55 protein-coding genes and 1 other annotated feature (1 of these 56 cut by a window edge) are annotated in these 56240 nt (G+C 56.9%); of the genes, 24 read left to right on the forward strand and 31 right to left on the reverse strand.

The window, feature by feature from the left end; all coding sequences use genetic code 11:
- The first annotated feature begins 60 nt into the window (after positions 1-60).
- Positions 61-321, forward strand: coding sequence for a type B 50S ribosomal protein L31 (locus tag F3J31_RS18020; protein WP_006176933.1), 261 nt, complete (start codon positions 61-63; stop codon positions 319-321).
- 2 nt (positions 322-323) lie between these two features.
- The gene (ykgO, locus tag F3J31_RS18025) at positions 324-464 is read left to right on the forward strand and encodes a type B 50S ribosomal protein L36 (protein ID WP_003859006.1); all 141 of its coding nucleotides are present in this window, start codon (positions 324-326) and stop codon (positions 462-464) included.
- Here ykgO and F3J31_RS18030 read toward each other — a convergent pair.
- Entirely contained in the window at positions 461-1171 is a 711-nt protein-coding gene (locus F3J31_RS18030) for a GNAT family protein (protein ID WP_167214494.1), read from the reverse strand. The two genes, ykgO and F3J31_RS18030, sit on opposite strands and share 4 nt — an antisense overlap.
- 101 nt (positions 1172-1272) lie before the next feature.
- On the opposite strand from F3J31_RS18030, the gene F3J31_RS18035 reads away from it, so the two are divergent.
- A complete protein-coding gene (locus F3J31_RS18035) occupies positions 1273-2733 on the forward strand; it encodes a PLP-dependent aminotransferase family protein (protein WP_167214497.1) in 1461 nt (486 codons plus the stop codon).
- Here the strand turns inward: F3J31_RS18035 and F3J31_RS18040 are convergent.
- The 6 genes from F3J31_RS18040 to acrA all read right to left on the reverse strand — a co-directional run bounded on the left by F3J31_RS18040 (position 2705) and on the right by acrA (position 9541).
- Positions 2705-3172 (reverse strand): YlaC family protein, encoded by a 468-nt coding sequence (locus tag F3J31_RS18040; RefSeq protein WP_045909756.1) that lies wholly within the window; start codon positions 3170-3172, stop codon positions 2705-2707. The genes F3J31_RS18035 and F3J31_RS18040 overlap by 29 nt on opposite strands.
- A gap of 117 nt (positions 3173-3289) precedes the next feature.
- Positions 3290-3841: a maltose O-acetyltransferase gene (gene maa, locus F3J31_RS18045; RefSeq protein WP_167214500.1), complete on the reverse strand. Its 552-nt coding sequence runs from the start codon at positions 3839-3841 to the stop codon at positions 3290-3292.
- A 208-nt stretch (positions 3842-4049) separates the two neighbouring features.
- Positions 4050-4268 carry an HHA domain-containing protein gene (locus F3J31_RS18050; protein WP_008499287.1) on the reverse strand — a complete coding sequence of 73 codons (219 nt, stop codon included), beginning with the start codon at positions 4266-4268 and terminating at the stop codon, positions 4050-4052.
- 27 nt (positions 4269-4295) lie between these two features.
- A complete protein-coding gene (gene tomB, locus F3J31_RS18055) occupies positions 4296-4670 on the reverse strand; it encodes an Hha toxicity modulator TomB (protein WP_008499288.1) in 375 nt (124 codons plus the stop codon).
- 508 nt (positions 4671-5178) lie between these two features.
- The gene (acrB, locus tag F3J31_RS18060; RefSeq protein WP_045909754.1) at positions 5179-8325 is read right to left on the reverse strand and encodes a multidrug efflux RND transporter permease subunit AcrB; all 3147 of its coding nucleotides are present in this window, start codon (positions 8323-8325) and stop codon (positions 5179-5181) included.
- A 22-nt stretch (positions 8326-8347) separates the two neighbouring features.
- Complete coding sequence (gene acrA / locus F3J31_RS18065) at positions 8348-9541, reverse strand: multidrug efflux RND transporter periplasmic adaptor subunit AcrA (RefSeq protein WP_045909753.1); 1194 nt, start codon at positions 9539-9541, stop codon at positions 8348-8350.
- Between the two features lie 141 nt (positions 9542-9682).
- Between acrA and acrR the strand changes: the two genes are divergently transcribed.
- The gene (acrR, locus tag F3J31_RS18070) at positions 9683-10336 is read left to right on the forward strand and encodes a multidrug efflux transporter transcriptional repressor AcrR (RefSeq protein WP_048225918.1); all 654 of its coding nucleotides are present in this window, start codon (positions 9683-9685) and stop codon (positions 10334-10336) included.
- Between the two features lie 113 nt (positions 10337-10449).
- Positions 10450-13797: a mechanosensitive channel MscK gene (mscK, locus tag F3J31_RS18075; protein WP_045909751.1), complete on the forward strand. Its 3348-nt coding sequence runs from the start codon at positions 10450-10452 to the stop codon at positions 13795-13797.
- Position 13798: 1 nt separating this feature from the next.
- Here mscK and rsmS read toward each other — a convergent pair whose 3' ends face one another.
- Together rsmS and priC are read right to left on the reverse strand one after the other, a co-directional pair.
- Positions 13799-13975: a pleiotropic regulatory protein RsmS gene (rsmS, locus tag F3J31_RS18080; protein WP_048225921.1), complete on the reverse strand. Its 177-nt coding sequence runs from the start codon at positions 13973-13975 to the stop codon at positions 13799-13801.
- 14 nt (positions 13976-13989) lie between these two features.
- A complete protein-coding gene (gene priC, locus F3J31_RS18085) occupies positions 13990-14517 on the reverse strand; it encodes a primosomal replication protein N'' (protein WP_167214503.1) in 528 nt (175 codons plus the stop codon).
- Positions 14518-14567: 50 nt separating this feature from the next.
- Between priC and F3J31_RS18090 the strand changes: the two genes are divergently transcribed.
- The 9 genes from F3J31_RS18090 (at position 14568) to F3J31_RS18130 (ending at position 23970) form a co-directional block, all read left to right on the forward strand.
- Complete coding sequence (locus F3J31_RS18090) at positions 14568-14945, forward strand: DUF454 family protein (protein ID WP_013095896.1); 378 nt, start codon at positions 14568-14570, stop codon at positions 14943-14945.
- A 151-nt stretch (positions 14946-15096) separates the two neighbouring features.
- Positions 15097-15648, forward strand: coding sequence for an adenine phosphoribosyltransferase (apt, locus tag F3J31_RS18095; protein WP_000127359.1), 552 nt, complete (start codon positions 15097-15099; stop codon positions 15646-15648).
- An 88-nt stretch (positions 15649-15736) separates the two neighbouring features.
- On the forward strand, positions 15737-17665 hold the full coding sequence (gene dnaX, locus F3J31_RS18100) for a DNA polymerase III subunit gamma/tau (protein ID WP_167214506.1): 1929 nt from the start codon (positions 15737-15739) through the stop codon (positions 17663-17665).
- Positions 16995-17059: a sequence feature (DnaX frameshifting element), on the forward strand. (Overlaps the previous gene by 65 nt.)
- A gap of 54 nt (positions 17666-17719) precedes the next feature.
- Positions 17720-18052, forward strand: a complete 333-nt coding sequence (locus F3J31_RS18105; RefSeq protein WP_003858972.1) for a YbaB/EbfC family nucleoid-associated protein — start codon at positions 17720-17722, stop codon at positions 18050-18052.
- Positions 18052-18657, forward strand: coding sequence for a recombination mediator RecR (recR, locus tag F3J31_RS18110; RefSeq protein WP_008499298.1), 606 nt, complete (start codon positions 18052-18054; stop codon positions 18655-18657). Before F3J31_RS18105 ends, recR begins: the two co-directional genes overlap by 1 nt.
- A 110-nt stretch (positions 18658-18767) precedes the next feature.
- Complete coding sequence (htpG, locus tag F3J31_RS18115; RefSeq protein WP_167214509.1) at positions 18768-20642, forward strand: molecular chaperone HtpG; 1875 nt, start codon at positions 18768-18770, stop codon at positions 20640-20642.
- A 228-nt stretch (positions 20643-20870) separates the two neighbouring features.
- Positions 20871-21515 carry an adenylate kinase gene (gene adk, locus F3J31_RS18120; RefSeq protein WP_006809841.1) on the forward strand — a complete coding sequence of 215 codons (645 nt, stop codon included), beginning with the start codon at positions 20871-20873 and terminating at the stop codon, positions 21513-21515.
- Positions 21516-21640: 125 nt separating this feature from the next.
- Positions 21641-22603 carry a ferrochelatase gene (gene hemH, locus F3J31_RS18125; protein WP_167214512.1) on the forward strand — a complete coding sequence of 321 codons (963 nt, stop codon included), beginning with the start codon at positions 21641-21643 and terminating at the stop codon, positions 22601-22603.
- 62 nt (positions 22604-22665) lie between these two features.
- Positions 22666-23970: an inosine/guanosine kinase gene (locus tag F3J31_RS18130; protein WP_167214515.1), complete on the forward strand. Its 1305-nt coding sequence runs from the start codon at positions 22666-22668 to the stop codon at positions 23968-23970.
- A 106-nt stretch (positions 23971-24076) separates the two neighbouring features.
- On the opposite strand, the gene ybaL is transcribed toward F3J31_RS18130, so the two are convergent.
- Both ybaL and F3J31_RS18140 read right to left on the reverse strand, forming a co-directional pair.
- On the reverse strand, positions 24077-25753 hold the full coding sequence (ybaL, locus tag F3J31_RS18135; protein ID WP_045909744.1) for a YbaL family putative K(+) efflux transporter: 1677 nt from the start codon (positions 25751-25753) through the stop codon (positions 24077-24079).
- Between the two features lie 230 nt (positions 25754-25983).
- The gene (locus F3J31_RS18140; RefSeq protein ID WP_167214518.1) at positions 25984-27192 is read right to left on the reverse strand and encodes an MFS transporter; all 1209 of its coding nucleotides are present in this window, start codon (positions 27190-27192) and stop codon (positions 25984-25986) included.
- Between the two features lie 161 nt (positions 27193-27353).
- Between F3J31_RS18140 and ushA the strand changes: the two genes are divergently transcribed.
- Complete coding sequence (ushA, locus tag F3J31_RS18145; RefSeq protein ID WP_167214521.1) at positions 27354-29006, forward strand: bifunctional UDP-sugar hydrolase/5'-nucleotidase UshA; 1653 nt, start codon at positions 27354-27356, stop codon at positions 29004-29006.
- Positions 29007-29096: 90 nt separating this feature from the next.
- Here the strand turns inward: ushA and ybaK are convergent, their stop codons facing one another.
- The 3 genes from ybaK to copA all read right to left on the reverse strand — a co-directional run bounded on the left by ybaK (position 29097) and on the right by copA (position 33119).
- Positions 29097-29576, reverse strand: coding sequence for a Cys-tRNA(Pro)/Cys-tRNA(Cys) deacylase YbaK (ybaK, locus tag F3J31_RS18150; protein ID WP_045909742.1), 480 nt, complete (start codon positions 29574-29576; stop codon positions 29097-29099).
- Between the two features lie 199 nt (positions 29577-29775).
- Positions 29776-30570, reverse strand: coding sequence for a TraB/GumN family protein (locus F3J31_RS18155; RefSeq protein WP_167214524.1), 795 nt, complete (start codon positions 30568-30570; stop codon positions 29776-29778).
- A gap of 50 nt (positions 30571-30620) precedes the next feature.
- On the reverse strand, positions 30621-33119 hold the full coding sequence (copA, locus tag F3J31_RS18160) for a copper-exporting P-type ATPase CopA (protein WP_167214526.1): 2499 nt from the start codon (positions 33117-33119) through the stop codon (positions 30621-30623).
- Positions 33120-33227: 108 nt separating this feature from the next.
- Between copA and cueR the strand changes: the two genes are divergently transcribed.
- Positions 33228-33638, forward strand: a complete 411-nt coding sequence (cueR, locus tag F3J31_RS18165; protein ID WP_045909739.1) for a Cu(I)-responsive transcriptional regulator — start codon at positions 33228-33230, stop codon at positions 33636-33638.
- On the opposite strand, the gene F3J31_RS18170 is transcribed toward cueR, so the two are convergent.
- From F3J31_RS18170 to F3J31_RS18180, 3 genes are read right to left on the reverse strand one after another with little or no spacing between them, the layout of a single operon-like run.
- Entirely contained in the window at positions 33635-34087 is a 453-nt protein-coding gene (locus tag F3J31_RS18170) for an NfeD family protein (protein WP_063621005.1), read from the reverse strand. The two genes, cueR and F3J31_RS18170, sit on opposite strands and share 4 nt — an antisense overlap.
- Positions 34084-34998, reverse strand: coding sequence for an SPFH domain-containing protein (locus tag F3J31_RS18175; protein ID WP_152083713.1), 915 nt, complete (start codon positions 34996-34998; stop codon positions 34084-34086). The genes F3J31_RS18170 and F3J31_RS18175 overlap by 4 nt, the downstream gene beginning before the upstream one ends.
- Before the next feature lie 42 nt (positions 34999-35040).
- Complete coding sequence (locus F3J31_RS18180; RefSeq protein ID WP_167214529.1) at positions 35041-35892, reverse strand: hypothetical protein; 852 nt, start codon at positions 35890-35892, stop codon at positions 35041-35043.
- Between the two features lie 143 nt (positions 35893-36035).
- On the opposite strand from F3J31_RS18180, the gene fetA reads away from it, so the two are divergent.
- Together fetA and fetB are read left to right on the forward strand one after the other, a co-directional pair.
- The gene (gene fetA, locus F3J31_RS18185) at positions 36036-36707 is read left to right on the forward strand and encodes an iron ABC transporter ATP-binding protein FetA (RefSeq protein ID WP_167214532.1); all 672 of its coding nucleotides are present in this window, start codon (positions 36036-36038) and stop codon (positions 36705-36707) included.
- On the forward strand, positions 36700-37482 hold the full coding sequence (gene fetB / locus F3J31_RS18190; RefSeq protein ID WP_023617520.1) for an iron export ABC transporter permease subunit FetB: 783 nt from the start codon (positions 36700-36702) through the stop codon (positions 37480-37482). The genes fetA and fetB overlap by 8 nt, the downstream gene beginning before the upstream one ends.
- An 86-nt stretch (positions 37483-37568) precedes the next feature.
- On the opposite strand, the gene F3J31_RS18195 is transcribed toward fetB, so the two are convergent.
- From F3J31_RS18195 to tesA, 3 genes are read right to left on the reverse strand one after another with little or no spacing between them, the layout of a single operon-like run.
- Positions 37569-38423: a co-chaperone YbbN gene (locus F3J31_RS18195; RefSeq protein ID WP_023310624.1), complete on the reverse strand. Its 855-nt coding sequence runs from the start codon at positions 38421-38423 to the stop codon at positions 37569-37571.
- 58 nt (positions 38424-38481) lie between these two features.
- Positions 38482-39252: an SDR family oxidoreductase gene (locus tag F3J31_RS18200; RefSeq protein WP_167214535.1), complete on the reverse strand. Its 771-nt coding sequence runs from the start codon at positions 39250-39252 to the stop codon at positions 38482-38484.
- A 28-nt stretch (positions 39253-39280) separates the two neighbouring features.
- Positions 39281-39907 (reverse strand): multifunctional acyl-CoA thioesterase I/protease I/lysophospholipase L1, encoded by a 627-nt coding sequence (gene tesA / locus F3J31_RS18205; protein ID WP_167214538.1) that lies wholly within the window; start codon positions 39905-39907, stop codon positions 39281-39283.
- Here tesA and ybbA point away from each other — a divergent pair.
- The 3 genes from ybbA (at position 39875) to F3J31_RS18220 (ending at position 44301) form a co-directional block, all read left to right on the forward strand.
- On the forward strand, positions 39875-40561 hold the full coding sequence (ybbA, locus tag F3J31_RS18210; protein ID WP_167214541.1) for a putative ABC transporter ATP-binding protein YbbA: 687 nt from the start codon (positions 39875-39877) through the stop codon (positions 40559-40561). The genes tesA and ybbA overlap by 33 nt on opposite strands.
- Positions 40558-42972 (forward strand): putative ABC transporter permease subunit YbbP, encoded by a 2415-nt coding sequence (ybbP, locus tag F3J31_RS18215; protein ID WP_167214544.1) that lies wholly within the window; start codon positions 40558-40560, stop codon positions 42970-42972. Before ybbA ends, ybbP begins: the two co-directional genes overlap by 4 nt.
- A 183-nt stretch (positions 42973-43155) precedes the next feature.
- Positions 43156-44301 carry a porin gene (locus F3J31_RS18220; RefSeq protein ID WP_167214547.1) on the forward strand — a complete coding sequence of 382 codons (1146 nt, stop codon included), beginning with the start codon at positions 43156-43158 and terminating at the stop codon, positions 44299-44301.
- A gap of 90 nt (positions 44302-44391) precedes the next feature.
- Here F3J31_RS18220 and mnmH read toward each other — a convergent pair whose 3' ends face one another.
- The 6 genes from mnmH to ppiB all read right to left on the reverse strand — a co-directional run bounded on the left by mnmH (position 44392) and on the right by ppiB (position 48859).
- Positions 44392-45462: a tRNA 2-selenouridine(34) synthase MnmH gene (gene mnmH, locus F3J31_RS18225; RefSeq protein ID WP_167214550.1), complete on the reverse strand. Its 1071-nt coding sequence runs from the start codon at positions 45460-45462 to the stop codon at positions 44392-44394.
- Between the two features lie 85 nt (positions 45463-45547).
- Entirely contained in the window at positions 45548-46615 is a 1068-nt protein-coding gene (gene purK, locus F3J31_RS18230; protein WP_048030139.1) for a 5-(carboxyamino)imidazole ribonucleotide synthase, read from the reverse strand.
- Entirely contained in the window at positions 46612-47121 is a 510-nt protein-coding gene (gene purE, locus F3J31_RS18235; protein WP_167214553.1) for a 5-(carboxyamino)imidazole ribonucleotide mutase, read from the reverse strand. Before purE ends, purK begins: the two co-directional genes overlap by 4 nt.
- Before the next feature lie 171 nt (positions 47122-47292).
- Positions 47293-47502, reverse strand: coding sequence for a YdgH/BhsA/McbA-like domain containing protein (locus F3J31_RS18240; RefSeq protein ID WP_167214557.1), 210 nt, complete (start codon positions 47500-47502; stop codon positions 47293-47295).
- A gap of 136 nt (positions 47503-47638) precedes the next feature.
- On the reverse strand, positions 47639-48361 hold the full coding sequence (lpxH, locus tag F3J31_RS18245) for a UDP-2,3-diacylglucosamine diphosphatase (RefSeq protein WP_167214560.1): 723 nt from the start codon (positions 48359-48361) through the stop codon (positions 47639-47641).
- Between the two features lie 3 nt (positions 48362-48364).
- Positions 48365-48859, reverse strand: a complete 495-nt coding sequence (gene ppiB / locus F3J31_RS18250) for a peptidylprolyl isomerase B (RefSeq protein WP_008499327.1) — start codon at positions 48857-48859, stop codon at positions 48365-48367.
- 174 nt (positions 48860-49033) lie between these two features.
- On the opposite strand from ppiB, the gene cysS reads away from it, so the two are divergent.
- Positions 49034-50419, forward strand: coding sequence for a cysteine--tRNA ligase (cysS, locus tag F3J31_RS18255; RefSeq protein WP_167214563.1), 1386 nt, complete (start codon positions 49034-49036; stop codon positions 50417-50419).
- A gap of 86 nt (positions 50420-50505) precedes the next feature.
- On the opposite strand, the gene F3J31_RS18260 is transcribed toward cysS, so the two are convergent.
- From F3J31_RS18260 to folD, 5 genes are all read right to left on the reverse strand, one after another.
- On the reverse strand, positions 50506-51027 hold the full coding sequence (locus tag F3J31_RS18260; protein WP_032674292.1) for a metal-dependent hydrolase: 522 nt from the start codon (positions 51025-51027) through the stop codon (positions 50506-50508).
- A 73-nt stretch (positions 51028-51100) separates the two neighbouring features.
- Positions 51101-52117 (reverse strand): Mal regulon transcriptional regulator MalI, encoded by a 1017-nt coding sequence (gene malI, locus F3J31_RS18265; RefSeq protein WP_045909727.1) that lies wholly within the window; start codon positions 52115-52117, stop codon positions 51101-51103.
- A gap of 83 nt (positions 52118-52200) precedes the next feature.
- Positions 52201-53700, reverse strand: a complete 1500-nt coding sequence (locus F3J31_RS18270) for a PTS transporter subunit EIIC (protein ID WP_045909726.1) — start codon at positions 53698-53700, stop codon at positions 52201-52203.
- A gap of 285 nt (positions 53701-53985) precedes the next feature.
- Positions 53986-54198, reverse strand: coding sequence for a ribosome-associated protein YbcJ (ybcJ, locus tag F3J31_RS18275; protein WP_004143016.1), 213 nt, complete (start codon positions 54196-54198; stop codon positions 53986-53988).
- 1 nt (position 54199) lies between these two features.
- Positions 54200-55066, reverse strand: coding sequence for a bifunctional methylenetetrahydrofolate dehydrogenase/methenyltetrahydrofolate cyclohydrolase FolD (gene folD, locus F3J31_RS18280; protein ID WP_008499332.1), 867 nt, complete (start codon positions 55064-55066; stop codon positions 54200-54202).
- Between the two features lie 309 nt (positions 55067-55375).
- On the opposite strand from folD, the gene fimA reads away from it, so the two are divergent.
- Both fimA and fimI read left to right on the forward strand, forming a co-directional pair.
- Positions 55376-55939, forward strand: coding sequence for a type 1 fimbrial major subunit FimA (gene fimA / locus F3J31_RS18285; protein WP_008499333.1), 564 nt, complete (start codon positions 55376-55378; stop codon positions 55937-55939).
- 68 nt (positions 55940-56007) lie between these two features.
- Positions 56008-56240 carry the start of a type 1 fimbrial protein subunit FimI gene (gene fimI / locus F3J31_RS18290; RefSeq protein WP_023310642.1) on the forward strand. The gene runs 313 nt beyond the window's last position, so only the first 233 of its 546 coding nucleotides appear in the window; its start codon is at positions 56008-56010; the stop codon falls past the right edge of the window.

Here is a 56240-nt window from a genome sequence, read left to right on the forward strand (position 1 = left end):
TTTTTGAATCTGGCCTGGATATTATTTTGTTATGTTATAACAAAACATAAAGGATTGACGATGAAACCCAATATCCATCCCGCCTATCGCACCGTAGTCTTCCATGACACCAGCGCGAATGAATACTTCAAAGTGGGCTCAACCATTAAGACCGACCGCGAAATTGAACTCGACGGTGAAACGTATCCGTATATCACCATCGAGGTTTCTTCAAAATCGCACCCGTTTTATACCGGTAAGCAGAAAACGTTCTCCACGGACGGTAGCGCAGCACGCTTCCGCAAGCGTTTTGGCGGTTTTCTCAATGCGAAGCGGGGCTAACCATGCAGGTACTTAACTCATTGCGCAGTGCAAAACAGCGTCACCCGGATTGCCAGATAGTCAAACGCAAGGGACGCTTGTACGTGATATGCAAATCCAATCCGCGCTTTAAGGCGGTTCAGGGACGTAAAAAAAGACGCTAAACGCGCGTTTCTCGCCAGCTTTCCAGGGATCTTTTCTGTTTGCCATCGGCAGTAAAATTGTCGGTGGCAAGCCAGCGCTCAAAGGCGTTCGCCAGCGTCGGCCACTCTTTATCGAGAATCGAAAACCAGTCGGTATCCCGGTTATGGCCTTTTATCACCAGCGCCTGACGAAAACGCCCCTCAAACTGAAAACCCAGACGCAGGGCGGCCTTGCGGGAAGGTTCGTTCAGGCTATTACACTTCCACTCATAACGCCGGTAGCCCAGGGTATCGAACACATACCGCATCAGCAGATATTGCGCCTCTGTTGACATGGGCGTGCGGCTTAAAAGAGGCGAGAAGTGAACGTGCCCCACCTCCACGACCCCGTTTTTAGGATCGATCCGCATCAGGGACAGCGTCCCGATCGGAGACCGGGTCTGGTTATCCATAACGGTAAAGTGTATGGGATCGGATAACTCACTCACGCTCGCCACCCATTCGGCAAACTCCTCTGCGGTAGCGTCGGGTTCACGCAGCAGCCACGTCCAGCTGCGCGTATCTCCGGCCAGGGAATATGCGGAGAACAGCGCGTTGGCATGCTCCACGCGCAGCGGCTCAAGGCGACAATACCGGCCCTGAAGCACGACCCGGGATGGGGGCTGACGAGGTTGCCAGTCGCTAAGCGCTTCACCCACCGGCTGTCCGAACTGATTGAATGTCTTCATCTTAATTTCCGTGACGTTGAAAAGAGTTTCAGACTAGTGAATTGCTGGTTCCTTAAAAAGAACCACTGCGCTATGTTTTGATGGTGCCACGAGGAGGCGAAATGAATATACCGGGTGATGAATTTTATACCTTGCTCAACGCAGCCCTGAAAAAACGCGGGGAAGAGACGCTCCAGCGCGCGCTTTATCTTGCTTTACGGGAGGCGATTCTGTGCGGAAGACTCCTGTCCGGCAGCCAGCTTCCCGGTTCGCGAACGCTGGCCCAGCAGCTCTCCCTTTCCCGCAATACCGTCAATGCGTCGCTGGACCAGCTCACGCTGGAAGGGTATTTGCAGCGTAACCGCCAGGGAACGCGGGTGGCACAGCTGGCTTACCGCTCGGCCACCCGGACATTGCCGGACCCTGACATCAGGCTCGCCCGGCGGGTTGGCCTGCTACCTGCGCCGGTGCAACGGGATACCCCGGTACTGGCATTTACGCCGGGGACACCCGCCATCAACTATTTCCCTCTGCCGCTGTGGCGGCGATTGTACGATCGCGTGATGCGGGAGGAGGGAAATGCCCTGCTGGGGTATGGCGACCCGGCCGGTGAACCGTCGCTGCGGGCAGCGATTGCCCGGCATCTCGCCCTGTCCCGCGGTATCGACTGCGACGCGAGCCAGATTGTGATCACGGAAGGCGCGCTTGAGGGTGTCAACCTGTGCACGATGCTGTTGAGCGAGCCGGGGGATATCGCCTGGGTAGAAAACCCCGGCTATAGCGGGGCAAAAAGCGCGTTTGTTAAAACCGGACTGACCATGACGGGGATCCCGGTTGATGACGAGGGAATGTGCTGTGAGGGACTGAATGCCCCTTCTCCCTCGTTAATTTTTACCTCACCTTCACACCAGTTCCCCTACGGAAGCGTGCTCAGCGCCCGACGGCGTCTGGCGCTGCTGGAGCTCGCCCGGCAGCACAACGCGTGGATCATCGAAGACGATTACGACAGCGAATTCCGTTATGCCGGTGAGCCCGTGCCGGCGATGCTGGGAATGGTCAACAATGCGCCCGTGGTTTATCTGGGGACGTTCAGTAAAACGCTGTTTCCGTCGCTCCGAATAGGGTTCATGGTCTTGCCGCCTGCGCTGGCGAAGGCGGTTCGTCCGGCCATCGGCTCGTTGTTGCGCGGTGGGCATCGTGCCGAACAGCGCACGCTGGCGCTGTTTATCGAAGAAGGTCACTATGCCCGTCATCTTGCCGCCATGCGTCGGCTCTATCGTAAGCGATACCGCCAGCTGCGGGAGGTGCTGGGCGCAGAGCTTCATGCGCCGCACCGTATTCTGGCCGGTGAAGGCGGGATGCATCTGACGCTGGCGATAGACGATATTGATGACCAGAAACTGGTGGAGCAGGCGAGGGCGTTTCAGCTGGCACCCGCTGCATTGAGCGGGTACTACCTGGAGGCGAAGCAGGGGCAAACCGGTCTGGTTTTAGGTTACGGCAATACCTCTGCTTCTCAGTTTGCGCCGGGGATCCGGCGTCTGCAGGCGCTCATTACGCAGCAGCAGGGCGCGAAAGGGTAAAGACGTCATAGAAAGAGAGCTGACCTTTGGTAGAGACCATTTTCTGCAGCTTCTCTTTTTGCACGGTTTCAACGGCCGGAGAGTGCAGAATGCTGTCGATCAGCTCCTCTGGCACGTAACGCGTGTTGTACCATTCGCCGTTATAGCAGACCCGGAAATCGAGGACGTCGATATCTTCGTAACGGTAGCGCGGATTCACGTCGAAAAAGAAAAAGGCGTTAAAGACCACAAACAGCACAACCAGCAGCCAGACGGAGTCCACCAGTGTTTCAGACTTCAGCATCACAATAAGCGTCGCCAGCCAGGCGGCATACATGGCGACAAACAGTCCAGGATGTTTGCGAATAAAGCTAATGCTAAAGCGCGGGCGATTGTCGCGCTTTTCGCGGAGGTTAAGATCGTCGATGGTAGCGGTGAGCAGGCGCTGTATCTCGGTCATTTTTTGCCTTTATGAGAGTTGACAATACAGGGTGTCTGCCAATTTTAGGGGAGCCATTGGGCTGAAAAAAGTAACAGTCTGGCGCTAAAAGACCATAACAGTTGGCTCCCCACTCCCTCACAGCGTTTTGATGATTTTTGCCGGATTGCCGCCCACGACAACGTTAGCCGGGACGTCTTTCGTCACCACGGCACCGGAGGCCACCACCACATTATCACCAATGGTGACGCCAGGGTTAATAACCGCCCGACCACCGATCCAGACATTATTCCCAATGGTGACGGGTTTGCCAAACTCCACGCCGCTGTTCCGTTCCTCTGCATCCAGCGGATGGGTGGCCGTATAAATATGTACACCCGGCGCGAGCATGCAGTTATCGCCGATACGAACGGGGCAGACATCCAGCATCACGCAGTCGAAGTTCGCGTAAAAGTTTTTACCCAGAGAGATGTTATATCCATAGTCGCAGCGGAAGCTCGGTTCGATATAAGCGCCTTCGCTTTGCCCCAGCAGTTCCGCCAGGATGTTCTGGCGTTCTGTCTTGTCATCGGGCGCGGTGTGGTTATAGCGGTACACCAGATGGCGGGCCCGCAGTCTGTCGGCCCGTAACGTCTCATCGCCGGGGCGGTAGTGTTCACCGGCAATCATCTTCTGTTTTTCTACGCTCATAGGAAACCTCTCTGGAAAAGATTACCGCAGAGTAATAGGAACAGGCCAGGAGGGGAACGTTCCCGAAAAGCCGATGTGACTGGCGTCACAACAATGTTGCTGATAAACACGTTTTACACGGAGACCTGGCCTGGGCACAGGGAGCATAACGGGATAGGTAAAAACAGCTTAGAACGTGGCGTAGAACTCTACAGACACCCTTCAAACATTAACGGACAAATTTCCATACAGAAGTAGGGATTTTGTCATACAGCTTATTCATGGTTAGTTCAGCAAGACGATGGTCCGCGGCTGAATAAAATACGGCCAGTTCATTATCAGAAAGCTCGTATTTATTCTTTTCAATGACGCGTTCGAGCGTGTCAATTGACTGACAACGTCGTAAGCGCATCAAATAATCGATTTTTGTGAGTGGTTTATCAGACATAAATTCACCTTAGTAATTGTAATAATTTTAACAGGAAAGACTAACCGGGTTAGCTCTGCTCACGTTGACGAAACAGCGGAATAGCCGGTTTCCCGATTTACGCCATTTTTGCAAATCCTGGGCGTTAATGCCGTAACTACTGAACAACATAAAGGTGTCGTCCAGGTATTCATCAATTTGCTCAATGAGCTTATTATCTTCATTGTACTTAATTTTATAATTAAGTGCGAAGGTTGCGATATGCTCTATCAGCTCATTCAACTGTAAATTGATGGCAGACGTTGGGTCGTTTACCCAGCCATGGTTACTTTCATCAAGGTTGGCAAGGCAGTCATGGTACAAGGATTCGCAGAGAAATTTCAACTGCGCGATATCATGCCTTTTTGGCGAGTACTCGTCCATAGCGCATCCCCTTCTGAGTGATTTCTTACTCACCGAACATCATAGTCGGGATGGATACAACTGACTTAGCTACATGAGTGCTGTGTTCCTGATAACTTAACTATAAGCCACTCCTTCCTGGATTTCATCGCGCTATTACGAAAAATTACAAATAAAACCGTAGACTGCGAGCATGTACGCAATGTTCCGTCCTGGACACCCTTTTTTTATCCAAATTAACGCGATTTTTTATCGCATCCTTACGTTTCATTGGCTTAGCAAAACGGCCTGAAAAGTTCAGATTCGAACTTCTCTTTGTCAGAACTTCTTATTAGGAATATTCCTAATAGCTTAAGCGGGGAAATGAAATTAAAAAAATCCTGAATTCACCGATTAAGTTATCAGTTAATTATGATATGTCTAATTAAGATGGCAGAAAATAAATAGAACCACAATAAGCGTAATTTATGATTTTTTCTGAAAATGAAAAAGGCCGCTAATGCGGCCTTTTTATCATGTGAAACCGGTATCAGTGAGGTTCTACCGAATGCGTGTGTTCAATATCCTCATTTTTCCGGCTGAAGCGGCGGCGAACCACCACGAAGAACACCGGTACGAAGAAGATAGCGAGTACGGTTGCGGTAACCATACCACCCATAACGCCTGTACCAACCGCGTTCTGCGCACCGGAGCCAGCACCGGAGCTGATAACCAGCGGCAGTACGCCGAGGATAAACGCCAGTGATGTCATCAGGATTGGGCGCAGACGCATACGAACAGCCTCAAGCGTCGCCTCAATCAGACCTTTACCTTCTTTCTCCATCAGATCTTTGGCGAATTCAACGATAAGTATCGCGTTCTTCGCCGACAAGCCAATGGTTGTCAGCAGGCCTACCTGGAAGTACACGTCGTTGGTCAGTCCACGGAACGTTGCCGCAAGCAGCGCACCGATAACCCCAAGCGGTACCACCAGCATAACGGAGAACGGAATTGACCAGCTCTCGTACAGCGCTGCCAGACACAGGAAGACGACGATCAGTGAAATCGCGTACAGGGCAGGGGCCTGGTTTCCGGACAGACGTTCCTGATAGGACATACCGGTCCAGTCGTAGCCGATCCCAGAAGGCAGTTTGCTCGCCAGCTCTTCCATCAGGTTCATGGCTTCACCGGTGCTTCGGCCCGGAGCGGCCTGACCCAGGATCTCCATCGATGGCAGACCGTTATAGCGTTCCAGACGCGGCGAACCGTATTCCCAGCGAGACGTTGAGAACGCCGAGAACGGTACCATCTGACCATTGCTGCCGCGCACGAACCAGCTGTTGATATCGTTTGGCAACATACGGTATTGCGCCTCGGACATCACGTACACTTTCTTCACGCGACCGCGGTCGATGAAGTCGTTAACGTAGCTACCGCCCCAGGCGGCGCCCAGCGTGGTATTGATGTCACTGATGGATACGCCCAGCGCCTGAGCTTTCTCCTGGTCGATGTCGATTTTGTACTGCGGCGTATCTTCCAGGCCGTTCGGACGCACGCCGACCAGCAGGTCAGGGTGCTTAGCCACTTCGCCAAACAGCTGGTTACGCGCCTGCGTCAGTTTTTCGTGACCCAGACCGCCCTGGTCAATCAGCTGGAAGTCGAAGCCGGTCGCGGTACCCAGTTCAACAATCGCTGGCAGGTTGAAGGCGAAGACCATCGCATCTTTAATCTGCGAGAAGGTGCCCATCGCACGGCCGGTAATGGCTTCAACCTTGTTCTCTTTGCCCGGACGTTCAGACCAGTCTTTCAGAGAAACGAAGGCAATACCGGTGTTCTGACCACGACCCGCAAAGCCAAAGCCGTTAACCGCAAACACGGATTCAACGTTGTCTTTCTCTTTGGTGAGGTAGTAGTCCGTCACTTCGTCCAGCACTTTCTGGGTACGCTCTTGCGACGCGCCCGCAGGAAGCTGTGCCATCGTCAGGAACACGCCCTGGTCTTCATCCGGCAGGAACGAGCTTGGCAGACGAACGAACAGGAACGCCATCCCCACGACGATGATGATATAGAGCAGCAGGTAACGACCGGTGCTGCGCAGGATGTTGCCCACGCTGTCGGTGTAGTGGTGCGTGCTCTTATCAAACATGCGGTTAAACCAGCCGAAGAACCCTTTATGCTCGCCGTGACCGCCTTTCTGAATCGGCTTCAGCATGGTGGCACACAGCGCAGGCGTCAGGATCAACGCGACCAGCACCGACAGCGCCATCGCGGAAACGATGGTAATTGAGAACTGACGGTAAATCGCACCGGTAGAGCCCCCGAAGAAGGCCATCGGGATAAATACCGCAGACAGCACCATCGCGATACCGACCAGCGCGCCCTGGATCTGACCCATTGATTTACGGGTCGCTTCCTTCGGCGGCAGACCTTCTTCCGCCATTACGCGCTCGACGTTCTCGACCACGACGATGGCGTCATCCACCAGCAGGCCGATGGCGAGCACCATCCCGAACATCGTCAGGGTGTTTATCGAGTAGCCAAATATCGACAGGATCGCAAAGGTCCCGAGCAGAACAACCGGCACGGCAATCGTTGGGATAAGCGTCGCGCGGAAGTTTTGCAGGAACAGGTACATCACCAGGAACACCAGGATGATGGCTTCTACCAGCGTTTTAACCACTTCGTGAATCGAAATTTTGACGAACGGCGTGGTGTCATACGGGTAAACGATTTTCAGACCTGACGGGAAGAACGGTTCCATCTTCTTCAGCTCTGCGCGGATCGCCGTGGCGGTGTCCAGGGCGTTAGCCCCTGTCGCCAGTTTGATACCCAGACCGGAAGCCGGTTTACCGTTGAACTTCGCGATGATGTCGTAGTTCTCACCGCCCAGCTCGACTTTAGCCACGTCGCGCAGGCGAACCTGGGAACCGTCCTGATTCACTTTCAGCAGAATTTTGCTGAACTCATCGGCAGAGGTCAGACGGGTCTGTGCAATGATCGAGGCGTTAAGCTGCTGGCCTTTCACCGGCGGCGTACCGCCTAACTGACCGGCTGCCACCTGGGCGTTCTGCGCTTTAATCGCATTGATCACGTCAACGGGGGTCAGCTGGAAGTTGTTCAGTTTGTTCGGATCCATCCAGATACGCATCGCGTACTGAGAACCGAACAGTTGAACGTCACCCACACCGGAAGTACGGCTGATGGCGTCCTTCATGTTGGCACCCACGTAGTCGGAAATATCCTCCTGCGTCATGGTGCCGTTGGTGTTGATAACGCCGACAACCATCAGGAAGCTGCTGGACGATTTCTCGACGCTCACACCCTGCTGTTGTACTTCCTGCGGCAGCAGAGGCATCGCCAGCTGCAGTTTGTTCTGCACCTGAACCTGCGCAATGTCAGCATCCGTACCTGACTGGAAGGTCAGGGTGATCTGAACTGTACCGGTAGAGTCACTGTTTGAGGACATGTACATCAGGTTATCGATACCGTTCATGTTCTGTTCGATAACCTGAGTGACGGTGTCCTGCACCGTTTTCGCATCAGCCCCCGGGTAGGTTGCGGAGATAGTCACCGCCGGTGGCGCAATCGTTGGATATTGCGCGACAGGCAGCTTCAGGATCGCAAGTCCCCCGGCCAGCATGATGATAATGGCGATCACCCACGCAAATATGGGGCGATCGATAAAGAAATTAGGCATGTCTTAACGGCTCCTGTTTAAGTTAAGACTTGGTTTGTTCTGACTGGCCAGCGGCCGAAGCTTGTTGTTTATCGTCAGATTTCACTTCCTGTGCTTTAACCTGCGCGCCAGGACGAACTTTTTGCAAACCAGAAACAATCACGCGATCGCCATCTTTCAGACCTTCCGTCACCAGCCATTTATCGCCAATCGCCTGTGTGGCGGTGATATTGCGCGTTTCGACTTTGTCATCTGCTCCAACAACCAGCGCGCTCGCATCGCCGCGTGGCGTACGGGTCACACCCTGCTGTGGAACCAGAAGTGCGGTTGGATTCGTTCCTTCTTCCAGACGCGCGCGAACGAACATACCTGGCAGCAGATTCTTGTCAGGGTTCGGGAAAATCGCACGTAAGGTGATGGAACCGGTGGTCTGGTCGACCGTCACATCAGAGAATTCCAGGGTACCTTCCTGCGGGAACTTGATACCGTCGTTGGTAATCAGCTCCACTTTGGCTTTGCCGTTTTCCTGTTTCAGGGTGCCGTTAGCCAGCTCCTGTTTCAGGCGCAGGAAATCATTGCTGGACTGCGTGACGTCAACGTAGATCGGATCGAGCTGCTGCACGGTCGCCAGCGCAGTGGTCTGACCGTTCTGCACCAGAGCCCCTTCCGTCACGGAAGATTTACCAATACGACCGCTGATAGGCGAGGTCACTTTGGTATAGGCCAGGTTAATGCGCGCGGTTTCGACGGCCGCTTTGGCTGCCACCACGGCGGCGTTAGCCTGCTGGGCATCCGCCAGGGCGGTATCGTAATCCTGCTGACTGATGTACTTGGTGCCGAGCAGTTTTTGATAGCGGTTCAGCGTCAGCTGAGCAATTTTAGCCGCGGCCTGTGCTTTAGCCAGATCGCCTTTCGCGCTTTCATAAGACGCCTGATAGGTTGCGGGATCAATCTGATACAGAGACTCACCGGCCTTCACATCACCGCCTTCGGTGAAGTTACGTTTCAGGATAATGCCGCTAACCTGAGGACGCACTTCCGCAATGCGGTAAGCATTTGTACGGCCGGGTAATTCGGTAGTGATTTGTAGAGGTTCAGATTTGAGCGTCACAACGCCTACTTCTGGCGCCTGCTGAGCTCCTTGTTGAGCCGGTTTGTCGTCACATCCTGTTAGCGCTAAGCTGCCTGAGAGCATCAGAACGACCGCCAGAGGCGTTAACCCTCTGTTTTTGTTCATATGTAAACCTCGAGTGTCCGATTTCAAATTGATCAAGGGTCCTGAGTCTAAAAACCCATTGCTGCGTTTATATTATCGTCATGCTATGGTACATACATTCACAAATGTATGTAAATCTGACTCCTGTAAATTCACCCACCTATGGCACGAAAAACTAAACAACAAGCGCTGGAAACCCGACAACACATTCTGGATGTGGCAATACGTTTGTTCTCGCAGCAGGGTGTTTCATCTACCTCGCTGGCACAAATTGCTCAGGCTGCCGGTGTGACGCGGGGAGCGATTTACTGGCATTTTAAAGACAAGTCAGATCTGTTCAGTGAAATCTGGGAGCTTTCAGAGTCCAGCATTAGCGATCTCGAGAGTGAGTATCGGGCAAAATTCCCTGACGATCCACTCTCAGTATTGAGAGAAATATTAGTATATATCCTTGAAGCTACGGTAGTTGAAGAACGTCGCAGATTAATGATGGAAATAATCTTTCATAAATGCGAGTTCGTGGGCGAGATGGCGATTGTTCAGCAGGCGCAACGCAGCCTCAGCCTGGAGAGCTATGACCGTATTGAATACAACCTGAATCAGTGCATGCAGGCAAAACTGCTGCCGGCCAACCTGTTGACCCGCCGGGCGGCGATTCTGATGCGTAGCTACATTTCCGGTCTGATGGAAAACTGGCTGTTTGCGCCACAGTCGTTTGATCTTAAAGCGGAGGCCCGCAGCTACGTCGCGATTTTACTGGAAATGCTACAGCTCTGCCCGACGCTGCGCAGCGACGCGCCGTCGCTAACCGCCTGAGTCATTTCCAGGATTTATCTCAGAGGCTCACGTTCGCGCTATTCTGCTTCCGGCGAGCGTGATATTCTTCACGCCGGACTATTTTCGGTCATCTTCTGACATCATTCACAACTATGCTGCCCATCAATCGATCGCAACATCCTGTTTTTGCATTGCTCTTTGCGATGCTGTTTTTCTTCGCCACGGCGCCGCTGACCTGGGCCCGCGCCGACAACAGCAACGATATCCCCACGCGTGCGGATGTTCAGTCGCAGCTCGACACGCTGAACAAACAAAAAGAACTCTCTCCTCAGGAAAAACTGACGCAGCAGGATCTGACGGAAACGCTGGAAACGCTGGATAAAATTGAACGCGTTAAGGCTGAAACCGCACAGCTTCGTCAGAAGGTGGCGCAGGCTCCAGAAAACATGCGCAAAGCGACGGAATCGCTGAATGCCCTGAGCGACGTGGATAACGACGACGAAACGCGCAAAACGCTCGCCGCGCTCTCCTTACGCCAGCTCGAGTCGCGCGTGGCGCAACTGCTCGACGACCTGCAAACGGCGCAGTCCGATCTCGCCACCTACAACAGCCAGCTTGTCTCTCTGCAGACTCAGCCCGAGCGCGTGCAAAATGCGATGTACGCCGCGTCTCAGCAGCTGCAGCAGATCCGCAACCGCCTCAACGGCACAACGGTAGGAGAGGGCACGCTGCGCCCGACGCAGCAAACCCTGCTGCTGGTGCAGCAGACGTTGCTCAATGCGCAGATTGAACAACAGCGTAAAAGCCTGGAAGGGAATACGGTGCTGCAGGACACCCTGCAGAAACAGCGCGATTACGTCACCGCAAACATTAATCGTCTGGAGCACCAGCTACAGCTGCTGCAGGAAGCGGTTAACAGCAAGCGCCTGACGCTGACGGAAAAAACCGCCCAGGAGGCCGTATCCCCTGACGAAACCGCCCGCATCCAGGCCAACCCGCTGGTGAAGCAGGAGCTCGAAGCCAACCACCAGCTTAGCCAGCGCCTGATACTGGCGACCGAAAACGGCAACTCGCTGGTTCAGCAAAATATCAAGGTGAAGAACTGGCTGGATCGCGCCCTGCAGGCGGAACGCAACATCAAAGAGCAGATCGCGGTCCTGAAAGGCAGCCTCCTGCTGTCGCGTATTCTCTACCAGCAGCAGCAGACGCTTCCGTCCGCCGATGAGCTGGAAGATATGACCAACCGCATTGCGGATTTACGTCTGGAACAGTTTGACGTCAACCAGCAGCGCGATGCCCTTTTCCAGAGCGATACCTTTGTCGCAAAAATTGAAGAAGGGCACTCCAGCGACGTGAACCCAGAAGTGCACGACGCGCTGCTCCAGGTCGTGGATATGCGTCGCGAGCTGCTGGATCAGCTCAACAAGCAGCTGGGCAACCAGCTGATGATGGCCATTAACCTGCAAATCAACCAGCAGCAGCTGGTGAGCGTTTCGAAAAGTCTGCAGGAGATCCTGACCCAGCAGATTTTCTGGGTAAACAGCAACAAACCGATGGACTGGGACTGGATTAAATCCTTCCCTGAGACGCTGAAAACGCAGATCAAGAGCATGAAGATCACCGTAAACTGGGAGAAAGCCTGGCCTGCGGTGATGATTGCCTTGCTGGCGGGGCTACCGCTGCTGCTGATCGCAGGCCTGATTCGCTGGCGTCTGGGCTGGCTGAAAAAATACCAGGCGAAGCTGGCGTCCGAAGTGGGGCAGCTGCGTAACGATAGCCAGCTCCATACGCCAAAAGCGATTCTGATCGATCTCATTCGCGCCCTGCCGGTGTGCCTGATTATTCTGGCCGTGGGTCTGATTCTGCTCACCATGCAGCTCAACGTCAGCGATCTGCTGTGGGCGTTCAGTAAAAAACTGGCGCTGTTCTGGCTGGTGTTTGGCCTGTGCTGGAAGGTGCTGGAAAAAGACGGCGTGGCGGTGCGTCATTTCAACATGCCTGCGCAGCTGACCAGTCACTGGCGTCGTCAGATTGTGCGCATCAGCCTGGCGCTGCTGCCGCTGCACTTCTGGTCGGTTGTCTCTGAACTTTCCCCGCTGCATTTGATGGATGATGTGCTGGGCCAGCTGGTCATCCTGCTGAACCTGCTGCTGATTGCTATCCTGATGTGGCCGATGTGCCGCGACAGCTGGCGTGATAAAGAGTCCCACAATATCCGTCTGGCCACCGTGACCGTGCTGGCGATCATTCCGCTGGCGCTGATGGTGCTGACGGCAACGGGCTACTTCTATACCACGCTGCGCCTGTCCGGGCGCTGGATTGAAACGGTCTATCTGGTGATCGTCTGGAACCTGCTCTATCAGACCGTGCTGCGCGGCCTGAGCGTGGCGGCCCGCCGCATTGCCTATCGCCGTGCCATTGCGCGTCGTCAGCATCAGGTGAAAGAGGGGGCCGAGGGCGCGGAGCCTCAGGAAGAGCCGACCATCGCGCTGGAGCAGGTTAACCAGCAGACGCTGCGCATCACCATGCTGGTGATGATCGCCCTGTTTGCCGTGATGTTCTGGGCGATCTGGTCCGATCTTATTACCGTTTTCGCCTATCTCGACAGTATTACCCTCTGGCAATACAACGGAACCGAAGCCGGCGCGGCGGTCATGAAAAGCGTGACCATGGGCAGCCTGCTGTTTGCGCTGGTGTCGTCGGTGGTCGCCTGGGCGCTGATCCGCAACCTGCCTGGCCTGCTCGAAGTGCTGCTCCTGTCACGTCTGAATCTTCGCCAGGGGGCGTCCTACGCCATCACCACGATCCTCAACTACGTCATCATTATTGTTGGAGCGATGACGGTCTTTGGTTCGCTTGGCGTCTCGTGGGATAAACTGCAGTGGCTGGCGGCCGCCCTCTCGGTCGGTCTTGGTTTTGGCCTGCAGGAGATCTTCGGTAACTTTGTCTCCGGCCTGATCATCCTCTTTGAACGTCCGGTACGTATCGGCGATACCGTCACCATCGGCACGTTCTCGGGAACGGTCAGCAAGATCCGTATTCGTGCGACCACCATCACCGACTTCGATCGCAAAGAGGTGATCATCCCGAACAAAGCGTTCGTGACCGAGCGTCTGATCAACTGGTCGCTCTCGGATACGGTGACACGCGTGGTGATCCGCCTGGGCGTGGCCTATGGATCGGATCTGGATAAGGTGAAAGAGGTGCTGCTGAAGGCGGCGTCTGAACATCCGAAAGTGATGCACGATCCGGCTCCGGCGGTCTTCTTCACCACCTTTGGGCCGAGTACGCTGGATCACGAGCTGCGTTTATACGTGCGTGAACTGCGTGACCGCAGCTACACGGTGGATGAGCTTAACCGCTCTATCGATCGTCTGTGTCGTGAAAACGATATTAATATCGCCTTCAACCAGCTTGAGGTTCACCTGCGTAACGAGAAAGGAGATGAGCATACGGAAGTGAAGCGCGACATTAAGGGCGACGACCCGACTCCGGCTTAATCTATTTTCCCTCTCCCCGTGGGAGAGGGTTAGGGTGAGGGGGAAGTTTCCCCTCAAAATCCCGCCGTACAATCTCCAGAGCCTTAAGCACCGTCCCGGCGGGGATCTCATGATTCTCCAGCAGCATAATCAAATCGACGGCCAGCTTGACCTCATCGGGTGCATTTTCCAGTGACATGGGTGTGGCTCCTGTTAACGGGTCAAACGTTCTATGACGCGTTCAATTTCATCCAGCGCCTGACGGCAGCGGACGATGCGTCCTTCCAGCGCGCTAATCTCGCGCATCAATAGCTGCTGCTCTTCCAGCGTTTCGCTGTTGTTCAGGCGCACCTCGCGTTCGCGCTTCATCTCAAACAGTCGGCGTTCAAATTCCTGGTTCTCCAGCCGCTTGCGCTGCCATTTGCCGAGCCCCGGTGAGGCGCTGTCCCAGGCGCGCAGCGGCCAGGCGGCGATTTCGCGATGCAGCGCGGTGATCTGCTCGGTGAGATGCGCCGCAAGCCATGCCACCTGTTCCTGCTGTTCATGCTCAACCGCATGGCGAAGCTCGTCGAGGTTCGTCTGCGCTTCAGCCAGGTAATCCTGAATAACGGTGCTGCGGGTACGAAAAAGCTGCCGGTCAAAGCGCGGTTTCAGCGTGGCGTGCCCCGTCAGCGGCGTGGCCTGCTCCCGCAGAGCAATCAGCTGATTTTGCAGCCTCTCAAGAAGCAGTGCTGTTTTCAAGGCGCTCTCCAGTGGTAAAGTAGCCGTTCAGTTTGATAACGATTCGCATTATGCAGCGTACTATTTTAATCATCATTGGCTGGCTCGCGGTAGTGCTTGGCACGCTGGGTGTGGTTTTACCCTTGCTGCCGACCACGCCGTTTATCCTGCTGGCGGCCTGGTGCTTCGCCCGCTCGTCACCGCGTTTTCACCACTGGCTGCTCTATCGCTCATGGTTTGGCGGCTATCTGCGGCACTGGCAAAAACACCGGGCCATGCCGCCCGGCGCCAAGCCGCGCGCGATCGCGGTGATCCTCATCACCTTCGCCATTTCATTATGGCTGGTGAAAATGATGTGGGTGCGGATCCTGCTGCTGGTCATCCTGACCTGCCTGCTTATCTTCATGTGGCGGATCCCCGTGGTTGATGAAAAGCAACAAAAGCACTGAAGCCTTATCATGGCTGTTGCAATTATTGCGTACAGCCAGTAAATTCGACCGTTTTCGAGCACAGGCGCGCCTGGTTAAAGGTTAAACAATTGTTACCTTTGCCGACCCGTTGCGCGCCGTGAGTAACACTGTTTCATTTAGGCACAAACCGATGACCGCAACTGCACAGCAGCTTGAATATCTGAAAAACAGCATCAAAAGCATCCAGGACTATCCAAAGCCTGGCATTCTTTTCCGTGATGTCACCAGCTTGCTGGAAGACCCGAAAGCGTACGCGCTCAGCATTGAACTGCTGGTCGAGCGTTATAAAAACGCCGGGATCACCAAAGTAGTAGGTACCGAAGCCCGTGGCTTCCTGTTTGGCGCACCGGTTGCGCTGGCGATGGGCGTAGGTTTTGTGCCGGTGCGTAAGCCGCGCAAGCTGCCGCGTGAAACCATTGCAGAAAGCTACGAGCTGGAGTACGGCACCGATCAGCTGGAGATCCACGTTGACGCGATCAAGCCTGGCGACAAAGTGCTGGTGGTTGACGATCTGCTGGCGACCGGCGGCACCATTGAAGCGACCGTGAAGCTGATCCGTCGTCTGGGTGGGGAAGTGACCGACGCGGCCTTCATCATCAACCTGTTCGATCTCGGCGGTGAACAGCGCCTGGAAAAACAGGGTATTACCAGCTACAGCCTGGTGCCTTTCCCGGGTCACTAATCCCGGTTTTCACAACCTCGCTCAATGGGTGAGGTTGTGATAGCATTCCCCTCCATAAATTCACCTTCCAGCGTTGCAGAGCCTGCCCATGAGTTATCAGGTGTTAGCCCGTAAATGGCGACCACAAACCTTTGCTGACGTTGTCGGTCAGGAACATGTGCTGACGGCCCTGGCGAACGGCTTGTCGCTAGGTCGCATCCATCACGCCTATCTTTTTTCCGGCACCCGCGGCGTCGGTAAGACCTCTATTGCCCGTTTGCTGGCAAAAGGTCTCAACTGCGAAACCGGGATCACCGCCACGCCGTGCGGCGTGTGTGATAACTGTCGGGAGATCGAGCAGGGGCGTTTTGTCGATCTGATCGAAATCGATGCCGCTTCGCGCACCAAAGTTGAAGATACCCGCGACCTGCTGGACAACGTGCAGTACGCCCCGGCGCGCGGCCGCTTCAAGGTCTACCTGATCGATGAAGTGCACATGCTCTCGCGCCACAGCTTCAACGCCCTGCTGAAGACGCTGGAAGAGCCGCCCGCGCACGTGAAGTTCCTGCTGGCGACCACCGATCCGCAAAAGCTGCCGGTCACGATTTTATCGCGCTGCCTGCAGTTCCACCTGAAGGCACTGGACGTCGAGCAGATCCGTGCGCAGCTTGAGCACATTCTCGATGAAGAGAACATTGTCCACGAACCGCGCGCCCTGCAGCTACTGGCCCGCGCGGCGGACGGCAGCCTGCGCGATGCGCTCAGTCTGACCGATCAGGCGATTGCCAGCGGTGACGGCAAGCTCTCCACTGAGGCGGTCAGCACCATGCTTGGCACGCTGGATGACGATCAGGCGCTGTCGCTTATCGAAGCGATGATTGCCGCTAACGGCGAACGCGTGATGTCGCAGGTGAACGCGGCCGCTGCCCGCGGTATTGAGTGGGAAGGGCTGCTGGTTGAGATGCTCAGCCTGCTGCACCGCGTGGCGATGCTGCAGCTTTCTCCCTCCGCGATTGGCGCGGATATGGCGGCCATTGAACAGCGGATGCGTGAGCTTGCCCGCACCGTGCCGCCTGCCGACGTGCAGCTTTATTACCAGACGCTGCTGATTGGCCGCAAAGAGTTACCGTTTGCGCCGGATCCGCGTATGGGCGTTGAAATGACGCTGCTGCGCGCGCTGGCGTTCCACCCGCGCATGCCGCTGCCGGAGCCGGAAGTGCCGCGACAGTCTTTCGCGCCGGTCGCGCCCACGGCGGTGATGTCACCGCAGCAGGTGCCGCCGCAGCCGACGCCGCCACCGCAGCAGAACGTACCGCTGTCGGATGCCACCAGTTCGGTGCTTGCCGCGCGCAGCCAGCTGCAGCGTGCCCAGGGAGTAACCAAACCAAAAAAGAGTGAACCGGCAGCGCCAGGAAGAGCGCGGCCGGTGAACAACGCCGCGCTTGAACGACTGGCCTCGGTAACGGAGCGCGTACAGTCGCGTCCGGCACCGTCCGCGCTCGAGCAGAAAGCCCCGGTGAAAGAAGAGGCTTACCGCTGGAAGGCAACCACCATCACCGAAACCGTGAAGGAAGAGGTGGCCACGCCGAAAGCGCTGAAAAAGGCGCTGGAGCATGAAAAAACGCCGGAGCTTTCCGCGAAGCTTGCCGAAGAGTCGATTGCGCGCGATGCCTGGGCCGCCGAGGTCAGCAAACTCCAGCTGCCGAAGCTGGTCGAGCAGGTCGCTTTGAACGCCTGGAAAGAGCAGGACGGCAATCAGGTGCGTCTGCACCTGCGTCCGGGCCAGCGTCACCTGAATTCCCCGGGCGCGCAAAAGGCGCTGGCCGAGGCGCTTGCCGCTTTACAGGGGGCACCGGTTGAATTGACTATCATTGAAGATGATAATCCGGCAGTGAAAACGCCGCTCGAGTGGCGCCAGGCCATTTATGAAGAGAAGCTCGCGCAGGCGCGCGAGGCGATTATTGCGGATAACAATATTCAGACTCTGCGCCGGTTCTTCGACGCCGATCTGGATGAAGAGAGTATTCGCCCCATTTGATCGTGAGTCTGACTTACGGTTGTAATCCTTAAACGTGAAAGAAGAGAGAAGCCTATGTTTGGTGGAAAAGGCGGTCTGGGTGGCCTGATGAAGCAGGCTCAGCAGATGCAGGAAAAAATGCAGAAGATGCAGGAAGAGATCGCTCAGCTGGAAGTCACGGGTGAATCCGGTGCCGGTCTGGTCAAGGTGACCATCAACGGTGCGCACAACTGCCGTCGCGTGGAAATCGACCCGAGCCTGCTCGAAGACGACAAAGAGATGCTGGAAGATCTGGTTGCAGCCGCGTTTAACGATGCCGCTCGCCGTATCGACGAAACCCAGAAAGAGAAAATGGCCTCCGTGTCCAGCGGCATGCAGCTGCCGCCTGGCTTCAAGATGCCGTTCTGATGCAAACCAGTCCGCTGCTCACGCAGTTAATGGAAGCGCTGCGCTGCCTGCCGGGCGTTGGCCCGAAGTCGGCGCAGCGCATGGCGTTTACGCTATTGCAGCGCGACCGCAGCGGCGGGATGCGCCTGGCGCAGGCTTTAACCCGCGCCATGTCAGAAATCGGTCACTGTGCGGATTGCCGTACCTTTACCGAGCAGGACGTGTGTAACATCTGCACGAACCCGCGTCGTCAGGAAAACGGCCAGATTTGCGTGGTGGAGAGTCCGGCGGACATCTACGCCATCGAACAAACCGGGCAGTTTTCCGGGCGCTATTTCGTGCTGATGGGGCATCTCTCCCCGCTGGACGGTATTGGCCCGGACGATATCGGTCTTGACCGCCTTGAACAGCGTCTTGAGTCCGAAACAATCAAAGAGGTGATCCTCGCCACCAACCCCACGGTGGAAGGGGAGGCAACCGCCAACTACATCGCCGAGCTGTGCTCGCAGTATGGCGTTGACGCCAGCCGTATCGCCCACGGCGTGCCGGTCGGCGGCGAGCTGGAGATGGTGGACGGCACCACGCTGTCGCACTCTCTGGCCGGACGTCACAAGATTATTTTCTGACCAAACGGAGGCTGCGCGCGCGGCCTCCGCTTGAAAATTTCCCCCCGTATCCCCATCTCTCACTCAACGTTTTAAAACCCCATTAAATGGCATTGTTGAGGTCGACATAGATGAAAGGACAAGAAACCCGTGGTTTCCAGTCAGAAGTAAAACAGCTTCTGCACCTGATGATCCATTCCCTGTATTCCAACAAAGAAATTTTCCTGCGTGAGCTGATTTCCAACGCCTCGGATGCGGCGGACAAGCTGCGCTTCCGCGCGCTGTCTAACCCGGATCTGTACGAAGGCGACGGCGAGCTGCGCGTGCGCGTCTCGTTTAATAAAGAGAACCGCACCCTGACTATCGCCGATAACGGCATCGGGATGAACCGCGACGAGGTGATCGACCACCTCGGGACCATCGCGAAATCCGGCACCAAGGCGTTCCTGGAGTCCATGGGCTCTGACCAGGCGAAAGACAGCCAGCTCATCGGCCAGTTCGGCGTCGGTTTCTACTCGGCGTTCATTGTGGCGGACAAAGTTACCGTGCGCACCCGTGCGGCGGGCGACAGCGCTGAAAACGGCGTGCTGTGGGAATCCAAAGGGGAAGGCGAATACACCGTTGATGACATCACCAAAGCGGACCGCGGCACCGAAATCACCCTGCACCTGCGTGAAGGGGAAGATGATTTCCTGAACGACTGGCGCGTGCGCTCCATCATCAGCAAATATTCCGACCACATCGCCCTGCCGGTTGAGATTGAAAAACAGGAAGAGAAAGACGGTGAAACCGTGGTTTCCTGGGAGAAAATCAACAAGGCGCAGGCGCTGTGGACGCGCAACAAGTCTGAAATTAAAGACGACGAGTACAACGAATTCTACAAGCACATCGCCCACGACTTTACCGACCCGCTGACCTGGAGCCACAACCGTGTGGAAGGTAAGCAGGAGTACACCAGCCTGCTGTACATCCCGGCACAGGCGCCGTGGGACATGTGGAACCGCGATCACAAGCACGGTCTGAAGCTGTACGTGCAGCGCGTCTTCATCATGGACGACGCCGAGCAGTTCATGCCGAACTACCTGCGCTTTGTCCGCGGCCTGATCGATTCCAACGACCTGCCGCTGAACGTCTCCCGTGAAATTCTGCAGGACAGCACCGTCACCCGTAACCTGCGCAACGCCCTGACCAAACGTGCGCTGCAGATGCTGGAAAAACTGGCGAAAGACGATGCGGAAAAATATCAGACCTTCTGGAAACAGTTCGGCCTGGTGCTGAAAGAAGGCCCGGCAGAAGACACCGCGAATGTTGAAACCATCGCCAAACTGCTGCGCTTCGCCTCTACGCACACCGACTCCTCCGCGCAGACCGTGTCGCTGGAAGAGTACGTCTCCCGCATGAAAGAAGGGCAGGAGAAGATCTACTACATCACCGCCGACAGCTACGCCGCGGCGAAGAGCAGCCCGCACCTGGAGCTGCTGCGTAAGAAAGGCATCGAAGTGCTGCTGCTTTCTGACCGCATCGACGAGTGGATGATGAACTACCTGACCGAGTTCGACGGTAAGGCGTTCCAGTCCGTTGCCAAAGCCGACGAATCTATCGACAAGCTGGCGGATGAAGTGGATGAGAACGCGAAAGAAGCCGAGAAGGCGCTGGAGCCGTTCGTTGAGCGCGTGAAAACCCTGCTGGGCGACCGCGTGAAAGAGGTGCGTTTCACTCACCGTCTGACCGATACCCCGGCCATCGTCACGACCGATGCCGACGAAATGAGCACCCAAATGGCGAAGCTGTTCGCGGCAGCGGGTCAGGCGGTACCGGAAGTGAAATATATCTTTGAGCTTAATCCGGATCATCCGCTGGTGAAACGCGCGGCGGATACCCAGGACGAGGCTCGCTTTGCCGAGTGGGTTGAACTCCTGCTGGATCAGTCCCTGCTGGCCGAACGCGGCACGCTGGAAGATCCTAACCTCTTCATTAAACGTGTGAATGTGCTGCTGCTGGCGTAATTAAACACCTGCCCCTCACCCTGGCCCTCTCCCCAAAGGGGAGAGGGTATAATCGTCCCCTCTCCCCTTTGGGGAGAGGGTTAGGGTGAGGGGGCATTCTCGCACTATCCCAAATTATCTCCCCCATTAACCGTTTCAGCCTTCCTGCCTTCCTTGAGCGATGCCCGTTCTGGTGGTATTGTTTAGCGCTTTTGAAAAATTGAAACGACTTTTGAGGGGATTTTCGCAATGCGTATTATTCTGCTTGGCGCTCCGGGCGCGGGTAAAGGAACTCAGGCTCAGTTCATCATGGAGAAATACGGTATTCCGCAAATCTCCACCGGTGATATGCTGCGCGCCGCTGTTAAATCTGGCTCCGAGCTGGGTAAACAGGCGAAAGACATCATGGACGCAGGCAAGCTGGTGACCGACGAGCTGGTAATTGCTCTGGTCAAAGAGCGCATTGCTCAGGAAGACTGCCGTAACGGTTTCCTGCTGGACGGCTTCCCACGTACCATTCCTCAGGCTGACGCCATGAAAGAAGCGGGCATCAACGTGGACTACGTTCTGGAGTTCGATGTACCGGACGAGCTGATCGTTGACCGCATCGTTGGCCGTCGCGTACACGCTGCTTCTGGCCGCGTTTACCACATCAAATTCAACCCGCCTAAGGTTGAAGGCAAAGACGACGTGACTGGCGAAGAGCTGACCACCCGTAAAGACGATCAGGAAGAGACCGTGCGCAAGCGCCTGGTGGAATACCATCAGATGACCGCGCCGCTGATCGGCTACTACACCAAAGAAGCGCAGGCGGGTAACACCAAATACGCTAAAGTTGACGGCACCAAAGCCGTGGCTGACGTACGTGCAGAGCTGGAAAAAATCCTCGGCTAATTGCATTTCTCTCACCCGGGTCCTCCGGGTGAGAAATATTCTCATCTTACCTATTACAGCAATGGGTTTCGTTTAAACGCATTTCCGCTACAATTGACAACCTATCAAATGGTTAAGAGGCGTGAATGAGTCAGGCGAAAACCGGCATCCTGCTTGCCAATCTGGGCACTCCAGAAGCACCTACATCAGACGCGGTAAAACGCTACCTGCGACAGTTTTTAAGCGACACGCGCGTCGTGGATTTCCCGAGACTGCTGTGGTGGCCGCTGCTGCGTGGCGTCATTCTGCCGATTCGTTCTCCGCGCGTCGCCAAACTCTATCAGTCCGTATGGATGGAAGAGGGCTCGCCGCTGATGGTCTACAGCCGTCGCCAGGAAAAAGCGCTGGCCGCCCGCCTGCAGGAGATGCCCGTCGCGCTCGGCATGAGCTACGGCAAACCCTCTCTGGAAAGCGCGGTAGAATCACTGCTGGCGCAGGGCGTGGACCATATCGTGGTGCTGGCGCTCTACCCGCAGTACTCCTGCTCGACGGTGGCCGCCGTCTGGGACGAGCTGGCGCGCATACTGGCGACCCGCCGCCGCATTCCGGGCGTGACCTTTATTCGCGACTACGCGGATAACGAGCTCTACATCAAGGCGCTTGCTAACAGCGCGCGCGCGTCGTTTGAAAAGCACGGTGAGCCGGATCTGCTGCTGCTCTCCTATCACGGGATCCCGCAGCGTTTCGCTAACGAAGGGGATGATTACCCGCAGCGCTGTCGCGATACCACCCGCGAGCTGGTCTCCGCCCTTGGCCTGCCGCCGGAGAAGGTGATGATGACCTTCCAGTCGCGCTTCGGCCGCGAGCCGTGGCTGACGCCGTACACCGATGAAACCCTCAAAATGCTCGGCGAGAAGGGCGTGAAGCATATTCAGGTGATGTCGCCGGGCTTCTCGGCAGACTGTCTGGAAACGCTGGAGGAGATCGCGGTGCAAAACCGGGAATTTTTCCTGGAGGCTGGCGGCGAAAAGTACGAGTACATTCCGGCGCTTAACGACTCGCCTGAGCATATCGACATGATGGTCTCACTGGTGACGAACAGCCGCTGATCGCACTCCGGGCCGGGTTTGTGCTACCATTCCCGGCCCATATTCTTCGTACAGTTCAGACCATGAAATTTCCCGGTAAACGTAAATCCAAACACTACTTCCCCGTCGATGCCCGCGATCCGCTCCTGCAGCAAATCCAGCCAGAAAATGAAACCAGCGCGGCGTGGGTCGTCGGTATCGATCAGACGCTGGTGGACATTGAGGCGAAAGTGGATGATGCGTTTGTCGCCCGTTACGGTCTGAGCGCCGGGCACTCGCTGGTGATTGAGGATAACGTTGCCGAAGCGCTGTACCAGGAGCTGGTGCGCGAAAACCTGATTACCCATCAGTTCGCCGGTGGCACCATCGGCAATACCATGCACAACTACTCCGTGCTGGCCGACGACCGCTCGGTGCTGCTCGGCGTGATGTGCAGCAATATCGAAATTGGTGGCTATGCCTACCGCTATCTGTGCAACACCTCCAGCCGTACCGATCTGAACTATCTTCAGGGCGTCGACGGCCCGATTGGCCGCTGCTTTACGCTGATCGGCGAATCCGGCGAGCGGACCTTTGCCATCAGTCCTGGGCATATGAACAAGCTGCGCGCGGAAAGCATTCCCGAAGAGGTGATTGCGGGCGCCTCGGCGCTGGTGCTGACCTCCTACCTGGTGCGATGCAAGCCGGGCGAGCCGATGCCTGAAGCGACCATGAAGGCGATTGAGTACGCGAAGAAGTACGACGTGCCGGTCGTTCTGACGCTGGGCACCAAATTCGTGATTGCCGATAACCCGGAGTGGTGGCAGGCGTTCCTGAAAGAGCACGTCTCGATTCTGGCGATGAACGAAGAGGAGGCCGAAGCGCTGACTGGTGAAAGCGATCCGCTGCTGGCGTCCGATAAAGCGCTGGACTGGGTGGATCTGGTGCTCTGCACCGCGGGCCCTGTCGGACTGTATATGGCCGGCTTCACGGAGGAAGAGAGCAAACGCAAAACCCAGCATCCGCTGCTGCCCGGCGCGATTGCCGAGTTTAACCAGTACGAGTTCAGCCGCGGCATGCGTTACAAGGATTGCGTGAATCCGCTGCGTATTTATTCTCACATCGCCCCCTACATGGGCGGTCCGGAGAAGATCATGAACACCAACGGCGCAGGCGACGGCGCGCTGGCCGCGCTGCTGCACGACATTACCGCCAATGCCTACCACAAAACCAACGTGCCGAATTCCAGCAAGCATAAGTTCAGCTGGCTGACCTATTCGTCGCTGGCGCAGGTGTGCAAGTACGCCAACCGCGTAAGCTATCAGGTGCTGAACCAGCACTCACCGCGCTTAACGCGTGGCCTGCCGGAACGGGAAGACAGCCTCGAAGAGGCGTATTGGGACAGGTAAAAGAAAACCCCTCACCCTAACCCTCTCCCCATAGGGGAGAGGGAACTTGAACACCCTCTCCCCTATGGGGAGAGGGCTGGGGTGAGGGGACCAGATCGCACCAAACTTACCCCGTCACCGCCTCTTCAACCGGCGGTTTCTCCAGCAGCGTCAGCATGGTGTTAGCAATCTCGCGCTCGCCCATCACCACCTTATCTGCACCGCGCTCGGTAATGTACTCCACCTCGTCGTCATAGTGCGCCCGGGCGATAATCTCAATCGTTGGGCACTTCGCGCGAGCGGAGGCCACAATCTCACCCGCTTCATAGCCGTTGGGTATGGTGAGCAGCAGCCAGCGGGCGCAGTCCAGATGCGCCAGATTCATGATCTCTTCGTTTGCCGCATTGCCCAGCACCGCGCGAATACCGCGCTCGCGCAGCTCGTCGACCCGGGTGCGTGAGGTTTCAATCACCACCAGCGGAATACCCTGCGCCATCAGCTTCTCGCCGAGCAGGCTGCCCACGCGGCCAAAGCCGACCAGCAGGGCGTGATTGCAGATATCCACCGGGATCTGCTTCTCTTCTTCGATGGCCTCTTCGAGCGTCTGCTCTTCCAGCGTTTCGGTTTTGTCGAGGTATTTTTCCAGCAGGGCAAACAGGACCGGGTTCAGCATAATCGACAGGATCGCCCCCGCCAGCACCAGGTTTTGTCCGGCCTGCGGCAGCAGGTTCAGGGCCATGCCCAGACCGGCCAGAATAAAGGCGAACTCGCCAATCTGCGCCAGGCTGGCGGCAATGGTCAGCGCCGTCCGCGGTGAGTGACCGAACATTCGCACCAGGAAGAAGGCGGCGAGCGACTTACCAAAAATAATGATCGCCAGCGTGCCCAGCACGGCCAGCGGCTGCTGGATCAGCACCAGCGGGTCAAACAGCATCCCGACGGAGACGAAGAACAGCACGGCAAACGCATCGCGCAGCGGCAGCGTATCGTGCGCCGCACGGTGGCTCAGCTCGGATTCGTTCAGCACCATCCCGGCGAAGAACGCGCCCAGGGCAAAGGAGACATCAAACAGCTCAACGGCACCAAAGGCGATGCCCAGCGCCAGCGCCAGCACGGAGAGGGTGAACAGCTCGCGGGAGCCGGTCGCCGCGCTGCGGGACATGATCCACGGTACCAGACGGCGGCCCACCAGCATCATGATGGCGATAAACGCCACCACTTTACCGATGGTGATGCTCATATCCAGCGCCAGCGAGGCGAAGCCGACGTTGTCTTTTTCCATCATCCCGGCGACGGCGGGCAGCAGCACCAGCGTCAGGACCATGACCAGATCTTCAACAATCAGCCAGCCAATCGCGATCTGCCCGCGCTGGCTGTCAATCAGCTGTCTCTCCTCAAGCGCGCGCAGCAGCACCACGGTACTGGCGGTTGAGAGACACAGCCCAAATACGATACCGGTCATTAACGACCAGCCCAGCACGGCCGAAAGCGCCATCCCAAGCAGCGTCGCCACCCCTATCTGGGCGATCGCTCCCGGTATGGCAATCGACTTTACCGCCATCAAATCCTTCAGGGAAAAGTGCAGACCGACGCCAAACATCAGCAGAATCACGCCCAATTCCGCCAGTTCAGGGGCCAGTTTGGTATCCGCAACGAAGCCTGGCGTAAACGGTCCCGCCAGCACACCTGCCAGCAGATAGCCGACAAGAGGAGAAATACGCAGTTTATTGGCAATCATGCCGAGGATAAAAGCGAGCACAAGTCCACCAACAATGGTGGTGATAAGCGGTGTGGCGTGGTGCATTCCGTCTCCTTTCGTTGTGGGTGTTCCTTTTTGGTGAAAAACCAAAAAACCGAGTAATAGTTTATGACAATTTTTACTCTTATGTTTATGAATAATTGTTGAAGTTTGAATAAAACAGCAATATGCGCGTAAAAAAGCGCATTTTGATAAATTCAGCGAGAGGAGAAAGAAGAAACCCTTATGGCATCAGGGTGTCAGGCAGCCAACGTCACACTTTGGCTGCCCGTAATTCACGCTTTGTGGCGGTTATCAGGCAGCAATATGGTCAACATCCCAAGAAGTGGCAGGAAAGCGCAGATTTTATAAACCAGGAAGATGCTGGTGTGATCCGCAACCATCCCTAACACCGCTGCACCCAGCCCGCCCATGCCGAAGGCAAAACCGAAAAACAGTCCGGAAACCATACCGATACGGCCAGGCAGCAGCTCCTGGGCATAGACCAGAATGGCGGAAAACGCGGAAGCGAGGATAAAACCAATAATCACGGTTAAAATTCCCGTCCATTCAAGGCTGGCGTACGGCAAAATGAGGGTAAAGGGCGCCACGCCGAGGATAGAGCCCCAAATGACATATTTACGCCCAATCTTATCCCCCACAGGCCCGCCAATGACCGTACCGGCCGCAACGGCGAACAGGAAGGCAAACAGGTGAATCTGCGCATTTTGTACCGATAATCCGAATTTTTGCATCAGATAAAAGGTGTAATAGCTGCTGATGCTCGCCATATAGAAGTATTTCGAGAAAATCAGCACCAACAGGACGGCCACCGCCAGGATAACCTTATTGCGCGGCAGGGGATTGATAACCTTCGCTTTAGGTTTTCCTTTATTGACGCGATGCTGAGCGGCATACCAGCGGCTGATTTGGGCCAGCACGATAATCGCCAGCAGCGCGGCCAGCACAAACCACGCCACGTTGCCTTTACCGTAAGGGGCAATAATCACTGCGGCCAGCAGCGGGCCGAGAGAGCTACCAAAGTTACCGCCCACCTGGAAAAGTGACTGCGCCAGGCCGTGACGACCACCGGACGCCATCCGCGCCACGCGGGAGGACTCCGGATGGAACACGGACGAGCCGGTACCCACCAGCGCGGCGGCGATCAGCACGACTTCAAAACTCCCGGCCATGGCGAGCAGCACCAGACCGCTTAGGGTAAAGCACATGCCGATCGGCAGCGACCACGGCATCGGGTATTTATCCGTCCAGTAGCCCACCACCGGCTGTAGCAGCGAGGAAGCCAGCTGGAAGGTCAGGGTGATCATCCCGATCTGCACGAAGGTTAACGAAAACTCGGACTGCAGCAGCGGATAAATTGCCAGAATCAACGACTGGATCATGTCGTTGAGCAGGTGTGAAAGACTGATTGCACCTAAGACTTTAAAGGAGGTGCGCGACGCCGGCGCGCCCGAAACGGGCTGGGTTGATTCACTGATTGCCATAAATACCACGTTTTGTTAGCAGAAGTGCAGGGAGTAATTATTATCCGACTAACATACCCGCCTGCGACATTTGAAGAAAGTCGCAATTATGAAAACTTATTTGTCTATTCTTATTAGTCACTGTAATTTCTGCCTTTGTCTATTGGTCAGGGAGAGAGAAGATGAAGTTAATGAAGCGGGGCGTCGCGCTGGCGCTCATCGCGGCGTGGGGGCTGGTAAGCCTGCCTGCGCAGGCGTATGAAAAAGACAAAACCTATAAAATTACCATTCTGCATACCAACGACCACCACGGTCATTTCTGGCGCAGTGAATACGGCGAATATGGCCTCTCGGCACAAAAAACGCTGGTGGACGGCATTCGTAAAGAGGTCGCAGCCCAGGGCGGCAGCGTGCTGCTGCTCTCAGGCGGCGATATCAACACCGGCGTGCCGGAATCCGATTTGCAGGACGCCGAACCCGACTTTCGCGGCATGAATCTGATTGGCTACGACTCGATGGCCGTCGGTAACCATGAATTTGATAATCCGCTGACCGTACTCCGTCAGCAGGAAAAATGGGCCAAATTCCCGTTCCTCTCCGCCAATATTTACCAGAAAAGTACCGGCGAGCGCCTGTTTAAGCCGTGGGCGCTGTTTAAGCGTCAGGATCTGAAGATCGCGGTCATCGGCTTAACCACCGACGATACGGCGAAAATTGGCAACCCTGAGTTCTTCACCGATATCGAATTCCGCAAACCGGCAGACGAAGCGAAGCTGGTGATTCAGGAGCTGCAGCAAAACGAAAAGCCGGACGTGATTATCGCCACCACGCACATGGGGCACTACGACAACGGTGAGCACGGCTCTAACGCGCCCGGTGACGTGGAGATGGCGCGCAGCCTGCCTGCGGGCTCTCTGGCGATGATTGTGGGTGGTCACTCACAGGATCCGGTGTGCATGGCATCCGAAAACAAAAAGCAGGTGGACTACGTCCCGGGTACGCCGTGCGCGCCAGACCGTCAGAACGGTATCTGGATTGTGCAGGCGCACGAGTGGGGCAAATACGTGGGTCGGGCAGACTTTGAGTTCCGTAACGGCGAGATGAAGCTGGTCCATTATCAGCTCATTCCGGTCAACCTGAAGAAGAAAGTCACGTACCCTGACGGGAAAAGCGAGCGCGTACTTTACACGCCAGAGATCGCTGAAAACCAGCAGATGCTCTCCCTGCTGACGCCGTTCCAGAACAAAGGCAAGGCGCAGCTGGATGTGAAAATCGGCACGCTGAACGGGCGTCTGGAGGGGGATCGCAGTAAAGTTCGCTTCGTGCAGACCAACATGGGCCACCTGGTGCTCGCGGCGCAAATGGCGCGCACCGGGGCTGATTTTGGCGTAATGAGCGGCGGCGGCATTCGTGATTCCATCGAAGGCGGAAACATCACCTATAAAGACGTCCTGAAGGTGCAGCCGTTCGGTAACGTGGTGGTCTATACCGACATGAGCGGGAAAGAGGTCATTGACTACCTGACCGCCGTGGCGCAGATGAAGCCGGATTCCGGGGCCTATCCGCAGTTTGCCAACGTGAGCTTCGTAGCGAAAGACGGCAAGCTTAACGACCTGAAGATCAAAGGCGAACCGGTTGACCCGGCGAAAACCTACCGTCTGGCGACGTTAAGCTTTAACGCCACCGGCGGCGACGGCTATCCGCATATTGATAATAAACCAGGATACGTGAACACCGGCTTTATCGATGCAGAAGTGCTGAAGCAGTATATCGAGCAGAATTCGCCGATTGACGTGAATGCGTATGAGCCGAAAGGTGAGGTGAGCTGGCAGTAGTGCCGTTGTGTTGCCCGGTGGCGCTGCGCTTACCGGGCCTACGGGTGCAAAATGTAGGCCGGGTAAGGCGTAGCCGCCACCCGGCTTTTTTTACTCCCGGCGGGCAATATCCGCAAACTTCGCGTCCAGCATTTTCGCCAGATCGCCCGCGGCAAGCTCAATGTCCAGCCCGCGTTTGCCGCCGGAGATAAAGATGGTGTCAAATTCCTGCGAAGGGGCATCGATCAGCGTCGGCAGGCGTTTTTTCTGCCCGAGTGGACTGATGCCGCCCACCAGGTAGCCCGTGGTGCGCTGCGCCACCATCGGATCCGCCATATCCACCTTCTTCGCCCCCAGCGCTTTGGCGACTTTCTTAAGATCCAGCTGTCCTGCCACGGGCGTCACCGCCACGGCGAGGTGCTTCATATCGCCGTTCACCGCCACCAGCAGCGTTTTATAAACCTGGTCAGCGTTCAGCCCCAGCTTACGCACCACTTCATCACCAAAGTTGGTTTCATTCGGATCGTGATCGTAGGTGTGGATCCGGAAAGAAATGTTGTTTTTTTCGAGTAATTTAACGGCGGGAGTCATAGCTATCCTTCTTACGACAGACAAATCATGCCAACAGCATACGCCTGACGTTTGTCTAAAAAATAGCACCATCTTGCGCAATAGTGTTGGCAGTGATGGTCACTTTGAGCGACAATCGGCTCAACCGAAGGTCTCCTTCGGCATAATAAAAACGATGAAATTCCTCTTTGACGGGCCAATAGAAATATTGGCCATTTTTTTATTTCAGCAACGACGGCAAGTTCCCTTCTCCGTACAAATGTAATGCCCCGACCGCCACCACGTAACGCCCCGCAGGTAAGGCATGCAGCGTCTGCCGCCAGGCTTTATTGCGCGCATTCATCAGCACATCATACAGCGATTCGCTGAACGTTGACGGTAACGCCAGCCTGCCGTCCGCGGGTGGCGCATCCAGCCACCAGCCAATCATGGTCTGCAGCAGGCGCGCGTTGGTGTGCCAGTGGGTCAGCGTATCATCCAGCAGCATCAGACCGTCGTCGGGAAGCTGTCGCAGGAGCGCAATCTGGCTGTCCGTTCCTTCCAGCTCGATGATGGGCAGGCTGCGCGCCCTTGCCGCGTTCAGCAGCTGGTAATCAATGCCGTAGTCACCGCGCAGGCCCAGACGCTGCGCCTGGGTGGCCTGTAATACCATCGCGATTTGCCAGAGCGGCAGGGTGTCAATCATGGAGAGCGAGACGCCGGTTTCCTCGGCGACGCGCGTCAGTTCCGCAAGCTGGGTTTCATCCAGGCGCTCCGCCAGGGTGAGATCGCTCTCGAGCCCGGCAAACGGTGACTCCTGACCCGAAATGTCCGCCTCAACGACCAGCGCATCGGCGTGTTTCAGCAGTTTAATCAGTCCGGGAGGCAGGGGAGACATATCCTGCGTGCCCATATGGATGCTGCCAACCAGGTGCAGGTGTTGCCCGCCGGGAAGCGAAATATCCAGACCGGGCCAGGCGTAACGGCGAGGGAAAAGGGCGCGAAACGATGTTTTTATACGATGAAACAGACCCATACGCGCTCCATAAACGGAAAGGTTCATGCTAGCGCGTACGGGTACAAGGTTCAATCCTTCGGTTTAAACCGCAACAGCCGGTTGGCGTTGCTGACCACGGTGATGGAGGAGAGCGCCATCGCCGCACCCGCGACCACCGGATTAAGCAGCGTGCCGGTCAGCGGCCACAAAATACCGGCAGCAATCGGAATACCGAGCGAGTTGTAGATAAACGCCCCCAGCAGGTTCTGCTTCATGTTGCGCAGCGTAGCTTTCGAAATGGCCAGCGCATCGGCCACGCCCATCAGGCTGTGGCGCATCAGCGTGATGGCCGCGGTTTCGATGGCCACGTCGCTGCCGCCGCCCATTGCGATCCCCACATCCGCCTGGGCCAGCGCCGGGGCATCGTTGATGCCGTCGCCGACCATCGCCACCTGACGGCCCTGACGTTGCAGGTTTTTAATGGCGTCCGCTTTGCCATCCGGCAGTACGCCCGCAATCACCTCATCAATACCGGCTTCTTTCGCGATGGCGTTGGCGGTGGTCGGGTTATCCCCGGTCAGCATCACCAGACGATAGCCCGCACGGTGCAGGCGCTGTAAGGCATCCACGCTGTCCTGGCGAAGCGGATCGCGCACGGCCAGCAGCGCGGCGGCTTTGCCATCCACCGCCAGCAGAACCGGGGTGGCGCCCTGTGACGCCTGCGCCTTCAGCTCGTTTTCCAGCGCGGCGGTATCAATGCCGTTTTCATTGAGCAACGCCTGGTTGCCCAGCAGCAACGCGTGGCCTTCTGCTTCACCGCTCACGCCGAGCCCGCGCAGGGTGCGGAACTGGTTCACCTGCGGCAGGGCAGACGCATTGGCTTTATCGAGAATGGCGCGCGCCAGCGGATGGCTGGAGCCTTGCTCCAGCGCGGCGGCAAGACGCAGCGCGTCCTCTTCCGTAATGCTCACGGTGTGGACGGCGACCACCTGCGGTTTACCTTCCGTCAGCGTGCCGGTTTTATCAAACACCAGCGTGTCCAGGGTGCTGGCCCGCTGCAGCGCGTCCGCGTCCCGCACCAGCACGCCAAATTCGGCCGCGCGGCCTACGCCGGAGATAATCGACATTGGCGTCGCCAGACCAAGGGCGCAAGGGCAGGCGATGATCAGCACTGTGGTGGCGATCACCAGGGTATACACAATCTGCGGCGCGGGGCCGAAGAAGTACCAGATCGCCGCACTCAGCAGGGCAATGCCGACCACCACCGGCACAAAAATGGCCGAGATTTTATCAGCAAGCTGGCCAATTTCCGGCTTGCTGCTCTGCGCCTGGCGCACCATGCGGATAATACGCGACAGCGTCGTATGGCTGCCGACGGCGCTGGCGGTAAACAGCACGCTGCCGTCCTGCACGACCGTACCGGCATGCACGGCGTCGCCGTCTGATTTCTGCTGAGGGATAGGCTCCCCGGTCAGCATCGCTTCATCCAGCCAGGCTTCGCCCTGGGTTATCTTGCCGTCAACGGGAACCCGGTCGCCGGTGGTCAGACGCAGCGTCATGCCGGGCTGAACCTCGGCCAGCGGAACGCTTTTTTCCCCTTCGTCCGTGACCACGCGGGCCGTCGGTGGGGTTAAATCAAGCAATCTTTCCAGCGCTTTCGAGGAGCGCTGGCGGGCGCGGGCTTCCAGCATATGGCCTAAGTTAATCAGGCCGATAATCATCGCGCTCGCTTCATAATAGAGATGCCGCGCTTCCATCGGGAACCACTGGGGCCAGACGTTCACGCTCATCGAATAGAGCCACGCCGCGCCGGTACCGAGGGCGACCAGGGTATCCATCGTCGCGGTACGATTTTTCAGGCTCTTCCAGGCGCTGGTATAGAAATGTCCGCCTGCGAACACCATCACCGCAAGGGTAATCAAACCAATCACCAGCCACAGCGTGCGGTTGTCGTCGGTGACCATCATGTTGTCGCCGAGCATGCCCCACACCATCACCGGAATACCGACCAGCAGGGCGACGATGGCCTGCCAGCGGAAGCGCTTCATGGTGGCGATAGCCGTTTCCTGCTGGCGCTCGCGGCGTTCGGCATCATCTTCGATGGCCTCCGCGCCGTAGCCCGCTTTTTCAACGGCCTGCACTAATTCTGCGGCGGAGGCGCTGCCCATTACCAGCGCAGTGCGCTCCGCAAGATTCACCCGTGCCTGCGCGACGCCCGGTACCGCCTGCAGGGCGTTTTGTACCCGGGAGACGCAACTGGCGCAGCTCATGCCGTTGATCAGCAGCTGTTGGCTGTCATCAATATCATCCGCTGCCGGAAGCTCAGGAGTGGCCGCTGTCAGTGCTTCCGACGGGGATGATGACTCTGCCAGCGGTTTAGCCTTTGGGTGGCTTAACTCCGCCCCGTAACCGGCCTGCTTGATGGTATCGATCAGCGCATCCGCGCTGGCGCTGCCGGTCACGGCCGCATGATCGATAGTCACGTCAGCGCTTTCCACATCAGGGCGCTGTTCCAGGCTTTCTTTAACGCGTTTGACGCAGTGGCCGCAGGAGAGGCCGTCCAGCGTCAGGTCAATAGTGTGAGACATAACAAAACTCCCGTATAATATTTTGGTCAGTTGTTGACCGGAGTAACGCTTTTCACTAACTGTTATGAAGGTTAAACCTTCCATCAAGGGGAAGGTCAAGGGGGAAATGTGAATATCAGTGATGTGGCAAAAAAAACCGGCTTAACCAGCAAAGCGATTCGCTTTTATGAAGAGAAGGGACTGGTGACGCCGCCGCTGCGCAGTGAAAACGGCTACCGTAGCTACACGCAGCTGCATCTGGATGAACTGACGCTGCTGCGCCAGGCAAGACAGGTCGGTTTTAATCTGGAAGAGTGCGGCGAGCTGGTTAACCTGTTCAACGATCCAAAGCGTCACAGCGCCGACGTGAAAAAACGCACGCTGGAAAAGGTGGCCGAAATTGAACGCCACATCGTCGAGCTACAGGCGATGCGCGAACAACTGCTGCAGCTCGCGGCGTCCTGCCCGGGGGATGACAGCGCCGACTGCCCGATTATCGATAACCTTGCCGGCTGCTGCCACCGCAAAACCCACGCTTAGCAGGCTTTTACCCGCAGGGTAATGCCCTCCACCGCGATGACCTCCACCCGCGTGCCGGCGCTGAGGTCATCGTCGGCCACGACCGGCCACGAACTGTCGCCTACCCGCATGTGCCCACGTCCGTTCACCAGTGTGCTGTCGAGCGTAAAACGCTTGCCGACAATCTGCTGTCCGCGCTGGTTAAGGTGGGCGTCCACCGGTTTCTGCTCGTTAACCCGCCGGTTGAGCCAGCGCCACCACAGCCAGGCGGCCACCAGCGTCAGCACGGCAAACAGCGCGCCCTGCCACGCCCAGTCCAGGGGAAGGATCCAGACCAGAAGACCGGTAATGACGGCGGCAACACCGCTCCAGAGCAGGTAGCCGTTGCCGCCCAGCATCTCCGCCGCCAGCAATAAGCCGCCGAGGCTTAGCCAGAAGGCATGAGGATGTGCAACGATGAGCTCAATCATTTTTTACGCTCGTTTCCGCTGTCCTTGATCAGTTCGGCTATGCCCGCGATAGAGCCCATCAGGCTGCTGGCATCCAGCGGCATCATCACCACTTTGCTGTTATTCGCCGATCCAATCTCTTTCAGCGCGTCGGTATATTTTTGCGCGACAAAGTAGTTCACGGCCTGAATATCACCGGCGGCAATCGCCTCCGACACCATCTGGGTCGCGCGGGCTTCCGCTTCGGCGGAACGCTCGCGGGCTTCCGCCTGCAAGAACGCGGACTGACGATCACCTTCCGCTTTCAGGATCTGCGACTGTTTTTCCCCTTCCGCTTTGAGGATCTCCGCCTGACGTACCCCTTCGGCTTCCAGAATATAGGCGCGCTTGGTTCGCTCGGCTTTCATCTGGGCGTTCATGGAGGCGATCAGCTCCGCCGGCGGGCGCACGTCGCGGATCTCGATGCGGGTAACTTTGATCCCCCACGGGTTGGTAGCCTCGTCGACAATGTGCAGCAGGCGGGTGTTGATGCTGTCGCGCTGGGAAAGCATCTCGTCCAGCTCCATCGAGCCGAGCACGGTACGGATGTTGGTCATTGTCAGGTTGACGATCGCCAGCTCCAGGTTGCTGACCTCATAGGCCGCTTTCGGCGCGTCAATCACCTGAATAAAGCAGACAGCGTCGATGGTGACGTTGGCGTTATCCTTGGAGATCACTTCCTGGGACGGAATGTCCAGAACCTGCTCCATCATGTTGATCTTGCGGCCTATCCTGTCCATGAACGGGACAATAAGGCTTAAGCCTGGCTGGAGTGTGTTGGTGTATCGGCCGAAACGCTCGACGGTCCACTGATAACCCTGAGGGACAATTTTGACGCCGGCGCCCACGATAACCAGCGCAACGAAAATAAGGACGGGAATAACGATAAGCATAAAAACCTCCTGTTTTGCATGCTGTGGCGAGTGAAAGTGTGTTTATTGCTCGTAAGTATAGGTAAAGTCAGAGATGAATCCATCACCCGCTTCAGCAATGGCTTTCGATAATCCCTGGTAGTAATTCTCCAGCCCCAGCGCTTCGATACGCTGGATCTGTTCACGAATGGGGGCGCAGAACAGAACGGCATTCCCCGCTTCAACGCGTTTGTTATTCGGTGGAAGGTCGCCCGCGATGGCTTTAAACCAGGTTCTGATGCCCTGCTTTAAATTATGCGGCGCTTTTGCCAGGTTATCCATGCCCGTCAGGATCTGCAGAGTCGGGAACTCATCGGCCAGTACGGCGGTTTTCATGCGCGTAAAGAACTGGCTGAACAGCTCGAACGAGCCCAGATCGGTGACGCGGGGCTTGGTGGTTTTACCGTTTTTATTGCCGATTTTACCTGCCGCTGATGCCGCGGCCGGAACCGCGTTCACCTTTTCCAGCTCCAGTCCGAACAGCAAATTGCAGTGCGCGCGGCGCGCTTTCAGCGGATAGGACATCAGGACGTCAATGAACTGTGTGGCTTTCACATCCGCAAGATTGTGGTTGATAAGCCACTGGGTGCGTGAAAATTCCGCCGGAGAGACGAACCAGTCCGGCACCTCATTGAAGCGTTTTGATTTGCCTTCACCGTCAAATTCAAGGAAGTGTGTTCCGTTGTCGAAGGCGAAATAGCAATTTTTGAAGCTGCCGATCGTGGTGTTCACGATGAGCGCCTTTTTAACAAAATCCACCACCTCTGCACCTATCACAAAACGCGTGAGCTCCGACGATTTGATGACTTCCATTAATGTTTCGACATCAGGAACACCAGGCTTCAGGGAGGGAAACTCATAAAAGATATGTGCCATGTCGCATACTTCCTGTAGTGATGAAGGTGACAATTTGCAAACAAAAAGTTTAACACTTGCTTCAGCGTGAGGCTATTCGCGCTGTGCGGGCGAAAGGATTATGCTACAGGCGGTTATTACACGAAGCGGTCAACGGAAGCGCGATGAACGATAAAAGAAACGTATTACTGCTCAGGGATGTCGGATTTCGAGTCGGGGCAAACACGATCCTGCAGCACGTCGGGTTTAGCCTGTCGCCGGGCGAGTTTAAATTAATCACGGGTCCCTCAGGCTGTGGTAAGAGCACGCTGCTGAAGATTGTGGCGTCACTCCTCAGCCCGACGGAGGGCGCCATTCTGTTTGAAGGCGAGGATATCGCCTCGCTTTCTCCGGAAAGCTATCGCCAGCAGGTCTCGTACTGCGTGCAAACGCCCGTGCTTTTTGGCGATACGGTCTATGACAACCTGATTTTCCCGTGGCAAATCCGCAATAAAACGCCGGAGCCGGAAAAGTTTATCCAGGATCTGGCCCGCTTTGGCCTGGCGCAGGAGACGCTGAGCAAATCCATCAACGCGCTGTCGGGCGGTGAAAAGCAGCGGGTCTCACTGATCCGCAACCTGCAGTTTTTACCGAAGGTGTTGTTGCTGGACGAAATCACCAGCGCGCTCGATGACGTCAACAAGCGCAACGTTAACGAGATTATTCATCGTTACGCCCGTGAGCAAAATATTGCCGTGCTGTGGGTGACGCACGACGCTAACGAAATAACCCATGCGGATGACGTGATTACGCTCCAGCCGCACGGCGGGAAAATGCAGGAGGCAAACCGTGGGTGAACACAACATTACCAACGAATCGCTGGCCTTTTCGATGGTGCTGGTGCTGATTGCGATTGTGGTCAGCTATCGGGAAAAGCTGGGGCTGGAAAAAGATATCGTATGGAGTATCTGCCGCGCGGTGATTCAGCTCATCATCGTCGGCTATGTGCTGAAGTATATCTTCAACGTTAACCACGCGGTGCTGACGCTGCTGATGGTGCTCTTTATCTGCTTTAACGCGGCGTGGAATGCGCAAAAGCGCAGTAAATACATCGATAAGGCGTTTGTTTCATCGTTTATCGCGATTACCACCGGAACTGCGCTCACGCTGGCGGTGCTGGTACTTTCCGGCTCGATTGAGTTTACGCCGATGCAGGTTATCCCTATTTCCGGGATGATTGCGGGGAACGCGATGGTGGCCGTTGGGCTCTGTTATAACAATCTCGGCCAGCGTTTCAGTAGCGAACAGCAGCAGCTGCAGGAGAAACTAAGCCTGGGGGCAACGCCAAAAGTGGCCTCGGCGCGGCTGATTCGCGAGAGCATTCGCTCATCGCTGATCCCTACGGTAGATTCCGCCAAAACGGTGGGGCTGGTGAGCCTGCCGGGCATGATGTCGGGGCTGATTTTTGCCGGTATCGATCCGGTAAAAGCGATTAAGTATCAGATCATGGTGACGTTTATGCTGCTTTCCACGGCAAGCCTGTCCACCATCATTGCCTGCTACCTGACCTATCGGAAGTTCTACAACGCGCGCCACCAGCTGGTGGTGACGCAGTTGAAAAAGGTGCGGTGATTGTGCCGGGCGGCACTGCGTTTGCCCGGCCTACGATTCGTCTTTTGTAGGCCCGGTAAGGCGAAGCCGTCACCGGGCAAAGTGCATCAATACAACAACGCGTAAAGCTGACGACGATACTTCGATGCCAGCGCGTCTCCGGTGCCCAGCGCGGCCAGGATCTCCTGGAACATCTTGCGCGCCTGACCGTCTGCGGCGGCTAAATCTTTTTGCAGATGGCTGAAGAGCAGCTCAAGCGCCTCTTCGTTACGCCCCACCTGATGCAGCTGCAGCGCCAGCTGGCTTGCCAGCGCGGCATCCGCCGGGTTGTCGGCAACCTGCTGCTGCAGCTGCTGAATTTCCGGGGTATCTGCCGCCTGCTTAAGCAGCTCAATTTGTGCAACCAGCCCCTGATAGCGGGTGTCCTGATCCTGCAGCGGAACCGTCTTGAGTACGGCTTCCGCGTCTTCTGAGCGGTGCAGGGCGATCTGCGTTTCCGCCAGCAGCAGGCCAATCTGGCTGTTCTGATTCGACAGCTGCCATGCCTCTTTGAGCAGCGGCAGCGCCTCGTCGTATTTGCCTTCCTGCATCAGCGCCATGCCTTCCTGCGCTTTCAGCTCTTCTTCGCGCGGCAGCACTTTATCCAGCAGGGCACGGATTGCCTCTTCCGGCTGTGGCCCCTGGAAGCCATCAACAGGCTGGCCGTTCTGGAACAGATAGACGGTAGGAATGGCGCGCAGACCAAACTGAGACGCGACCATCGGCTCGGCGTCACAATCCAGCTTCGCGAGAATGAACTGACCGTTGTACTGGGCGGCAAGGCTTTCCAGCACCGGCGTCAGCTGCAGACAGTGTTGGCTACGTTCAGACCAGAAGTAGAACAGGACCGGTTTGGTCATCGACTGTTCAAGCGTCTGTTGCAGGTTAGCTTCTGTGATATTGACGATATTCTGTACGGACATGCGGCTTTCTCTTTTGTCGGTTTGTTCTTTACATGGGGATGCGCGTCGGCGCTTCAACTCAACCGTGTAAAATTTTGTCCATTATCCGGCCCGGCAGCAGGCGTTTTAACCAGCCGACGGCATGGGTGACCAGCGTCACCGGATAGCGCATTTTGGGATGTTCACTCTCAAAAGCATGGCGCACTTTGGCCACCACCGCCTCTGGCCCGAGGGTAAAACGTGCGGCGATGCCGGGGTTCTCGACCGGTTTATCCGCCTGCGTCTGGTTAACGTTTTCGGTAAAGCGGGTGCGGATCGGGCCGGGTTCAATCAGGCTGACCTTAATGCCGCTGTGGCGTAACTCCATGCGCAGGGCGTCGGACCAGGCCTCCAGCGCATATTTGCTGGCGGCGTAGGCGCCGCGGCCCGGGGTGGAAATCAGCCCCATCACCGACGACGTCATCACGATGCGCCCTTCACCGTGCGGCAGCATCGCGGGGAGCAGACGCATGGTGAGCTGATGCACGCCGAAGAAGTTGGTCGAAAACTGCTTCTCCAGCGTTTCGCGGGAGAGGGTATCCAGCGGGCCATACACGCCGTAGCCGGCATTATTAAACAGGCCGTACAGACGATTACCGGTCAGTGCGATCACCTCGTCCGCGGCGCGCTCAACGCTCTCCGGCGAGTCCATATCCAGCAGCACGCCGGTAAAGCCCAGACCGTCCATGCGTTCGACATCGTCGGGTTTGCGGCAGGCCGCCAGAACCCGAAACCCCTGGCGCTTTAATTCGAGCGCGCTTTCCAGGCCGATTCCGCTGGAACATCCTGTAATTAAGACCGATTTTTGCATAACTTTACCTGTCAGGATCTCCGCTTAATCAGGAGTCATGTTTAACTAAAGGAGCCAGCCGCGTTGCCATCCAGTCGGCAATAAACGGCTGCGCATCGCGATTGGGGTGGATCCCGTCGTCTTGCATCCACTGGGGTTTGAGATAGACCTCTTCCATGAAAAATGGCAGCAGCGGAATATCAAACTCTTTGGCAAGCTTGGGGTAGATCGCGCTAAAGGCCTCATTATACCGACGACCGTAGTTGGCGGGCAGGCGAATTTGCATCAGCAGCGGCTGGGCGTTTGCCGCCTTGATCTCCTGCAAAATGGTGCGCAGCGTATTCTCCGTTTGCTGAGGCTGGAAACCGCGCAGGCCATCATTACCGCCAAGCTCAACCAGCACCCACCGTGGCTGATGCTGTTTGAGCAGCGCAGGCAGGCGCGATAGCCCCTGCTGCGAGGTGTCGCCGCTGATGCTGGCGTTGATTACAGCCGTTTTGCTCTGCCATTTGTCATTGAGCAGAGCGGGCCAGGCCGCGCTGGCCGCCATGCGATAGCCTGCGCTCAGGCTGTCGCCGAGAACCAGTAACGTGTCCGCTGCCGCCGCGCGGAAAGTCATCAGAATCAAAAACAGGAAGGGCAAATGCCAGCGGAAAACAGTGTTGAAGTTCATCATCTTAAGAAGTCCGTCGGTCAGGGGGAGCACGAGCTTTCCATCCTTACCGGAGTTGAACTCGTTGTCAAACGCGCTGAAACCATTGCGCTGATTGGCGAATCCGGTTCCGGTAAGTCCACGCTGCTGGCGATTTTAGCCGGTCTGGACGACGGCAGCAGCGGTGAGGTCCACCTTGTCGGGCAGCCGCTGCATCAGCTTGATGAAGAGGCGCGGGCCGCGCTGCGCGCGCGTCAAGTTGGTTTTGTCTTTCAGTCCTTTATGCTGATCCCGACCCTGAACGCCCTGGAAAACGTCGAGCTCCCTGCGCTGCTGCGCGGTGAAAATAGCCGTGAAAGCCGCGCTCACGCGAAGGCGCTGCTGGAACAGCTCGGTCTGGGTAAACGTCTCGACCATCTTCCCGCCCAGCTTTCCGGCGGTGAGCAGCAGCGCGTGGCGCTGGCACGCGCGTTTAACGGCCGCCCTGAGGTGCTGTTTGCCGATGAGCCTACCGGCAACCTTGACCGTAAAACCGGAGACCGGATTGCCGACCTGCTGTTTTCGCTCAATCGCGAGCACGGTACCACGCTTATCCTCGTGACCCACGATCCGCAGCTCGCGGCGCGCTGCGACCGTCGCCTGCGGCTGGTCAACGGTATTCTGCAGGAGGAAGCATGATTACCCGCTGGTTCTGGCGCGAGTGGCGCTCGCCCTCGCTGCTGATTGTCTGGCTGGCGCTCAGCCTGGCGGTGGCCTGCGTGCTGGCGCTCGGCAGCGTCAGTGACCGCATGGAAAAAGGGCTCAGCCAGCAGAGCCGGGAGTTTATGGCGGGAGACAGGGCGCTGGAAAGCTCCCGCCCCGTGCCGCCGGGCTGGATTGAAGCAGCGCGCAAAGAAGGGCTGAAGGTGGGAGAGCAGCTCACCTTCCAGACCATGACCTTCGCGGGCGACACGCCGCAGCTGGCGAGCGTCAAGGCCGTCGATGATATCTACCCGATGTACGGTGACTTGCAGACCCGCCCGCCGGGATTAAAGCCGACGCCCGGTACGGTGCTGCTGGCATCGCGTCTGATGGCGCTGCTGAACCTGAAACCTGGCGACAGTATCGACGTCGGTGACGCTACCCTCAGGATTGCCGGGGAAGTGGTGCAGGAGCCCGACGGCGGATTTAACCCGTTCCAGCTTGCGCCGCGTCTGCTGATGAACACCGCGGATGTCGCGGCCACCCATGCGGTACAGCCGGGCAGCCGCGTTACCTGGCGTTATAAATTTGGCGGCACGCCCACCCAGCTTGACGCGTATGAAAAATGGCTTCTGCCGCAGCTCAAACCGGAACACCGCTGGTACGGGCTGGAGCAGGACGAGGGGGCGCTCGGTAAATCTCTGGAGCGCTCTCAGCAGTTCCTGCTGCTGTCGGCCCTGTTGACCCTGCTGCTGGCGGTGGCGGCGGTGGCCGTCGCGATGGGGCACTACTGCCGCAGCCGCTACGACCTGGTGGCGATCCTCAAAACCCTCGGGGCGGGCCGGGCGCAGCTGCGCAAGCTGATCGTCGGCCAGTGGCTGATGCTGCTGGTCCTGTCGGCGCTGACCGGCGGAATAATGGGGCTGCTGTTTGAAAAACTGCTGATGGTGATGCTAAAACCGGTGCTCCCGGCCGCATTGCCGCCGGCCAGCCTCTGGCCGTGGCTGTGGGCGATGGGCGCTATGACGGTGATCTCGGTGCTGGTGGGGCTCCGGCCTTACCGCCTGCTGCTCGCCACGCAGCCGCTGCGCGTGCTTCGCAACGATGTCGTGGCGAACGTCTGGCCGCTGAAGTTCTACCTTCCGGTGATTATTGCGGTGGCGGTGGGGCTGCTGGCGTGGCTGATGGGCGGCAGCACGCTGCTGTGGGCGGTGCTGGCCGGGGCGGTTGTTCTGGCGCTGCTGTGCGGCGTGCTGGGCTGGATACTGCTTAACCTCCTGAAAAGGGTGACGGTAAAATCCCTGCCCGTGCGCCTGGCGGTCAACCGTCTGCTGCACCAGCCCTGGTCTACGCTCAGCCAGCTGTCGGCGTTCTCGCTGTCGTTTATGCTGCTGGCACTGCTGCTGGTGCTGCGCGGCGATCTGCTCGATCGCTGGCAGCAGCAGCTTCCGCCGGAAAGCCCGAACTATTTCCTGATCAATATCGCCCCTGAGCAGGTTACGCCGCTGAAGGGCTTCCTGGCGGAGCATCACATCATCCCCGAGTCGTTCTATCCTATCGTTCGCGCGCGTCTGACGCAGATCAACGGGCAGCCAACGGAGGGGAACAAGGACGAGTCGCTGAACCGCGAGCTGAACCTCACCTGGCAGGAGAAACGCCCTGACCACAACCCGATAACCGCCGGCACCTGGCCGCCGAAAGCGGGAGAAGTGTCGATGGAGGAGGGACTGGCGACGCGCCTGAACGTGAAGCTGGGAGACAGCGTCACCTTCACAGGGGATACCCAGGATTTCACCGCGAAAGTGACCAGCCTGCGTAAAGTGGACTGGGAAAGCCTGCGGCCCAACTTCTTCTTTATCTTCTCGCCGGGGGCGCTGGACGGGCAGCCCCAGAGCTGGCTGACCAGCTTCCGCTGGGAAAACGGTAACGGCATGCTGACCCAGCTTAACCGGGAGTTTCCGACGGTCAGCCTGCTGGATATTGGGGCGATCCTGAAGCAGGTGGGGCAGGTGCTGGAGCAGGTGAGCCGCGCGCTGGAGGTCATGGTGGTGCTGGTGACGATCTGCGGCGTGCTGTTGCTGCTGGCCCAGGTGCAGGTGGGCATGCGCCAGCGCCATCAGGAACTGGTGGTTTACCGCACGCTGGGGGCCGGTAAGCGGCTGCTGCGAATGACGCTCTGGAGCGAGTTTGCGCTACTGGGGCTGGTGGCCGGTCTGGTGGCCGCCATTGGCGCAGAGACGGCGCTGGCGGTGCTGCAGACAAAGGTCTTCGACTTCCCGTGGGAGCCTGACTGGCGTCTTTGGTTGATCCTGCCTCTGTGCGGCGCGGCGCTGCTTTCTCTCTGCGGAGGCTGGCTCGGCACGCGGCTGTTAAAGGGCAAAGCCCTGTTCCGTCAGTTTGCGAGTTGATTTAGTATGGTGATAATTACGCACCGGATTTTTATGCCGGTGCGTAGTGTTTAAATAGCACAAAGTGATAATACCCACTCATTTAGTAGCACAAAACATTAAAAACCCAACCACACAGCCCGATTATTTCCAGTTAATATTCACCCGCTAAATATTTAGCAGCGTGTCTATTAAGGAAAAATAATGACTATAAAAAAATCAGCGCTGGCGGCAACGATCGGCGCGGCAGTGGCATTAACGACCTTCGCTTCTCAGGCGGAAATCACCGTTCTTAAGCAGGATCCTCAGGCGGGTAACCCGCTGAGCCGCCTGAACTTCACCGTTGGCGGCAGTATTCGTCCTCAGTTCCAGAACATGACCGGCGACGACGGTAAAAACAGCTACAAGCGTAACGGCTTTGACGGCGGCACCCGCTTCCGTTTCGCTGCAGATTACTACCTGTTTGATGACATCAGCTGGGTAAGCTACTACGAGCTGGGTGTGAACTTCCCTGCAATGTTCAACTGGGACAACCACTACAGCGAGAGCGATCACGACACGACGCGTCGTATGCTCTACACCGGTCTGAAGAGCGACACCTGGGGTACGCTGACCTTCGGTCAACAGAACAGCGTTTACTATGATGTGGTGGGCGCGAAAACCGATATCTGGGACTACGACATGATTGGTCAGGCACCAGGTAACGGGATCAAAGGCGATTACGACGGTTCTTACCGTTCACGTAAGATGCTGAAATATAAGAAAACCGTGGGCGATGCTGATATTTATGCATCCTACCTGTTTGAAGACAGTGAATACCTGCCGGGCAACGGCCTGCGCTACAAGCGTAAAGGCGGCGGTTCACTGGGCCTGGATTACCACCTGACTACCGACCTGACCTGGGGCGCCGCGTGGAACTACACCCGCGCCGACATGCGTAACCCGGACAACGGCGACAGCAAAACCTACGACCAGAACATCCTCGGTACCGCGTTGAGCTGGACCCCGGACAACTGGACCTTCTCCGCAGGCGGCGGCTGGTATCAGAACTTCCTGACCACCAAAAAAGTGTCTGTTAACGATTACTTTGCGGGCGACGCGTGGGGTATTGAGTACTTCGCAGGTTACAAATTCCCAATCGGTCAGTACGCGGTTGAATCCATCCAGCCTTACTTCATGGGTGACCGCATTGAGTACGTGAACGGCCGTAACTACCAGCGCATCGACAACGGCGTGGGTATCAGCTTCCAGCTGGATTACGGTTTCCGCGTGGATTACGAACACGTGTTCACTTCCAGCACCGACAACCTGGGCGACATGAACCTGGTGCGTCTGCGTTACGACTTCTAAGCCGTCTGTTCCCCGGTGGCGCTGCGCTTACCGGGGCTACAACAGTACGCGTAGGCCGGGTAAGGCGTAGCCGCCACCCGGCTTTATTTTTCAGCGATCAAGCCACTCAGCAATTTCTTCGTACGTCCCGCGATAGACAATCTTCTCCGCCTTTTTCTCCAGCTGATAGCCGTACATCGGGTCGTAATAGTCGTTCAGCAGCGGTACAAGCCAGCTGAAGTGCGCGTCCGTGCGGCCAGAGCGTTGCTGTTCCAACAGCGCGGAATCTAACAGCGCGGTAAATTCCGCAAAGCGCTGCAGCCCCAGGCGGCGACGAATGGCGAACAGGCCGTGATGCAGGTACTGGCTGTATTCTTTCCAGCCTGCTTCCTCGCCGTAGGCGGCAGAAAAATCCGCCCACATATGGTCGAAATACTCTTCGCGCAGGCGTTCAAGACGGATCTCAAACGGATCCTCTACCACCACGATAGGGGCTTCAACCATGCGGTCGCGCAGGCAGGCTGGCAGGTGGTTAGAGCCAATCATCCGGCCTTCATCTTCCAGTACCCAGCGCGCGGCGTCTTTTTTCAATAGCTCAACCGCAAGGTGATTTTCAAAGCTGGCCTGGGAAAGCTGCGGCGTCAGCGTGCGGCCAAACGATGAACCGCGATGGTGCGCCAGTCCTTCCAGATCGATACCCTGTGCATGCTGCTTCACCAGCAGGGTTTTACCGTTCCCGGTACAGCCGCCAATAAGCACCATCGGCTTTTGCGACTGCTCAATGGTCACCTGAATTGCCGTCTGGCGCAGGGCCTTATAGCCACCGCGGATCAGCGGGTAGTCGATACCCGCCTCTTTCAGCCAGGCCTGCGAGATATGCGAGCGCTGGCCGCCGCGCGCACAGCAGAGAAAGCCCTCAGGATGGGCAAGGCTGGCCTCGCGCCAGACGGTGATGCGGGCCTCACGCGTGTCGCCGCTCACCAGGCGATGGCCGAGCGCCAGCGCGGCGTCCGGTCCCTGACGTTTATAACAGGTGCCGACGGCGGCGCGCTCGTCATCATTCATTAAAGGCAGGTTGACTGCCGCTGGCATCGCGCCCTGGGCAAATTCGATCGGCGCGCGAACGTCGATTAAAGGGGTATCGGACGCGAGGATCGCGCGATAGTCCGTTCCATCGTTCATGGTTATTCCAGAAGAAAGCTAAGCAGCAATGGGCGGGAATTGTACGCCGGGGAAAGAGGAGGTCAACTCCCCGGCGGAGGGATAACTATTTAAGCTTTGACTGTGCCCAGACAATACCGCTCGCGTATTCCGGCGGCAGGAGCGGGATCATGGCTTCCAGCGTGGCGCTCAGGCGGCCCGTGTCGCTGTCGTTGAGGTTCAGGTGGCCAACCTTACGACCCGGACGAACCTCTTTGTCATACCAGTGCAGATGCACCAGCGGCAGCTTCAGCCAGTCGTAGTTCAGATCGGTTCCGATCAGGTTGATCATCACCGACGGGCTGTTGACCACCGGCTGCGGCAGCGGCAGGTCGGTAATCGCGCGCAGGTGCAACTCAAACTGGCTGATGGAGGCGCCGTTTTGCGTCCAGTGGCCGCTGTTGTGCACGCGCGGTGCCAGCTCGTTGATCAGCAGACCAGACGGGGTGATAAAGCACTCCATCGCCATCACACCCACGTATCCGAGCTCGTGCATGATGGCAGAGAGCATCTCTTCCGCCTGCGCCTGGTGGTCAGCATTGGCCTGCGGGAAGGCCACGCTGGTGCGCAGAATGCCGTCCTGATGGAGGTTATGCGTCAGCGGATAAAAGACGGTATGCCCGTCATGACCGCGCGCGCCAACCAGCGACACTTCACCGCTAAAGTTGATGCCCTGCTCAACAATGCACTCGCCGTAGCAATCATCCGGCAGCTCGGCGGTGTCGCCTGCGCGCAGGCGCCACTGGCCGCGGCCGTCGTAGCCACCCACGCGGCGCTTCACGATCGCCAGCTCGCCCAGCATGGCGAAGACGTCGTTCCACTCGCTTTTATCAGACAGGAGCTGCCACGGTGCGGTTGCGAGACCCAGCTTGTCGAAAAGCTGCTTTTGCGTCAGACGGTCGGCAATGATCGGGAACACGTCGCGGTTAACGAAGGCGTTATGACGCGCCAGCTCGCGGGTCAGTGCGGTCTCCGGCCAGCGTTCAATCTCAGCGGTAATGACGCTCTGGTGGAACGGTACCGCTTCCGGCTCGGCGTCCAGGCCGACGGGCCAGACGGAAATCGCCAGCGGTTCGCCAGCCTGACGCAGCATGCGGCCTAGCTGGCCGTTACCGAGAACGCAAACCTGCTTCATGCGGCACCCCGCGGGTCTGGATTGTCCAGCACCTCGTCGGTCTGGGCTTTACGCCACGCCGCCAGACGCTGGTGTAAGTCTTTATCATGCATCGCCAGGATCTGCGCGGCCAGCAGGGCGGCATTGGCGGCACCCGCTTTACCAATCGCCAGCGTGCCGACGGGAATGCCACGCGGCATCTGAACGATGGAGTAGAGGCTGTCCACACCGCTTAACGCGGCGCTTTGTACCGGGACGCCCAGCACCGGCACCAGGGTTTTGGCGGCAATCATGCCCGGCAGATGTGCTGCGCCGCCCGCACCAGCAATGATCACCTCATAACCGTTCTCTTCGGCGCTTTCGGCGAAGCTGAACAGTTTGTCCGGTGTACGGTGCGCGGAGACCACTTCAACGTGGTGCGGAACATTCAGGATGTCAAAGATTTCGGCGGCGAACTGCATGGTAGCCCAGTCGCTTTTGGACCCCATCACGATGGCGACACGCGCCGGATTATTGCGGGAAGACATGCGTCTTAAAACTCCTGTGGTGCGAAACACACTGCTTTCGAGGGCACAGAGAATAGCATGTTATACGGGCAAGGAAAACGGTTGCGCGGTTAAATCTTGAGCCGTTGTTGCCATCAATTTATAACAAAACAGACCGCATTCTGGCGGTCTGTTTTTGTCGAAGGGCAATCATTATTTCGTCAGTTCTGCGGTCATATAGACGCGGTTGTCGACCTTCGCGCTGGTGATTTTGTAAGACGCGCCCTGTTCAGCAGCCTGTGCAGCGATTTTCGCTTCTGCGCGGTCAAGGGTAGAGGCGGTTGCACTCACGCTCTGCGCGAAAGAACCGAAAGAAACCAGGAAGAGAGCCGCAACTGCAACGAAAGATTTGATGGATTTCATGGTCGTATTCCTTAAGAGTTTTGTCTGGGATAGGGCATGTTGCCCTGATGTGATAAATAATAGGCCGACCACGGGCTGATTAAAATCGAAACAATTTGCCAATATTGTTCAAAAAAATAGAATAATATAAAGGGGGTTAAAACGGAAACGCGATCAGCTCCACACCCTCAGGCGTGACTTTGACCATAGAGCCTTCGGTGTGCCAGGCACCTAATACCACGCGATGGGCCGGTTCGCCGTTGGCGATAAGGAAATGCACGTCAGGACGATGGGTATGACCGTGGATGAGCCACTGAACATCATGCTTTTCCATCACCCGCACGACCGCCTGTGGATTGACGTCCATGATGGTCATGGATTTGCTGCTGTTGGCGGCTTTACTGCCTGCACGCATTCTGGCGGCGATGCGGTTGCGGATAAACAGCGGCAGGGCAAGGAACACCTTCTGGATCCACGGGGTGTGGACTTTGGCGCGAAACGCCAGGTAGCCGGTATCGTCGGTGCAGAGCGTGTCGCCGTGCATGATCAGCACCTTGCGGCCGTAGAGGTCGAGCACCTGTTCTTCCGGCAGCAGCGTCATGCCGCTTTCACGGGCGTAGCGCTTGCCGATCAGGAAATCACGGTTGCCGTGAATGAAGTAGCAGGGGACGCCCGAATCCACCAGCGCGTGAATGGCGGCGGCCATTTCACGGTGCAGCGGGTTAGGGTCATCGTCGCCAATCCAGGCTTCAAAGAGGTCGCCCAGGATGTACAGCGCATCGGCGCTTTTCGCTTCACCGCGTAAAAAACGCAGAAAACCGGCGGTTATCGCCGGTTCTTCTGTTTGCAGATGAAGATCCGCAATAAAGAGTGTCGCCACCAATTACTCGCTGACGGTCACGCTTGTAATCACAACGTCTTCTTTTGGAACGTCCTGGTGCATACCGCTGCGGCCAGTAGAGACGGCTTTGATCTTGTCAACCACGTCCATACCTTCAACCACTTCTGCGAATACGCAGTAGCCCCAACCCTGCAGGCTTTCGCCGGAGAAGTTCAGGAAGTCGTTGTCCGCCACGTTAATGAAGAACTGTGCAGTAGCAGAGTGAGGCGCCTGAGTACGTGCCATCGCCAGCGTGCCGCGGGTGTTTTTCAGGCCGTTGTTCGCTTCGTTCTTGATCGGCTCTTTAGTGGCTTTCTGGTTCATGCCAGGTTCGAAACCGCCGCCCTGGATCATAAAACCGTTGATCACGCGGTGGAAAATGGTGTTGTTGTAGAAACCTTCGCGGCAGTAGTCCAGGAAGTTTTTAACTGTTTCAGGCGCTTTGTCATCAAAGGTTTTGATTACGATATCGCCATGATTAGTGTGGAAAGTAACCATTTTTGCATCCTGTTCCGTTATTGTGGTACGTCGACCCGCCTTCGGGTCATCTATAGGGGCTTGTTATAGCATAACCACAGGATGCGATCACCTTGCATTGTGTGCTGCTTCGGGTTTGAATTACGGGTAGAATAGCCGGTTTTCAACCACACACGTGTTTACATGGAATCTTCGATGTTAAAAATCTTTAATACAATGACGCGCCAAAAAGAGGAATTTAAACCTATCCATGCCGGGGAAGTCGGCATGTACGTGTGTGGTATTACGGTTTACGATCTCTGTCACATTGGCCATGGCCGTACCTTTGTCGCCTTCGACGTGGTGTCACGCTACCTGCGTTTTCTGGGGTACAACCTGAAATACGTGCGCAACATCACCGACATCGACGATAAGATCATCAAGCGCGCGAATGAAAATGGCGAAAGCTTTGTCGCGCTGGTGGATCGCATGATCGCTGAGATGCACAAAGACTTCGACGCCCTGAATATTCTGCGCCCGGACAGCGAGCCGCGCGCGACCCACCATATTCACGAAATCATTGAGATCACCGAAAAGCTGATCGCCCGCGGTCATGCGTATGTTGCCGACAACGGCGATGTGATGTTCTCCGTGCCGACGGACCCAACCTACGGTGCGCTTTCCCGTCAGGATCTGGATCAGCTCCAGGCCGGCGCCCGCGTTGACGTGGTTGACGTGAAGCGTAACCCGATGGACTTCGTGCTGTGGAAGATGTCCAAAGAGGGTGAGCCAAGCTGGCCATCCCCGTGGGGCGAAGGCCGTCCGGGCTGGCACATTGAATGTTCTGCGATGAACTGCAAACAGCTGGGCAAGCACTTCGACATTCACGGCGGCGGCTCAGACCTGATGTTCCCGCACCACGAAAACGAAATCGCGCAGTCCACCTGCGCCCACGGCGGCGAGTACGTAAATTACTGGATGCACTCCGGGATGGTAATGGTTGACCGCGAGAAGATGTCGAAATCGCTGGGTAACTTCTTTACCGTGCGCGACGTGCTGAAATACTACGACGCGGAAACCGTGCGCTACTTCCTGATGTCCGGCCACTATCGCAGCCAGCTGAACTACAGCGAAGAGAACCTGAAACAGGCGCGCTCGGCGCTGGAGCGTCTCTACACCGCGCTGCGCGGTACCGACAGGTCTGTTCCGGCGGCAGGCGGCGAAGCGTTCGAAGCACGCTTTGTTGAGGTGATGAACGACGACTTCAACACCCCGGAAGCCTACTCCGTGCTGTTCGACATGGCGCGCGAAGTGAACCGCCTGAAGTCAGAAGATATGGCCGCGGCGAATGCGCTGGCGTCCCATCTGCGTAAGCTCTCTGCCGTGCTTGGCCTGCTGGAGCAGGAGCCGGACGCGTTCCTGCAGAGCGGTGCGCAGGCGGATGACGGTGAAGTGGCGGAAATTGAAGCGTTGATCAAAGCGCGTCTGGAAGCGCGTCAGGTGAAAGACTGGGCGGCGGCAGATGCGGCGCGTAACCGTCTGACCGAGATGGGCATCATCTTGGAAGACGGCCCGCAGGGCACCACCTGGCGCCGTAAGTAAGTCTGTAACGCCCGGTGGCGCTCACGCTTGCCGGGTCTGCAGGCAAAAGTAGGCCGGGTAAGGCGCAGCCGCCACCCGGCTTTTTTTTACCTTCTTTTCCACCACAGCAACCCCATCAGCACCACACCCGGAAGCCACACCCACAGCAGTTCTGAAAGGATCACCTGATGCCCGTACGGCGTGGTATAGCGTGAGAGCGCAAACGGCGCGACCTTAATCACCTGCCACGGCGCAAAGAAGCGTTCATCCGACCACGGCCACAGCCAGCCGACGCCTTTCCCGCCTGTGGTAATCGAATCCAGCAGGCTGTGCGACAGCAGTGACACGGTTAAAAACAGCCAGCACCGCGTCAGGCTGGCCCTGAACCACCGTCGGCCAGTCAGTACGCAAAGTATCGGCACCACGAAGGCAAACAGCAGGGAATGGGTAAAGCCGCGATGGCCGAAAACGTTGCCATACGCGACGCCGAACTTAAACGCCAGCACGTCGGCGTCCGGCAGCATGGCGAGAACAATGCCGGCAAACAGCAGACGGGGTGGGATAACTTTTGTCCCGAGGCCTAAGCCCAGGCAAAGCGGAACAGCAGCGTGTGTAATGACGGTAGGCATTGTGATTATCCATGGCAAATCATGGAAATATAGCAGTCATTCCGCGCTAAAAAACCTGTGCGAAATTCTGATTTTACGCCGACTCGCGTGCGATAAGCTGCCCGGAAAGCGTAATGCGCTGGGTTTGCAGCGTCGGCTCCTTCAGCGTGCGAATAATCAGCCCGGCCGCCTGACGCCCCGTCTCTTCGCTGGCGGACGAAACGTAGGTAAACGAGGGCGAGGTGAGGTTAACGTGGAGCATATCTTCGAAACCGACCAGGGCGACCTGCTGCGTCAGAAACACATCTTTGCCCACCGTACGCCCGACCTGATGAATACCGGAGATGGAGCCGATCATGGCATCCGGCGAGTGGCAGAGCAGGGCGGTGATGGTATTGTTTTTTTCCAGCAGCTGGCGGGTCGCGAAACCCGCTGCCAGCGTGTCATCGCTGCAGGCCGGAGAGTATTCATCGCGCCAGACCAGCCCGTTTTGCGCCATCGCGCTGCGAAAACCGAGCAGGCGCTGTTCGCGGATAAGGCAGCCTTCGCGTCCGCCAATGTAGGCGATATTGCGATGACCGCGCTCGATGAGATAACGCACCGCCAGACTGGCCGCCTGTCGGTTATCGCGCATCACCAGATTGCATTTTTCATCCAGCAGCGACTGCGAGACCACCACCAGCGGCAGCGGGCAGTGGCGAATCTTTTCCGGGAGGGTGGCGGTGCGGGTATCCGAGGCCAGATAAATCACCCCTGCGACGCCCTGCTGCTTAAACGACAGCAGGCAGCGCTCAAGATGGTCATGGTCGTTCTGGGGCTGACCGAGAAAAACCATATACCCCTGTTTTTCAAGATCCTGAACGATGCTCGCCATCACCTTGATGGAGAAACTGTCGCTAAAGTCACGGAGGATCAGGCCAATCAGGTTGGAGGTATTGGCGCGAAGGTTGGCAGCGGCGACGTTATGAACATAGCCCAGGGTATTGATGGCAGCGTTGACCTTCTCGATCGTTGCCTCTGAGATTTTCCCTTTCTGGCGCAGCACCAGCGAGACGGTGGAAACCGACACGCCCGCGTGCTTCGCGACATCAATAATGCTGACTTTCTTCAAAACCGCTCCCTGAAATTTACCGATTATCAGCCAGATAAAACACGTCTCCCAGCGTACAGGAGACGTGTCGTTCAGGCATCTTATTATTTGCCGATCATGGTGGACATGGTCTGGGCGATAAACTGTGCTCTGGCACCGAAAATCACCTGAATACCGTTGTCGCCGACAAACACTACGCCGCGCGCGCCGAGTCCGTTCAGGCCGTCTTTATCCACCGCCTCGCTTTTTGTCACTTCCAGGCGAAGACGAGTGATACAGGCGCCGACGGAGTCGATGTTATGCGCGCCACCCAGCAGGGTGATGATCTCGGTCGCGAGCTCGGAATCCGATTTCTCATCCGCGTTGGCGGTTACTTCGGTGCGGCCCGGCGTTTTCACGTCGAAACGACGGATCACAAAGCGGAACGTGAAGTAATAAATCAGGCCCATTGGAATGCCGATGATAATGGCGCTCAGGAAGTGGGTCTGGTAGCCGTTAAACGACGGCAGGATCCCGAATGACAGATAGTCGATAAAGCCTGCAGAGAACGACTTGGCGATATGCGCATGCAGCAGGTACATGGTCATGTAGGCCAGGCCCGCCATGATGGCGTTAAAGACGTACAGAATCGGTGCCACGAAGATAAAGGTAAACTCAACCGGTTCGGTGATCCCCGTCAGGAAGCAGGTGAGCGCCGCAGAGAACAGAATACCGGCCGCGATTTTTTTATTCTTCGTATGGGCTTCGTGATACATCGCCAGGCACGCCGCAGGCAGCGCGAACAGCATCAGCGGGAATTCACCCTGCATGAACTTGCCGGCGTTCTGGTAGGTGTCGCTGCTGAAGGATTTCACCCCTTCTTCCAGCATCTTGAACCAGATGGTCTGGTCGCCGTGGATCACCTGGCCTGCCTGGGTGGTGTAATCCCCAAACGAATACCAGAACGACGGATACCAGATATGGTGCAAACCGAGCGGGATCAGGGCGCGTTCCACCAGACCGAAGATAAAGGTCGAGGCCGCCTGATTATCGCCGTTAACGACCACGGAGAGGGCGTCGATACCGGCCTGGATATGCTGCCAGACATACGGCAGCAGCAGCCCCATCAGGAACGAGAGGAACGCCGTTGCAATCGCCACGAAGCGCTTGCCGGAGAAGAAGCCCAGGAATTCCGGAAGCTGCATGGTATGGAAGCGGTTGTAGCACCAGGCCGCGAGAATACCGCAGATCAGGCCGCCAAAGACGCCCATCTGCAGCGTCGGAATGCCCACTACCATGGCGTATTTCCCGCCCTGGGAGGCCATTTCCGGCGTGATGCTCAGCACGGTGCTGATGGTGATATTGGTGACAAACACCGAGACCGCCGCGGACAGCGCCGCAATGCCGGATTCTGACGCCAGGCCCACGGCAGAGCCAATGGCAAACAGCATCGGCAGGTTATCAAAAATAACCCCGCCCGCGTTCATCATCAGCGGCAGATGGAACTTATCGCCGAAGGCCAGCAGCAGGCCCGCAGCGGGAAGCAGTGAAATTGGCAGCATTAAGGCGCGACCAATCATCGATAACTTAGACAGCGATTTAACAAACCCTGATATCAGACTCATGCTGATTTCCCCCGAGTAGCGCTTTTTTTGGCGCTGTTATTGTAAGTAGAACGTTTTAGTAGAACGTTCTACTTATCGTGGGCAAAGAGTGAAAAACGCGCAACTGAATTTTCGCTTTTCAACAGATGAAATAGTGATTATTTGAAGTGGATCGATAAATAACCGTGATGGGTGTGAGGGGATGATGAGAGACATTGCCGGGTGGCGGCTTCGCCTTACCCGGCCTGGAAACGGAGTTCGGACTGTTCCCTCTCCCCGTTGGGGAGAGGATTAGGGTGAGGGGGCTCAGGCCGTAACGGTTACGCTCTGGCCTTCAAAGCTCACGGTCTGGCCCGCAACAATCTTGCAGCGCTTGCGGGTTTCCACCGCACCGTCCACTTTGACAAGCCCGTCGGCAATGGCAATTTTCGCCTGCGCACCGCTTTCGCTCCAGCCTTCCAGCTTGAGCAGATCGCACAGCTCAACGTGCGGGTGTTTGCCTAATGAAAATGTGGCCATCTTACGCGTCCTCTACGTCGTGATATTCTTCGCATGCCTGCAGGGTATTCTGAATCAGCGTTGCGACGGTCATCGGGCCTACGCCGCCCGGTACTGGGGTAATGTAAGAGGCACGCGCGGCGGCATCTTCATACACCACGTCGCCGACCACTTTGCCGTTTTCCAGACGGTTAATCCCGACGTCCACGACAATCGCACCCTCTTTAATCCACTCGCCTGGAATAAAGCCCGGCTTACCGACCGCGACGATCAGCAGATCGGCGTTCTCAACGTGGTGGCGCAGGTTTTTGGTGAAGCGGTGGGTGACGGTAGTGGTACAGCCGGCCAGCAGCAGCTCCATGCTCATCGGACGGCCCACGATGTTGGACGCGCCAATGACCACAGCGTTCAGGCCGTAAGTATCGATGTTATAACGCTCCAGCAGCGTCACAATACCGCGCGGCGTGCACGGACGCAGACGCGGCGCACGCTGGCACAGGCGGCCAACGTTGTACGGATGGAAACCGTCCACGTCTTTATCCGGTGCGATACGCTCCAGCACCTTCACGTTGTCGATACCGGCGGGCAGCGGCAGCTGAACCAGAATACCGTCGATCTCTTTATCGGCATTCAGAGTGTCAATAAGTTCCAGCAGTTCTGCTTCGCTGGTGGTTTCCGGCAAATCGTAAGAGCGGGAGACGAAGCCGACCTCTTCACACGCTTTGCGCTTGCTGCCGACATAAATCTGCGATGCCGGGTTACTGCCAACCAGCACAACGGCCAGCCCGGGGGCGCGTTTTCCGGCCGCTTTACGCGCCTTCACTTTTTCCGCGACCTCAGAGCGCACCTGCTGCGCAATCGTTTTACCGTCAATAATCTTTGCTGCCATCAGAGAGAAGATTCCGTCTGTAACGTTCGAAAGGGGGGATGCGTGTATTTTGTCAGAAGCGAGCCTCGCTGTCAGTCACCCTTTGCGCGTTTTTATCAGCAAGCCGCAAAAACCCTTCTTAAGGGATGGTCAATTTCTTAGGCGGGATTAGGATGTGACCTGGCGAAATGGCAGCGTTTTGACATATTTAAAAATCGCCTCCTGAGCTACTTTGTCTCCTCCGAAATAAGCTTTCAATTCATCAATTGAACGTATTTCTTATTCCCGATTATTCGCGGGAAGGGTTATTTACATTTTAAAGGAATAGACATGAAACTCAGCAACATTGCTTCTACTGTTATTGCAACTTTGGCCCTGGTTGCGGGTGCCGCAAATGCAGCAGATCCTGCTGCCCCGGTTTCCGTAAATGGCGGTACCGTACATTTTAAAGGTGAGCTGGTTAATGCGGCTTGTTCAGTAAATACTGATTCTTCCGAGCAGACCGTTAATCTGGGTCAGTATCGTACCGCGAAATTCACCAAAGTGGGCGACACCACCTCTAATATTCCGTTCAACATTGAACTGAACGATTGCGATCCGCTGGTGGCCAAAACCGCAGCCGTTGCGTTCACCGGTCAGATCGACCCAACCGACAAAACTCTGCTGGCCGTCACCTCCGGCAGCAACGACAACACCGCGAAAGGCGTGGGTATCGAGATCCTCGACAGCAAATCCAGCGTTCTGACCCCTGACGGTGCGACCTTCTCTGCTGCGCAGACGCTGATCGAAGGGACAAACACCCTGAAGTTCACCGCGCGTTATAAATCAACGGCTGCGACTACCGAGCCAGGCCAGGCGAACGCTGACGCCACCTTCGTAATGAAATACGAATAATTCCTCCGCACAGGGATGTTCAGGCCTCAGGGACGAGGCCCGTCATACGCTATTGCCAGGAACGAAGGATGACAAGGACAGGAACACTACTGCTGTTAACCCTTGCGATGGCTTGCCCGGCATCGGCGCATACCGTGGTGATTGAAGGCGGCAAGGTTCATCTCCGGGGTGAACTGGTGAACGGCGGCTGCGCCGTGGCGCCCGACAGCCAGAATATGCGCATCGATATGGGGCAGTACCGAACCAACTCATTTTCCGGCGTGGGCAGTTTTTCCACGGTGAATGTGCCGTTCACCGTGCG

Origin of the sequence: Enterobacter sp. Acro-832, assembly GCF_011752745.1 — a bacterium.
Classification (GTDB): domain Bacteria; phylum Pseudomonadota; class Gammaproteobacteria; order Enterobacterales; family Enterobacteriaceae; genus Enterobacter; species Enterobacter quasiroggenkampii.

Excerpts from the sequence above, each read along its gene's own strand:
- F3J31_RS18040 (WP_045909756.1), bottom strand. The coding sequence starts at position 3,172 with ATGACCGAGATACAGCGCCTGCTCACCGCTACCATCGACGATCTTAAC.
- tesA (WP_167214538.1), bottom strand. The coding sequence starts at position 39,907 with ATGATGAACTTCAACACTGTTTTCCGCTGGCATTTGCCCTTCCTGTTT.
- recR (WP_008499298.1), top strand. The coding sequence starts at position 18,052 with ATGCAAACCAGTCCGCTGCTCACGCAGTTAATGGAAGCGCTGCGCTGC.
- F3J31_RS18030 (WP_167214494.1), bottom strand. The coding sequence starts at position 1,171 with ATGAAGACATTCAATCAGTTCGGACAGCCGGTGGGTGAAGCGCTTAGC.
- F3J31_RS18155 (WP_167214524.1), bottom strand. The coding sequence starts at position 30,570 with ATGGGTCTGTTTCATCGTATAAAAACATCGTTTCGCGCCCTTTTCCCT.
- ybaL (WP_045909744.1), bottom strand. The coding sequence starts at position 25,753 with ATGCACCACGCCACACCGCTTATCACCACCATTGTTGGTGGACTTGTG.
- F3J31_RS18240 (WP_167214557.1), bottom strand. The coding sequence starts at position 47,502 with ATGAAATCCATCAAATCTTTCGTTGCAGTTGCGGCTCTCTTCCTGGTT.
- acrA (WP_045909753.1), bottom strand. The coding sequence starts at position 9,541 with ATGAACAAAAACAGAGGGTTAACGCCTCTGGCGGTCGTTCTGATGCTC.
- ushA (WP_167214521.1), top strand. The coding sequence starts at position 27,354 with ATGAAGTTAATGAAGCGGGGCGTCGCGCTGGCGCTCATCGCGGCGTGG.
- adk (WP_006809841.1), top strand. The coding sequence starts at position 20,871 with ATGCGTATTATTCTGCTTGGCGCTCCGGGCGCGGGTAAAGGAACTCAG.
- F3J31_RS18195 (WP_023310624.1), bottom strand. The coding sequence starts at position 38,423 with ATGTCCGTACAGAATATCGTCAATATCACAGAAGCTAACCTGCAACAG.
- F3J31_RS18180 (WP_167214529.1), bottom strand. The coding sequence starts at position 35,892 with ATGGCACATATCTTTTATGAGTTTCCCTCCCTGAAGCCTGGTGTTCCT.
- mscK (WP_045909751.1), top strand. The coding sequence starts at position 10,450 with ATGCTGCCCATCAATCGATCGCAACATCCTGTTTTTGCATTGCTCTTT.
- ppiB (WP_008499327.1), bottom strand. The coding sequence starts at position 48,859 with ATGGTTACTTTCCACACTAATCATGGCGATATCGTAATCAAAACCTTT.
- F3J31_RS18170 (WP_063621005.1), bottom strand. The coding sequence starts at position 34,087 with ATGATTGAGCTCATCGTTGCACATCCTCATGCCTTCTGGCTAAGCCTC.
- cysS (WP_167214563.1), top strand. The coding sequence starts at position 49,034 with ATGTTAAAAATCTTTAATACAATGACGCGCCAAAAAGAGGAATTTAAA.
- acrR (WP_048225918.1), top strand. The coding sequence starts at position 9,683 with ATGGCACGAAAAACTAAACAACAAGCGCTGGAAACCCGACAACACATT.
- fimA (WP_008499333.1), top strand. The coding sequence starts at position 55,376 with ATGAAACTCAGCAACATTGCTTCTACTGTTATTGCAACTTTGGCCCTG.
- purK (WP_048030139.1), bottom strand. The coding sequence starts at position 46,615 with ATGAAGCAGGTTTGCGTTCTCGGTAACGGCCAGCTAGGCCGCATGCTG.
- F3J31_RS18175 (WP_152083713.1), bottom strand. The coding sequence starts at position 34,998 with ATGCTTATCGTTATTCCCGTCCTTATTTTCGTTGCGCTGGTTATCGTG.
- F3J31_RS18090 (WP_013095896.1), top strand. The coding sequence starts at position 14,568 with ATGCAGCGTACTATTTTAATCATCATTGGCTGGCTCGCGGTAGTGCTT.
- F3J31_RS18035 (WP_167214497.1), top strand. The coding sequence starts at position 1,273 with ATGAATATACCGGGTGATGAATTTTATACCTTGCTCAACGCAGCCCTG.
- F3J31_RS18200 (WP_167214535.1), bottom strand. The coding sequence starts at position 39,252 with ATGCAAAAATCGGTCTTAATTACAGGATGTTCCAGCGGAATCGGCCTG.
- acrB (WP_045909754.1), bottom strand. The coding sequence starts at position 8,325 with ATGCCTAATTTCTTTATCGATCGCCCCATATTTGCGTGGGTGATCGCC.
- F3J31_RS18020 (WP_006176933.1), top strand. The coding sequence starts at position 61 with ATGAAACCCAATATCCATCCCGCCTATCGCACCGTAGTCTTCCATGAC.
- ybcJ (WP_004143016.1), bottom strand. The coding sequence starts at position 54,198 with ATGGCCACATTTTCATTAGGCAAACACCCGCACGTTGAGCTGTGCGAT.
- dnaX (WP_167214506.1), top strand. The coding sequence starts at position 15,737 with ATGAGTTATCAGGTGTTAGCCCGTAAATGGCGACCACAAACCTTTGCT.
- ykgO (WP_003859006.1), top strand. The coding sequence starts at position 324 with ATGCAGGTACTTAACTCATTGCGCAGTGCAAAACAGCGTCACCCGGAT.
- F3J31_RS18105 (WP_003858972.1), top strand. The coding sequence starts at position 17,720 with ATGTTTGGTGGAAAAGGCGGTCTGGGTGGCCTGATGAAGCAGGCTCAG.
- apt (WP_000127359.1), top strand. The coding sequence starts at position 15,097 with ATGACCGCAACTGCACAGCAGCTTGAATATCTGAAAAACAGCATCAAA.
- tomB (WP_008499288.1), bottom strand. The coding sequence starts at position 4,670 with ATGGACGAGTACTCGCCAAAAAGGCATGATATCGCGCAGTTGAAATTT.
- maa (WP_167214500.1), bottom strand. The coding sequence starts at position 3,841 with ATGAGCGTAGAAAAACAGAAGATGATTGCCGGTGAACACTACCGCCCC.
- fetA (WP_167214532.1), top strand. The coding sequence starts at position 36,036 with ATGAACGATAAAAGAAACGTATTACTGCTCAGGGATGTCGGATTTCGA.
- rsmS (WP_048225921.1), bottom strand. The coding sequence starts at position 13,975 with ATGTCACTGGAAAATGCACCCGATGAGGTCAAGCTGGCCGTCGATTTG.
- F3J31_RS18050 (WP_008499287.1), bottom strand. The coding sequence starts at position 4,268 with ATGTCTGATAAACCACTCACAAAAATCGATTATTTGATGCGCTTACGA.
- copA (WP_167214526.1), bottom strand. The coding sequence starts at position 33,119 with ATGTCTCACACTATTGACCTGACGCTGGACGGCCTCTCCTGCGGCCAC.
- F3J31_RS18140 (WP_167214518.1), bottom strand. The coding sequence starts at position 27,192 with ATGGCAATCAGTGAATCAACCCAGCCCGTTTCGGGCGCGCCGGCGTCG.
- ybbP (WP_167214544.1), top strand. The coding sequence starts at position 40,558 with ATGATTACCCGCTGGTTCTGGCGCGAGTGGCGCTCGCCCTCGCTGCTG.
- ybaK (WP_045909742.1), bottom strand. The coding sequence starts at position 29,576 with ATGACTCCCGCCGTTAAATTACTCGAAAAAAACAACATTTCTTTCCGG.
- F3J31_RS18260 (WP_032674292.1), bottom strand. The coding sequence starts at position 51,027 with ATGCCTACCGTCATTACACACGCTGCTGTTCCGCTTTGCCTGGGCTTA.
- ybbA (WP_167214541.1), top strand. The coding sequence starts at position 39,875 with ATGCCAGCGGAAAACAGTGTTGAAGTTCATCATCTTAAGAAGTCCGTC.
- F3J31_RS18130 (WP_167214515.1), top strand. The coding sequence starts at position 22,666 with ATGAAATTTCCCGGTAAACGTAAATCCAAACACTACTTCCCCGTCGAT.
- folD (WP_008499332.1), bottom strand. The coding sequence starts at position 55,066 with ATGGCAGCAAAGATTATTGACGGTAAAACGATTGCGCAGCAGGTGCGC.
- purE (WP_167214553.1), bottom strand. The coding sequence starts at position 47,121 with ATGTCTTCCCGCAATAATCCGGCGCGTGTCGCCATCGTGATGGGGTCC.
- mnmH (WP_167214550.1), bottom strand. The coding sequence starts at position 45,462 with ATGAACGATGGAACGGACTATCGCGCGATCCTCGCGTCCGATACCCCT.
- F3J31_RS18220 (WP_167214547.1), top strand. The coding sequence starts at position 43,156 with ATGACTATAAAAAAATCAGCGCTGGCGGCAACGATCGGCGCGGCAGTG.
- F3J31_RS18270 (WP_045909726.1), bottom strand. The coding sequence starts at position 53,700 with ATGAGTCTGATATCAGGGTTTGTTAAATCGCTGTCTAAGTTATCGATG.
- hemH (WP_167214512.1), top strand. The coding sequence starts at position 21,641 with ATGAGTCAGGCGAAAACCGGCATCCTGCTTGCCAATCTGGGCACTCCA.
- htpG (WP_167214509.1), top strand. The coding sequence starts at position 18,768 with ATGAAAGGACAAGAAACCCGTGGTTTCCAGTCAGAAGTAAAACAGCTT.